This is a genomic window from Nocardia sp. NPDC050630 (assembly GCF_044457245.1).
Classification (GTDB): domain Bacteria; phylum Actinomycetota; class Actinomycetes; order Mycobacteriales; family Mycobacteriaceae; genus Nocardia.
On record NZ_JBITGN010000014.1, the window covers coordinates 55,926 to 112,916 of the forward strand.

A 56,991-nucleotide genomic window follows, 5' to 3' on the forward strand; every position below is an offset into this window, starting at 1 on the left:
TCAGGCTGCCGTCGGCGATCGATAACCGACCGCTCACCTGGGAGGAATTCGCCGAGCGGATCGGACAGGCGGTCTATCTGTCGGCCACCCCGGGTCCGTACGAACTCGGTCAGGCCGGTGGTGAGGTGGTCGAGCAGGTGATCCGGCCGACGGGTCTGGTCGATCCGCAGGTCGTCGTCAAGCCGACCAAGGGGCAGATCGATGACCTGGTGCACGAGATCCGGCTGCGGACCGAGCGTGACGAACGGGTGCTCGTCACCACGCTGACCAAGAAGATGTCCGAAGACCTCACCGACTATCTGCTCGGACTCGGCGTCCGGGTGCGGTATCTGCATTCGGAGATCGACACGTTGCGCCGGGTGGAACTGCTGCGACAGCTGCGCTTGGGCGAGTACGACGTACTGGTCGGCATCAACCTGCTCCGCGAGGGCCTCGACCTGCCCGAGGTGTCGTTGGTGGCGATCCTGGACGCGGATAAGGAGGGCTTCCTGCGCAGCAGCACCAGCCTCATCCAGACCATCGGCCGCGCGGCGCGCAACGTCTCCGGTGAAGTGCACATGTACGCGGACAAGATCACCGACTCCATGCGGCACGCCATCGAGGAGACCGATCGCCGCCGGGCCAAGCAGATCGCTTACAACGAATCGATGGGCATCGACCCGCAGCCGCTGCGCAAGAAGATCGCCGACATCCTGGATCAGGTGTATCAGGAAGCCGACGACAGCGAGGTGGCCGTCGGCGGTTCCGGTCGCAATGCCAGCCGGGGCCGCCGCGCCCAGGGCGAGCCGGGGCGCGCGGTCAGCGCGGGTGTGTACGAGGGCCGCGACGTCAAGTCCATGCCGCGGGCCGAATTGGCCGATCTGGTCAAGGAACTGACCGCGCAGATGATGAACGCGGCCCGCGAGTTGCAATTCGAATTGGCGGGTCGGCTGCGGGACGAAATCGCGGATCTGAAGAAGGAACTGCGCGGGATGGATGCCGCGGGGTTGAGTTGAGCGGCGGCATCTTCGACGCCGCCGGACTCGGCGTGGCTCAGCTCTGGGTGGCCAGCCATTCGTTGACGCGGCGCTCGGCCTCTTCGCGCGAAACGTCCTCGACCTTGGTCAGCACCGCCCAGCGGTGGCCGAAGGGGTCGAGGACAACGCCGAAACGGTCACCGGTGACAAAGGTCTGCGGCTCCTCCGCGCTGCGGGCGCCGTGCTCGATGGCCCGCTTGATGACCGCATCGACATCGGGGCAGTAGTGCACGATCGAGGTGTGCACCCATTCGCCATTGGGAGCCAAGACGTTGTTGTCCGGAATGGGCATGCCCAGTTGCAGGGTCGAGTCGCCGATCTGGAGTTCGGCGTGCGCGGGCTGCCCGTCGGGCAGATCGTTGCGGCTGATCACCTTCGCCTCGAAAACGTTGGTGTAGAACTCGATTGCCTTATTGCCGTCAGGGACAGCAAGGAAGCAGGTGATGGAGTGGTAGCCCTCGGCGATGGGGTTCACGGTGTTCGTTGTTTCGCTCATGCCGATAAGCCTCGTCGAGCGCGTCGAAGTGGTCTTGTAAGAAAGCGACAGCCGTGACCGTCGCATCCGACGGGCCGGTTCCGGTGCCCGCGCCCGACAACATGAAGGGCATTCTGCATCCCGGCGAGCAGGCCAGACATCGCTCGCTGGCGCGGTTGTCGGCCGGACCGGAGGTCGGGCGGTTCGTCGAGTGGTATTGGTCGGTGGCCTGGGACCTGACCGGTCGGCCGCCGTACTGCGCCGAGGTGCTGCCGTTCCCGTGCGTGAACGTCACCTTCGAACGCAGCGAAACCCGCACCGGCGGTTTCGTCAATGGCGTCTGTACGACCAAGTTCGTCCGGGAGCTCAGCGGTGCGGGCGAAACCTTCGGCGCACGCTTTCGTGCCGGCGGATTCGGCGCGTTCACCGGATTGGATGTCGGTGCGTTCCGGGACACCGCCGTGCCGCTGACGGACGTGCTGCCCGAAGCCGCTGGTCTGGCCGAGCGGGTATTGGCCGAATCCTCGGATATCAAGCGCCGCAGCATAATCGAGGATTTCCTGATAGGCCGAAAGGCGGCGGCCGATCCCAACTATCGATTGGTCCTGCGCATCGTTGCCGCCATGGAACACGACTTGGAGCTGACCCGGGTCGATCAGGTCACCGATCGGTTCGATATCCCGATCCGCACATTGCAGCGGATGTTCCGGCGCTATGTCGGTGCCGGACCGAAATGGGTGCTGCGCCGATACCGGCTCCAGGACGGCGCCGATCTACTCGCGCGCGGCCGCATCGAAGATCTGGCCGCTCTGGCCACCGAGTTGGGTTATTTCGATCAAGCGCATTTCTCGCGGGAGTTCACCGCGGAAGTCGGAATGGCTCCACTGGAGTACGCCAAGAATTCGCTACGCTCCCGTAACGAAGTGACTTCGAAGGTCGTTCCGACGCGAATGTAGTTCGCAGGACCGTTCGCGTTCGTCCCATTCGAGCGCGAATCGGAATCGGCCCTTCACATCGGCGAGTGAGGAGTGGCGATGGATGTCTTGGTCTTGATAGGGCGCGTACTTTTCGTGGTGTTGTTCTTGAGTTCCGCATTCGGGCATTTCACGCAGACCGACGCGATGACCGAATATGCGCAGAGTCGCGGCTTGCCGCAGGCCAGGGTCGCGGTGCTGGCCGGTGGTGTCGTACTCGCGGTCGGCGGTCTCAGCGTATTGCTCGGTGTATGGGCCGACCTCGGGGCGCTGTTGCTCGTGATCATGCTGGTGCCGACGGCATTGCTGATGCACCAGTTCTGGCGGGAGACCGATCCACAGGCCAAACAGGGCGAGATGATCCACTTCAACAAGGATCTCGCGCTCGCTGGCGCGTCGCTGATGTTGTTCGCGTTCTTCGCGCATGTCGACGAACTCGGATTGACCATCACCGGACCGCTTTTCGCCGGTCTGTAGAGCGACCGGAATTGTGCCGCACTCGTCGATATTGTGAGCCGTATAGTCACGATCGATGTTTTGGCGTCGACGGAGCTCCGCCACGGTAACTGCGGAGCCGGGTGTATGGCGTCGGCCCGGCTGGGTGCGTTCTTACCGGTCGCGGTCGGGCCGACGTTGCCGTCGTATAGCGGCTGCGGTCGGGTAAATGTGATGAATATCCCAGGGGCACAAGAATGTTCGGGTCGGTTGTGATCGATCACAAGTTAGGGACCTGGAAATTGGATCCGCCCAGGTCGCAAAGGCCCTGTGGCATTCGTCGGATGAACCCGAGTCGGTAAAGCCGGAACTCCCGCAGTGTGATGTGTTGCGATTTCTGCTATTTCCGGCCGATTTGCCGCTATGGTCGACCCCAGTCGCCGCGCGGGTGCCACGACTTCACGTGGTATCGGCGCAGGCACCCGACACCATATAAGTTGGAGGAGAAAGCCGTGAGGGAGCGAAGCGAGCGAACCATGGGCGCAGCGCCACAGGCGGTCATGCCGGAGCCGAGCGCTAGCGAGGTGGAGGCATGACCGCCTACCGGACCATTGTCGTCGGTACCGATGGCTCGGACTCGTCGTACGTCGCCGTCGACAAGGCCGCCTCGCTGGCCGCCGCCGCGGGTGCGACCTTGGTCGTGGCCTGCGCGTACTACCCGACCGACGATCGCGATGTGGCCGCCGCCGCCGACGTGCTCAAGGACGAGGCCTACCAGGTGCGCGGCTCAGCGCCGACCAACGAGATCCTGCGCACCGCCCGCGACCGCGCGACCGCGGAGGGCGCCAAGGACATCGTCGAGCGTGGGATCGTGGGTGAGCCCGTCGAATCGCTGCTCGCGCTCGTCAAGGAGGTCGAGGCCGATCTGCTGGTCGTCGGTAACCGTGGCCTGAACACCCTGGCCGGCCGGTTGCTCGGTTCGGTGCCCTCGGATGTGGCGCGCAAGTCCCGCTCCGATGTGCTGATCGTGCACACGGTCAGGTAAGCGACAAAGCCGAAACGACAGCCGCGCATTCCACCGAATGCGCGGCTGTCGTTCTCGTCAATCCAGTGTGCTGAGCACCGATGGCAGGTCACCGGTGTGCACGACTCCGAGTCGCTGGGTCGCCCGGGTCAGCGCCACGTACAGATCGTTCATTCCACGCGGCGATTCGTCGAGAATGCCCTGCGGTTCCACCAAATAGACCGCATCGAATTCCAGGCCCTTGACCTCGTGCACAGTGAGCACCCGGACCGATTCGCCCGCCAACCCGGCGAAGTCTGCGACCATCTCATGCGGCGTGATGACGGCCGTGGTACCCGGGCCGGTCTCCGTGGCTACCAATTGCGTTACCGCACTGCGTAATTCGCTCGCATCGACGGCGTGGGCACGCGGTCGCACACCCGTCTCCCGCACCGAACGCGGCACCGCCGCATCCGGATCGATCTCGGCGAGCACATCGGCCGCGACCGCCATGATCTCCGCCGGGGTCCGGTAGTTCACGGTCAACTCGGTCAGCTTCCACCGTTGTGCCACATAGGGTTCCAGCATCCGCTGCCAGGAAGAAGCGCCCGCCGGATCGCCGGTCTGCGCGACATCGCCGACCACCGTGACCCACCGGTTCGGTATGCGGCGCATCACCATTCGCCAGGCCATCTCCGAAAGTTCTTGCGCCTCATCGACAATCACATGGCCATAGGCCCAATTGCGGTCGCCCGCCGCGCGTTCCGCGGTGGTTTGCCGGCTGCGCACATCCTGGCGTTCGGCCAGCTGGCTGGCGTCGATCAGGTCATAGGCCATCAGGATCTCCGGATCGAGATCGTCTTCCAGATCCTGTGGCGCCGAACCGGTCAGGATGTCGAGTGCGTCCTGCGCCTCGGCCAACTGCGCCCGCCAGCGGCGGCGGGCGCGTTCGCGTTCCTCGGTGTCGTCGATGCCGAGCAGTTCGGCGAGTTCGTCGAGCAGCGGTGCGTCCGCCGCACTGAATTCGCCGTTGTCCGAGCGCGCCAGCTCGGCCCGGTCGGCCGGATCCAAACTGCTCGCGGCACGGTCGAGTCGCTTCGGATCGGCCAGCAGATCCGCGAGCACCTCCTGCGGCGACAGGATCGGCCAGAGCTTGCCGATGGCCGCCTGGATCTGCGGATCGGCGCGCATTTCGTCGCGGATCTCGGCAAGATCGGTTCGGCTGAGCAGACTCTCCTTACCCGCCCCGTCGGCTGCGCCTCCTGCCATCCCCCGGTGTCCGCCGGACAGATCCGCGCCCATGGTCTGGGCCAGCTGCTCGGTGAGTGCATCGATGACCGAGGACGCGAAGATCGGCCGGGCCAGATTGTGCGGGCGCCGCGAAGAGCGGGCCCGGCCGCGCGCCTTGGTGGCGACCTTGCGATCGAGCGTGACCGGGTAGCCGTCGAAAGCCAGGCGGATCGGCTCGGCGGGTACCTCTTGACGGTCGCGCACCGCCTGCTTGAGCACCTCCAACATGGCCAGCGATCCCTTGACCGCACCGGCGCGCAGCGAATCCTCGCGGGTCGCCTTCACTCCCGGATACAGATCGCCGATGGTGGACAGCAGCACGCCGGTCTCTCCGAGTGATGGCAGCACTTGGCCGATGTAATCGAGGAAGGTGGCGTTCGGGCCGATGATCAGCACGCCGCTCTTGGCCAACTGCTGACGGTAGGTGTAGAGCAGGTAGGCCGCACGGTGCAGTGCGACGGCGGTCTTGCCGGTGCCCGGACCGCCCTGGACCACCAGCACGCTCTTGTGCTCGGAGCGAATGATCGCGTCCTGCTCGCTCTGGATGGTCTCGACGATGTCGTTCATATGGCCGGTGCGCGCGGCATTGAGCGCCGAGAGCAATGCGCTTTCGCTGCCGACTCCGCCCTCGCCATCGGTGACGCCCGCGGTCCGGGCGGCGTCTAGATCGAGGTATTCGTCATTGATGGCCGTGACCCGCCGATTGCGGGACCGGATATGTCGACGCCGGATCACCCCGTCCGGTGCGGCGGTCGTCGCGAGATAGAACGGACGGGCCAGCGGCGCGCGCCAATCCAGCAGCAGCGTCTCGTAGTCGTCCTTCTCGTCGAGGATGCCGAGCCTGCCGATATAGCGGTATTCGCCGTCCTGGCCGCTGGCGACTGCTTGCGGGTCGCTTGAAACTCCACTGCCGTCGAGGTCGATGCGGCCGAAACACAGGCCGTGTTCGGCGGCGTCGTATTTGGCCAGGTCCTCGGAGTAGAGCTGGCTGAAGGATTCGCGCTCGCTGCGGGCCTGCGGGGTGCCGCCGGTTTCCAGCAGGACGGTGCGCAGCCGCTTCTTGGCGTATTCGCGCATATCGTCGAGTCGTTCATAGAGTACGGACAGGTAGGCCTGCTCCTGGTCGATCTCGCGGTTCCGCTCGGGGGCGCCGTCGTGTGCGGCACGATCCTGAGTGAGGCGGTCGGGCAAACTGAACTCCTTGTCACCGCGATGAGCCGGTGCACACGCAGGTCACGGTGCACGCGAACGCCATTGAAAACAGAGTTTTCGAGTCTACTGCTGGTTCGGCGGGCTCGCTGTAACCGCAGGTAGCGGGTCCGTGGTCAGGACCGGCGTGAAGTGTTGGACGAGGGGGAACGGTTCGTAGAAGTGGTGCAGTAGTTGCTTCCAGCGCTGATATTCGGCGGACCCGCGGAAGCCATCAATATGGTCGCTCAACTGTTCCCATCCGACCAGCAGCAAATATGTGCCGGGCGTCTCGACGCATCGGGACAGCGATAGCGACAGCAAGCCCGGCATACTCGCGATAATCGGCCTGGCCTCGGCGAATGCCGCCTCGAATGCCGCCGATTCGGCGGGACGGACGGGCAACAGCGCGTGTTCGATGATCATCGCCGAAATCCTCAGGAAGCGTGGGTGTTAGTCGGTCTGCGACCCAGGCTGGTGCCTTCCCGGCGGCCGGTCGGTTTGGCGCGATACATCGCCAGATCGGCGTCGTGCAGCACGGCCTCGGGCGTGCGGTTATCGCCCGTTTCTAGTTCGGTCACGCCGATCGAGGCGTTCACCTCGATCCGGTGCCCCCGCGCGATGATCGGCTCGGCCATGGTCGAGCGCAATCGCAGTACCAGGGAATCGAGATCCACGCGCGATGTCCGACCGGACAGCAGTACCAGGAATTCGTCGCCGCCGAGCCGACCGACCAGGTCGGTGCCGCGCAGTGCGCGCTGCAAACGCTGGGCCACGATCTGCAGCACGGTATCGCCGATCGCGTGGCCGAGGGTGTCGTTGATCGCCTTGAAGCCGTCCAGGTCGATGAACAGCACTGTGGAGACCGGCAGATCCTCGCTGGCGGCCAGCGCATTGGCGAGCTGGGACAGGATCAGTGAGCGATTGGCCAGCCCGGTCAGTGCGTCGTGCGTGGCCTGAAACTCCAATTGGCTTCGACTGGCCCGGAATTCGGTGATATCGGCGAAGGAGGACACCGCGGGTGAATCCGGATCGCCCGGATTGAGCAACCGCGAACTGCCGGAGAGCCAGCGGCGCTGGCCGTCCTGACGGTCGACGCCGAAGACGTATCCGGTGATCGTCTCGCCGGTCGCCAGGGTCCGCGCGACGGGATGGCGGCTCGCCGGTAGCGGCTGGGCATTGGCGTCGAGCAGGATCAGTGGCAGTTCGTCGATGGTGGCGCCGATGAGTTCGCCGGTGCGTTCATCGGTGCCGAAGATTCGCACGGCCGCGGGATTGGCCGACTCGATGCGGCCGTTTCGATCGATCACCACCACGCCCTCCTCCAACTGCGAGACCACCGTGGTGAAGTGCTGTTCGGCCCGGCGCTGCGCGGCCTCGGCGGCGCGCTGGGCGGTGAGATCGTGGATGACCACCTGATAGGCGAGATGGTCGTGCCATGCGGTGAGCACCGAAACAGTCTCGACCGGCACGATCTCACCGTCCATGCGGATCAGCTCCATTTCGGTCGGCTCGGAGGCCGCGCCCGCGGTGGTCAGCTGGCTGATGCGGTCCACCATGCTCGGCACCGAGTCGGGATGGACGAATCGGGTCAGTGGTTGGCCGATCACCTGATCGGCGCTGTCGGCGGCCAGCATGCGCGCGGTGGCTGGATTGGCGTAGACGACGATGCCGCGCTCGTGCACGACGATCCCGTCCGGGGTGTGCTCGACCAGGGACCGGTAGCGCTGAGCCAGCTGCTCGGTGTCGACCTCGGCGTCGACTGCCTTGTCCTGATCCACTCGAACCCCCGATCGTCGACCCAATCATGGCCATTGGAATATGGGATTATTCTGGTCTCGACGTGTACAAGATCACATCGTCGACGCTATTGCTTCGCTCACAATCCGGGCATTCCAGTGGCCGCTATCTGGTGATCTCTACAGAACCCGGATCTGTGAACATTTCTCGAGCCGAACCTCGCTTCGGCTCCGGGAACCGGTGAAGGAGCGATGTCATGCCGGGTACCAACCCGAACAATGAAGAGCACCATCAAGATCATATGACGATCGCGGGGATCGGTGCGGTCAGCGGGTACGGCTGGGGTCGGGAGACGCTCTGGCAGGGAATGCTCAGTGGGAAATCCGCGGCCTCGCTACAACCAGGCTACGGCGTCGGTCGCGATAAGCATGCCTGGGTTTCGGTGATTCCCGATGGCGGCGATCCCATGGTGAGCACAAGCGGCTACGGACGCGCCATCCATGAGGCGGGTCGCGAGGCGATCGCCGACGCGTCCTCGCGCGGGTGGCGACCGGGCCGCACCGTCGGCCTGCTGCACGCCATCGTGCTCGGCGATGTCGCCAATTGGCGCGACTTCTATCTGGTCGATGACGGTCACCGACGCTCCCGCGACTACCTGCGACTATTGCCCTCCACCCCGATGTCGGTGCTGCAGCAGGAATTCGGCTTTCACGGTCCGTCGATGAATGTCTCAGCGGCGTGCAGTTCGGCCAATGTCGCGCTGATCACCGCCAAACTCTGGTTGGACTGCGGTGTCGCAGACGACGTGATCTGTGTCGCCACCGATATGTCGGCCACCCCTGAGATGCTCGAGCACTTCGTCCGGCTCGGCGCCGCGGTCGGCGATGTCGAACCGCTTGCCGCCTGCCGCCCCTTCCAGGAGGGCAGCCGCGGCTTCAGCATGGGCGAGGCGTCGGTCGCCTTCGTTCTCAGCCGCGAGGTCGAGCGGCCCTATGTCACCGTGCTCGGCGGCGGTATGACCAACGATGCCTATCACGTGGTTTCGGTCGATCCCGGGCACACCCAGATCTTCGACTGTGCGCGTCACGCGCTCGCCGACGCCGCTATCAGCCCCGCGGACGTGCGGTATTTCAACGCGCACGGCACCGGTACCCGGCAATGCGATGTGGCCGAGCGGGACCTGCTCCGACGGATGTTCGACGACCGGCCGCACGTCTATTCGGTCAAGCCGCTGGCCGGGCACTGCCAGGGTGCGGCGGCCGGTATCGAGGTGGCCGCCGCGGCATTGGCCTACGACCGCGGCATCGTGCCCGCCGCACCGATCGTCGCGCCCGCCTACGAGCGACTATTGGACGGCCCGACGCCCTTCGAGGGCGGACTCACGGCCAAGCTGTCGCTCGGCATGGGCGGCAATAATTCGATGGTCGTGCTCGGTCCGGTCGAATAAGCCCAGTTACGGAAGCGGCACCGACCAGGACAACTTCGTGCCCGGCATGCCATCGGTTTCGTGCATACCAGCCACCGCGGGGCCGATGGTGAACTGACCGTCGGACTTCTCCGCCCGCTGCTCCAGATTCCGCAATCCGCTGCGGATCACGTGATTCGGGATGCCCCAGCCGTCATCGGTGACCACGATGGTCAGATCATCGGCCACGCTGATCTCCACCGAGACGATCGCCGCGCCGGAATGCCGCACCGCGTTGCTCACCGCCTCGCGCACCACCGCCTCCGCGTGATCGGCCAATTCGGCCTCCAGCACCGACAACGGACCGGTCACCTGCACAGTGGCCCGCAGCGGCGAATCGGTGGTCTGCTGACGCACCGCATCCTCGATGCGCTGCTGCAATTCGATACCGCCGCCATTGCCGCCGTGCAGATCGAAGATGGAGGTGCGGATCTCCTGGACCACCTCCTGCAGATCATTGATGACCGTCGAAAGGTGTTGGCGCACTTCGGGTACCTCGGCGCGCGGCACCGCGCTCTGCACGGTGAGCCCGATGGCGAACAGCCGCTGGATCACATGGTCGTGCAGGTCGCGGGCGATGCGGTCGCGGTCGGCGAGGATATCGAGTTCGCGCATTCTGCGCTGGGTTTCGGCCAGCTGCATGGCCAGTGCGGCCTGGTCGGTGAAGGCGTTGGTGAGCTCGACTAGTTCGTCGGCATAGGGCGGTGCGCCGATCGGCCGCACGGTGACCAGCGCACCGAGCGTCGCGTCCGGTGTGCACAGCGGCAGGATCAGCGCGGGTCCGACATCCTGCAGTGGTACGCCGAGGTCGATCAGGGCGGCATCGTCGAAGCGCAGTGGGGTGCGGCGGGTGAAGGCCTCGCCGAGTGCGGTGCCGTCGGCGAGTACGGTCAGTCCGTCGAATCCGCCACCCGGACCGGACCATTGGGTAATGACGAGTTCGGAGACCGCGGCGAGTTCGAGTTGCGGTATCGCGGTGCTGGCCAGGAAGGACTGGTGCGAACCGGTCAGCGTGCGCGCATGGTCGACGACATGGGCGAGCACCACATCGGGCTCGGTGCCCGCGAGGAATTCGGTGGCGATATCGCGAGTGGCCTCGATCCAGGCCTGTCTGGTGCGCGCCGATTCGTAGAGCCTGGCGTTGTCGACCGCGATTCCGGCCGCGGCCGCCAGCGCCTGCACGAGCACATCGTCGTCCTCGGTGAACGGCTGACCATTGGCCTTCTCGGTCAGATAGAGACTGCCGAAGACCTCGTCGCGGATGCGCACCGGGACGCCGAGGAAGGTGTGCATCGGCGGGTGGTGTTCCGGAAACCCCACGGATGCAGGGTGTTTCGAGAGTTCGTCGAGGCGTAGCGGTTTGGGTTGGCTGAACACCTCACCGAGGACGCCGTGTCCGGCGGGCAGTCGGCCGATGCGCTCCCGGATGCTGTCGTCCATGCCCTCGTAGAGGAACTGGGTGACCTGCTGTTCGTGCCCGCGCACCGCCAGTGCGCCGTAGCGGGCGTCCACCAGGCTGGTGGCGGTATGCACGATGGCGCGCAACGTTTCATCGAGGTCCAGGCCGGAGGTGACGGTCAGCATCGCCTCGACCAAGCCGTCCATCCGGTCGCGTGAATCGATGATCAGTTCGACGCGTTCCTTGGCCTCCGACAGCAGCTCCCGGAGCCGAAGTTGCGACAGTGTGTCGCGTACCGAATAGAGGCCGTTGCCCAGCTCTTCGGTCATGACGGCATCCTGTTCTGGCAGGCGCGTAACAGCGCCTACGCCAGTCTAGTTGGTCGATCGAGGACTTTCGGCCCTGTTCGCGGTGGCGTCGCGGTGATGGCATGGTCGCACACCGGGAATAGAAAGTAGGGATGTCCTATGAATTCGCCGTTGCGTTCCTCGGAGCTGTGGGCCACTGCCGCCGACCCCGAACTGGCCGTGACCACCCGGGGTGCGGTGCCGCCCGCTGATGTGACCAGGGCGGTGCGGGGGATCGGCCGTGTACTGCGTCGGCACCATCTCGACGCAGCGGCACGGGTGCGGGTGACCGCGCCGGTGGATTCGGACGAACCCACCTTGGTACAGGCCAATATTCGCATACATGACACCCCCACCCGGGTGCAGGTCACCGGTCCGCGCGGCTTCGCGGTGACCTTCGCGGTGGAGCGGCTGGACCGGCAGATCGCCCGGCTGGCGACCAAACAGTCACGCGAGTGGCCCGATCCGGCGCGTCCGCCCCTGGCCAGGGTCACCGAGCCGCGCCCGATCGTGCGGAGGAAGCACTGCGCGTTGCTGACCGGTACGCCCGCCGAAGCGACGGCGGTAATGGATGCGATGGATTACGACTCCTACCTGTTCATCGATGCCGAAACCGGTGAGGATGCGCTGGTGAGCTGGGCGGATCCGCTAGGTGTCCGGCTGGCCAGGCAGCGCACCACACAGCCGCCGCAGGCTCCGGCGCAGCGGCCGCTCACGGTGAATTCCCTACCCCTCATCATGGATTCGGAGTCGGCGCCGACCTTGATCGAGGAGGCGGCGGTGACCCGGTTGTGCCGCAAGGGACTGCCGTTCCTGTTCTTCACCGATGCCGACAGCGGCCGGGGCCGTTTGCTGTACCGCCGCTACGACGGGGATCTCGCCATCGTCGTTCCGGTCGAAATCCGCTAGCTCTCACGCAATTTGGAGGCCAGCACCGCGGCCTGGGTGCGCCGTTCCATTCCGAGTTTGGCCAGCAGTCGGGAGACGTAATTCTTGACGGTCTTCTCGGCCAAAAACATTCGCGCGGCGATTTGTCGATTGGTCAATCCCTCGCCGAGCAGTGCGAGCAGTCGTCGTTCCTGTTCGGTGAGGCCGGCCAGCGGTCCGTCCTTTTCGGTGCTGGAATGTAGCCGGGCCTTGAGTGCGGCCGCCGCGCGGTTATCCAATAGCGAACGTCCGGCGCCGACCTGTTTGATCGCCGCGGCCAATTCCATGCCCTTGATGTTCTTGACGACATAGCCGCTCGCGCCTGCCAGTATCGCGTCCAACATGGCGTGTTCATCGGTGTAGGACGTCAGGATGAGGCAATGCAAATCGTCGATTTCGGCGAGCAGGTCACGGCACAGTTCGATGCCGTTCCCGTCGGGAAGTCGGACGTCCAGTACAGCGACATCGGGCCGTAGCGCGCGAATGCCGGTCATGGCGTCGGCGACGTCGCCGGCCTGGCCGATGACGGTGAGTTCCGGATCGCTTTCCAGCAGGTCGACGAGACCGCGTCGGACGATCTCGTGGTCGTCGACGAGGAACACTGTGATCACGCGACCTCCTTTGCGGTGCAGGGGATCTCGTGCGCCCCGGCGTTGCGTCCTACCCGATAAGGTAGCCCTCGGCGGGCCGTACCGGTATGTCGGAGGGGGCAATTTCGAGTAATGTAGACCCGAAATTTACCGACTAACGCTAGCGAAACGCCGAGAAAAACCGACCGCCGAAGGCATTGTGCGAGTCCGACTTCCGGGTATGCTGGGGCCGAAGTCATTCATAGAGGTCATTCAGCACCGTGGCCTTGGAGGGCCCATGCACAGTTATCTCGGACAATGAGATATTCAGCGACACTCGATTTCGGTAATATTTTCGGTCCGCCGCAGAGTTGTCCCGATTGTGGATCGCATGCTATTGCCACTTTCGTTGATCACCGGGATACTCTGTTCCGCTGCCGCGAATGCGGCATGCAATGGCGGTTCGCACACGGCCGCGCCATTCGAGAGACCCCAGCGATCGAGCCGGAACCGGGACCCGAAGAAGAGTGGATGTGCCCATGAAGATCGGGGTGATCGGGCCGCCGTAGGCCCCGCACCGCGGGGCGCGGCGGGGCCGAGTCGATGCCTGTTGGGTGGCCCGGCTGGCGCACCGAAAACTGGTGATGATCATCAAGGTCCGCAAACCGGAGCAACGGCGCTACTACACTGAGCGGGTGCGTCCACTGATGGGACCTGACGACCCCGAACCGCGCGAGGAGCCATGGGAGCCTCCGGTAGCGCCCGTGCGGCATGCCGATGCGCTGACCGGTGAGCGGACGAGCCGGGCCATGCTGCCCACCCCGGTCGCTTGACGAGCCCATGGGGTGACGGAGATACCGGGGCGCCACGTGCGGTCGCCGGGGTGACCTTGGTCGAGGGCTCGACCTTCTGCATCAGCGAAGACGGCGGTGTCATCAGCCCGAATCGGGCCGAGGGACTATTCGTGCGCGATACCAGGGTGCTCTCGCGGTGGCGGCTGACCGTCGACGGGTTGGCCCCACAACCGCTCACCGTCCAGCACACCGAGCCCTACAGTGCGACGCTGCTGGCCAGGACGCCGCCGCGACCCGGCCGCGCCGACAGCACCGCGCTGGTGACCGTTGCCAGGTATGTCGGCGACGGAATGCGCGAGGACGTGACCGTGCGCAATCTCTCCGGTGCGGCGATCAGCTGTGCGGTCGCGCTGGAGCTCGATGCCGATTTCGCCGACCTGTTCGAGGTGAAAGAGGGGCGCATCGGTGACAGCGTCGTGGTCACCAAGACCAAGTCGACGGCGGGCACGGTCGAGATCAGTCGGACCGATCTGCCGCTGGCGGTCACGGTGACCGCGGTGGGGGCGACCGCGGTCGATCGCGAATTGCGGTGGCAGGTCGATCTGCCCGGCCGCGGCGAATGGTCGGTGTGCATCCAATACCAGCCGACGCTCGGAACGGTGGTGACGCCGCGGCATCCGTGTGGGAATCCGATATCGCAAGGTGCGCCAGCGCTGCGGATGCGCGAGTGGTACGAGAATTCGCCGTCGGTGCAGACCGATGACCAGACCCTCGCCGCGGTGCTGCGGCGCGCCGTCGTCGATCTCGGCGCGCTGCGCATCTTCGATCCCGGCCATCCGGAGCGGGCGGTGGTCGCCGCGGGTGCGCCGTGGTTCATGGCGCTGTTCGGGCGGGACTCGCTGCTCACCTCGTGGATGGTGTTGCCGCTGGACCGGCGGCTGGCCGTCGGCACGCTGCAGAGTCTGGCGGGTCTGCAGGGCACCGAGGTCCGGTCCGTAACCGAGGAGGAACCAGGGAAGATACCGCACGAGGTGCGATTCGGCCGGGCGGCGACGACACTGCTCGGCGGTGACACCGTGTATTACGGAACCGCCGATGCCACACCACTTTTCGTGATGTTGCTCGGTGAGTTGCACCGGTGGGGGCTGGATGCCGAGACCAGGGACGAACTGCTGCCGCATGCGGATCGGGCGCTGGAATGGATCGAGCGGTTCGGCGATGCGGACGGTGACGGATTCGTCGAGTATCAGCGCGCGGCCGATCACGGGCTGGCGAATCAGGGGTGGAAGGACTCCTGGGACGGGGTGAATTTCGCCGACGGCAGACTGCCCGACGCGCCGATCGCGCTGGCCGAAGTGCAGGGCTATGTGTACGCGGCGTATGTGGCGCGGGCCGAACTCGCGGCCGACGTGGGCGACCACCGAACGGCCGACCGGTTCCGCGTCAAGGCGACCGCATTGAAGGACGCGTTCAATAGGACGTTCTGGTTGCCCGAGCACGGTTGGTACGCCATCGGACTGGATGGGGACAAGCGGCCGATCGATGCGCTGACCTCGAATATGGGCCACTGCCTGTGGACCGGGATCATCGATGCGGACAAGGCGCGCTCGGTCGCGGATCACCTGCTGTCGCCGGAGATGTTCAGTGGCTGGGGTATCCGCACCTTGGCCACCAACATGGGCGCATACAACCCGGTCAGCTATCACAACGGATCGGTGTGGCCGCACGACAACGCGATCTGCGCCGCCGGACTGATGCGTTACGGCTTCGTCGAACATGCCAACCGGGTGATCGACGGGGTGCTCGACGCGTCGACTCGCTTCGGCTATCGACTGCCCGAGTTGTTCAGCGGTTTCGACCGCGCGGAATTCGACGCACCGGTGCCGTATCCGACCTCGTGTTCACCGCAGGCGTGGGCCTCGGCGGCGCCGCTGCTCTTCATGCGGAGTATGTTGCGGTTGGAGCCGGGCAGCGGATCCGCGTCGGTCGCGCCGGCGGTGCCGGATCGGTATCTGCCGATGCGGGTGAGCGGAGTGCGGGTGGGGTCGGATGTGCTCACTGTCACCGTGGACAATGGGGGCTGGCAGCTCAGCGGGTTGGCTGGAAAGCTGCGTCGATCCGACTCCTGACCTGGACCGATGACCGGGGAACCCGGCGCGCGACGAAACTTGTCGGTGGGTCGTCCTAGCATGGCGCTGGGGGTATCACGTCTGTTGGATCGACACGATCGAGAAGGGACACCTGGTGGCGGAACGCCTCACTGTGCGCGGAGCTCGCGAGCACAATCTCAAGAGCATCGACCTCGATCTCCCCCGCGACAGTCTCATCGTGTTCACCGGTCTATCCGGTTCGGGCAAATCCAGCCTCGCCTTCGACACGATCTTCGCCGAGGGGCAGCGCCGCTATGTCGAATCGCTGTCGGCCTACGCGCGCCAGTTCCTCGGGCAGATGGACAAGCCGGACGTCGACTTCATCGAGGGACTTTCACCCGCCGTTTCGATCGACCAGAAGTCGACCAACCGCAACCCCCGGTCGACGGTCGGCACCATCACCGAGGTCTACGACTACCTGCGTCTGCTGTATGCGCGCGCGGGCACCCCGCACTGCCCGGTCTGCGGTGAACTGATCGCCAAGCAGACTCCGCAGCAGATCGTGGACCAGGTGCTCGCCATGGAGGAGGGCATCAAATTCCAGGTGCTTGCGCCGGTGGTGCGCACCCGCAAGGGTGAATTCGTCGATCTGTTCGACCAGTTGAACTCCCAGGGCTATTCGCGCGTCCGGGTCGACGGCGTGGTGTATCCGCTCACCGATCCGCCGAAGCTGAAGAAGCAGGAGAAGCACGACGTCGAGGTCGTCGTGGACCGCCTGCAGGTGAAGCCGAGTTCCAAACAGCGCCTTACCGATTCGATCGAGACCGCGCTGCGGTTGGCCGACGGCATCGTGGTGCTGGACTTCGTCGACCGTGACGAGCACGCCCACGATCGGGAGCGCCGCTTCTCCGAACGCCTGGCCTGCCCCAACGGGCACCCCCTCGATATCGAGGATCTCGAACCCCGCTCGTTCTCGTTCAACTCGCCCTACGGTGCGTGCCCGGACTGCACCGGCCTGGGCATCCGCAAGGAGGTCGACCCGGATCTGGTGGTGCCCGATCCCGAATTGAGCCTGGCCGAGGGTGCGATCGCACCGTGGTCGCGCGGGCAGACCGCCGAATACTTCACCCGGCTGCTGTCGGGTCTGGCCGAATCCATCGGCTTCTCCATGGATACGCCATGGCAGGAGCTGCCGCTGAAGGCACGCAAGGCGGTGCTGGAGGGCAGCTCCGACCAGGTACACGTCTCCTACACCAACCGGTACGGCCGCAAGCGTTCGTATTACGCCGATTTCGAGGGCGTGATGCCGTTCCTGCAGCGGCGCATGGAAAGCACCGAATCCGAGCAGATGAAAGAGCATTATGACGGGTACATGCGGGATGTGCCGTGCCCGGTGTGCAACGGTGCTCGGCTGCGTCCGGAAATTCTGGCCGTCACCATCGCCTCGAACGGTGAGAAGAAGTCCATCGCCGATGTGAGCGAATTGTCCATCGGTGATTGCTCGGCATTCCTGAATGCCTTGACGCTGGGGGAGCGGGAGACCGCCATTGCCGGGCAGGTACTCAAAGAAGTACAGGCGCGGCTCGGATTCCTGCTGGATGTCGGACTGGAGTATTTGAGCCTGTCACGGGCCGCGGCGACGCTGTCCGGCGGTGAGGCGCAGCGCATCCGGTTGGCGACCCAGATCGGATCCGGGCTGGTCGGTGTGCTGTATGTGCTCGACGAACCGTCGATCGGTCTGCACCAGCGGGATAACCGGCGGCTCATCGAAACCCTCACGCGGCTGCGGAATCTCGGCAATACGCTGATCGTGGTCGAACACGACGAGGACACCATTCGGGCCTCGGACTGGGTGGTCGATATCGGTCCGCTCGCTGGTGAGCACGGCGGTGAAGTCGTGCACAGCGGTCCATATCAGGAACTGCTCACCGATCCCAAATCGCTGACCGGCGCATATCTTTCCGGCCGTGAGCGCATCGAGGTGCCGATGGTGCGGCGACCGGTCAGCAAGAAGCGCCAGCTCACAGTGGTCGGTGCGAACGAGCACAACCTGCGCAATATCGATGTCAGCTTCCCGCTCGGCGTGCTGACCGCGGTCACCGGTGTCTCAGGATCCGGTAAGTCCACGTTGGTCAACGACATTCTGGCGACCGTGCTCGCGAATAAGCTGAACGGGGCGCGGCAGGTGCCCGGCCGGCACACCCGGATCAACGGTCTCGATCATCTGGACAAGCTCGTGCAGGTGGATCAGTCGCCGATCGGCCGGACGCCACGCTCGAATCCGGCCACCTATACCGGCGTATTCGACAAGATCCGGACGCTGTTCGCGGCCACCACCGAGGCGAAGGTGCGCGGCTACCAGCCCGGCCGGTTCTCGTTCAATGTCAAGGGCGGCCGCTGCGAAGCATGCTCGGGTGACGGCACTTTGAAGATCGAGATGAACTTCCTGCCGGATGTGTATGTGCCATGCGAGGTATGCCACGGTGCCCGGTACAACCGGGAGACACTCGAAGTGCACTACAAGGGCAAGACCATCGCCGAGGTGCTCGATATGTCGATCGAGGAGGCGGCCGGGTTCTTCGAGCCGGTCACCTCGATTCACCGCTACCTCAAGACCCTGGTCGATGTCGGCCTGGGTTATGTGCGACTCGGTCAGAGCGCACCGACACTCTCCGGCGGTGAGGCGCAGCGCGTGAAATTGGCGGCGGAGCTGCAGAAGCGCTCCACCGGACGCACCGTCTACATCCTGGACGAGCCGACAACCGGTCTGCACTTCGAGGACATCCGCAAGCTGCTGCTGGTGATCAATGGCCTGGTGGACAAGGGCAATACGGTCATCGTCATCGAACACAACCTCGATGTCATCAAGACCTCCGACTGGGTCGTCGATATGGGTCCCGAGGGCGGCTCCGGCGGTGGCATGGTGGTCGCCGAGGGCACTCCGGAAGACGTGGCCGAAGTAGCGCCCAGCTACACCGGGCAGTTCTTGAAGGAAGTCCTGGCGCTGCCCGCCGCGACCTCGCCCAAGGCTCCCGCCAAGAAGGCGGCGAAGAAGACACCTGCCAAAAAGGCCACAACCAAAGCCGCGGCCAACAACTCGTCGACGACGACAAAGATTCCGGCACCCAATCCCACCGCCGCGAAGCGCGCCGCACGAAAAGCCGCCGCACTGCGCTGATCTCCGCCGCACACCTGTTGTCTCGCCCGATACCGGCTACTCGCTGTCGGCCGAGGCAACGGGTGCGGCTCCGCTCTTGGGTCGACGGGCTGCGCGCTTGTCTTCCAGCTAAGCGATCAGCCAGAAGAGGGCGAAAGCTGCCGCGGTCGCATGCATGAGGATCGATGGGCCGCGTCCACGAGGTGCATGCGTGCACCGCCGATCTGGTTGCAATCTGCTATCGGTTGACCTACGCTCACATTTAGCGATTGCAAACTGCAATCAGATTGCGGGAGGTTACCGATGGTCGACACCGAGCCCCAGGTCGCGGGTGGGAAGGTGCTGTGGCACTTCACGATGTCGCTGGACGGATTCGTGGCGGGGCCGAACCATGCGATGGATTGGATGACCGGCTTTTCGTTCCGCCCGCAGCTGGCGGCGGAGTATGTCGCGACCACGGGCGCGGTGCTGGGTGGTCGCGACGGTTGGGACACCATCAATGGCAGCCGTCCGTATGGCGGTGCCTGGGAGGGGCCGATTTTCGTCCTCACTCACCACCCTGAGGATGTCACGCCCGCCGACGGCGTTACGTTCCTCAACTGCGACGTCGCCGAGGCGGTGCGGATCGGGCTGGCTGCCGCAGGCGGTAAGAACCTCGAAGTGTTCTCGCCGACCATCGGCCGACAGCTGCTCGAATTGGGACTCATCGACGAGATCGACCTGCACATCGCGCCGATTCTCTTGGGCGCGGGCATCCGGCTGTATGACAACCCGAGCGGTGTGCCGATACGCCTGCACCGTGTCGGCGAAGGTGATCCCACTTCGGTCGTCAACGTCCGGTACCGACCGACCACAACGGCGAGTCCATCAGCGCCCGGCGCTTCTGCGGGGTAGCCGTTGCGGCCGGGCCGCCGCGAGGCGATGGTAGCGCGCCTGGTCGAGTCGAGAAGGACCGTGTCAGTCACTTCCGGCTGTCGTATGCCTCAGCGGTTCGCGATGGTGTGGATGAGTTCGGCGAGTTCCTTGTATCGGGACCACATCGGCCAATGTCCGGTCGGCAGATCGATGTATTCGGCGTCGATTTTCGATAACTCGGCGAACATCGGTTCTCGACCCGCGTCGCGGAGTTGTTTGACCAGGTCCGCGGTGATGCTATTGCAGATCACCGTCGTCGGGATGGCAAGGCGTGCCGGGGAATCGCTCAGTCGCAGGGGAGCGGCGGCGACTCCGGTGGGTTCGGACACGGCACGCTCGCGGAACCGGGTGAGGGAGACCTCATCCAGTCCGGTGAGGCTATTGCCGTCGGCCTCCAACTGGTCCCAATCCGGCAGTGCGAGTTCGCGAACGGTCGCATCCAGTGCGGAATTGAGGATGAAGCCATTCGGCAGCGGGGCGGCGTCGACATAAATACCGCGGCGGAAGCATTCCGGGGCGATATCGGTGGCCAGATAGGCGGCTGCCGCGCCGCCGGAGTGCGCGACGACGACCACCGGTTCGTCCGGGGCGATTTCGTCGAGGATGGCCTGCGCCTGCATTTCCAGGGTCGCATCCAGCCGGTCGTCATCGGCCGGATCGAGTCCGGGCAGGGTAAGCGCCAAAACATCGTCACCCCGGCCACGCAGATCGGTCGCGACGTCGTCCCACGCCCACGCGCCGAGCCAGAATCCGGGAATCAGAAGTATCCGTGCCATTCAGTGAGCATCGCATGCCGAACCCGGCAGAACGCAAATCCGCAGCAATATGTCTGGGTCACCGAATGGCCACGCGCACAAAGCGTTTCATTGTTCACAAGATGAACTACTTGGGGTCGACTTGGATTGCGCCGTGAGATTGGCGGCACGGATTGTCCCGCGTCGTTTGCGGCCCACCCGGGCGGCATCTGTGCGATTCCGGGCGGGCCAGATCGGCGTGCCTACGAGCTTCGAGCTGGACCGAACCACCGAGTCAATGCGTTCCGGAGTCGGTCATCTTCGGTACCGACTTCACCTGCCCAAGCCACATATCCGTCCGGTCGGATGAGTAGCGCGTCAGCGGGCGCGTCCGGACAGGTCGCGATCACGATGTCGACGCGGTCGTTCCAGTCGCCCGCGATATCGGCGAATCCACTGTTCTCGGTCAATTGGACCAGTACAGCTCGTGCCGAGTGCAGCAGATCGGCGATACGCGTTGGGCCATCCGAGGTTTCGAGGGTGAGGTCCGGGACCATGCGTCCGGACAGTGGGTGCGGATCGCCGATGTCGTAGCGGATATCGGATCCTGCGAGCAGATGTGCGATATGTCCAGCGTTTTCAGGTGCTTTGAGTAGTTCGCCCATGAACTCGCGCAGCGCGGTGACCTCCGGACCGGGCGCCATCAATGCGAGCTGGGACAGTGAGTGCATCATCACACGCTCGCCGACCGGGTATCGCTCGGAGTGATAGGTGTCCAGCAGTCCTACAGGTGCCCAACCGTTCACCTGTGCCGCGAGCTTCCAACCGAGATTGGCCGCGTCCTGCAAACCGAGGTTGAGGCCGGGTCCGCCCATCGCCGAGTGCACGTGGGCGGAATCGCCGAGCAGGAACACATTTCCGTCGCGATAGCGTTCGGCCAGTCGAGTGTTCTGGCCCTCGGTCCGGCGCAAGGCGTGCGGGCCGGATCCAGGCGGTGGCGCGATCGGCAGGTCGACACCGAGCACCCGCTGCAGACTTGCGCGTAGTTCGTCGAGCGTCATCGGCGTGTCCTCCGGTACCGGATCGCCGTCGAACTCCATGGTCGCGACCAACGGGCGGCCGCGTTCGAGCTCTGCGAAGATGAACATGCCACGTTCGAGTCGGTTATGTCCGAAGGGAAGTCGCCCCAGACCGGGAATCAGGATGCCGCCGTCTCCGGTTCGCAGTTCCTCCGGCAGGCTCACATGTGCCATCCGGACCAACTTCGATGCGCTTGTGCTGCCGGGGAATTCGATTCCGGTGTGTTTGCGGACGAAGCTCTTGCCGCCGTCAGCCGCGACCAAGTATGTGGTGGTCAGGTCGTACTCGCGGTCGGGACCCGTCACTGTGACGGTCACGCTCCCGTCCTGCTGGACCAGATCGGTCAGCTCATGGCCCCAACGGATTTCGATACCGAGTTCGCGTGCCCTTTTCTCCAACAGGCGAACCAGTTTCGGTTGGGGGACGAGCAGCGCGTACATCGGATTGTCCGCAACTTCGGCGAATGACACCGGCATCCCACTGAACATATAACCGGGCAGGGGCTGCGGAGCGCCCGGCGCGCCGCCGAATTCGTGGTACAGGCCGCGCATATCCAGCAGCCGATTCACCTGGCCGACAAGGCCGTTCGCTTTCGGCTCGGCGCTGGGCTCGCTCAGTTTCTCCAGCACGATGGGGCGCACGCCAACCAGTGCGAGTTCGCAGGCGAGCATGAGCCCGTTCGGCCCGGCACCGGAAATGACTACGTCGAAAGAGTTTTCGGGCATGACAAATACACCTCTTGTTGCCTTTGAAAGTGAGTGTGCAGTGAGTCAGTCGTCGACGGAAGGCGCGGGAAGTCCCGCGGCTACCTCATCGATGGCTTGTCGTAGCAGTGTGGTGAGCAATACCGGCGGATCCGCGTACACATAGGTCGCGGTAGCGGCCTGGTAGATCGCGCCGATCGTGCCGACGACGAGGCGTGGATACAGATCGCGGGCCGCGTCGGTTCCGGTGCGTGCCGCGATCGCCTCGATCCAGTCGTCGGATACCGCCTTGGACACCGCGGCTCGGGTCTCGGGTGACTCGAGCAGTTCGCGAACCACCGCCAGTTGGCGCGCGGTCGGCGGGTGCTCTCCGACGCCGTCGGCCTCGAGTGGTTCGAGGACCGCCGAGGTGATCGCGATCCACAGCGGCTCGTCCGCGGGCCGGTTTCGCAGTGCGATCAGACTGCGCTGGATCCGCTCGGTCTGCCGGTAGGCCAGCGCCTCGTGCTTACCGGTGAAGTAGTTGTTGAAGGTCCGGACCGATACGCCCGCGCGGGCGGCTATGTCCTCTCTGGTGATATTGGCCAGTCCGTGTTCAAGTGCCAGTTCGAGCGTCGCATCGCTGAGTGCCTTGCGGGTGTCGAGCTTCTTGCGCTCGCGAAGGCCGAGGACTTGCTCTTCTGGCATGACACCAGAGTACGACGAAACTTGCCCGGCGGGCAATCTTTCCCGCTGGGCAAAATTTATTACGCGTAGACCGGGCCGGTGTACTTCTCGCCCGGACCCTTGCCCGGCTCATCCGGATGTGCCGAGGACTCGCGGAAGGCGAGTTGCAGCGACTTCAGGCCGTCGCGGTAGGGGCCGGCATGTGGGCCGAAGTACTCGATGGACGAGGTGACCAGCCCGGCGAGCGCGGTGATCAGACGACGAGCTTCGTCCAGATCGCGGCGTGGACTGTTGTCCGGATCCTCGTCGGCGAGCCCGAGCTTCTCTGCCGCCGCGCTCATCAGCATCATCGCGGCGCGGCTGATGATCTCGACCGCAGGGATCTCGGCCAGCTCGCGGACGTCGGTCGGGTCGGGCTCACTCATAGGCACGAGGATTGCATCGTGGTAGCCGGGCGCGCTCGCCGGGGCGGGGCGATTCGGCGATAGCGAGTGGGAATGTTAGACTTTCCGCTGACGACCGCCCCGGGCTTGCTCGGGGCCGATAAGTGGAGCCCGACTCCCACCGTTGCCGACGAGCGATCGTACTGGTTAAACGGTCCGGTCGCCCGTCCTTTCGAGGCGGGTTTCTTGTGCGGGGATCTCTCAGGGGATCATCGGACGAGGTCGACGCGAGCTTGCTCGTGGTCGAAGGCCGGTCGACTCGGGCCCCGTGGCGGAATACCGCACCGGGGTCTTTGTGTTGAAAAGGGGTTGCCGTTATTGCGTGCGGTCGTCTGACGACACCGCTTGACCTAGGAGGCCCCATCAGCACTGAGACCCGCATCAACGATCGCATCCGCGTTCCCGAGGTCCGACTCATCGGACCGGGTGGTGAACAGGTTGGGATCGTGCGTGTTGAAGATGCACTACGCGTCGCCCTCGAGGCGGATCTCGACTTGGTCGAGGTCGCGCCGGATGCCCGTCCGCCGGTCTGCAAGATCATGGACTACGGCAAGTTCAAGTACGAGACGGCGCAGAAGGCGCGCGAGTCTCGTAAGAACCAGGTGCAGACCGTTATCAAGGAGCAGAAGCTCCGTCCCAAGATCGACGACCACGACTACGAGACCAAGAAGCGCAACGTTGTTCGCTTCCTCGAGGCCGGCTCGAAGGTCAAGGTGACGATCATGTTCCGCGGTCGTGAGCAGTCGCGCCCCGAATTGGGCTTCCGGCTGCTGCAGCGTCTGGCATCCGACGTCGCCGAATTGGGTTTCGTCGAGACCTCCGCCAAGCAGGACGGTCGCAATATGACCATGGTCCTCGCGCCGCATAAGGGTGCGAAGACGCGGGTGAAGGCGCAGGAGGATTCGCGGGCACCACGTCCGGCCGCCACCGAAGCGCCTGCCGCTCCCGCACCTGCCGCGGGCGCACCGGCCGCCGAACAGGCCGCGCCGGCCGAACCGCAGTAATACCGATCAGAAACCGGTGGTCCGACGCGGACCACCGGTACGAGACAGATAGAGGAATCCATGCCGAAGATGAAGAGCCACAGCGGCGCCTCGAAGCGATTCAAGGTTTCGGGCCGTGGCAAGCTGCTGCGTCAGCAGGCGAACCGTCGCCACCTGCTCGAGCACAAGTCCACCCGCCGGACTCGTCGTCTGGACGGCACGGAGGCCGTCGCGTCCGTTGACGTCCCTCGCGTCAAGCGCCTCCTGGGTCTCTGAGACTTTCAGGCCAGCCCAGCGCGACCGGGATTCCGGACGCCGACCACCGACAAACATCCGGGCGCCACGCATGCGCCCCCTAGATCGACAAAGGACTGACCCATGGCACGCGTCAAAAGGGCCGTCAACGCGCAGAAGAAGCGCCGTTCCGTTCTCGAGGCCTCCAAGGGATACCGTGGCCAGCGCTCGCGGCTGTACCGCAAGGCCAAGGAACAGCAGCTGCACTCGCTCGCCTACGCCTACCGGGACCGCCGGGCGCGCAAGGGTGACTTCCGCAAGCTCTGGATCGCCCGCATCAACGCCGCGGCGCGCCTGAACGACATCACCTACAACCGCTTCATCCAGGGCCTGAAGGCCGCCGGTGTCGAGGTGGACCGCAAGATCCTCGCCGAGCTCGCCGTCTCCGACGCCGAGGCGTTCGCCGGTCTGGTCGCCGTCGCCAAGGCCGCACTCCCGCAGGACGTCAACGCCCCGGCGGCCTGATCCGCACCTGCGTGACGACAAAGCATTCGGAACGACCCGTGGATGCGCTCTCCGAGCACAATCCGCGGGTCGTTTCCGCTGTCAAGCTCCAGCGCGCCGCACAGCGTCGCAAGACCGGGCAGTTCCTCGCCGAGGGCGCGAATTCCGTTGCCGCAGCGCTGGAAACCGGTCGGGTGCGTGAGCTGTTCTATTCGATGCACGCCGCTACGCGGGAGAATCCGCTGATCGCCGGGGCCGCCGCCGCGGGTGTGCGCACCACGCTGGTGAGCGAGCGCGCCGCCGAACACCTCGGCGAAACCGTCACCGCGCCAGGGCTTGTCGCGGTGTGCGATCAGGTCGACGTGCCACTGGCGGACGTATTGGCTGAGCGGCCGACGCTGCTCGCCGTTCCGGTGGAGATCGCCGAGCCCGGGAATGCCGGGACCCTCATTCGAGTCGCCGATGCGGTGGGCGCGAATGGTGTTGTGCTGGCGGGGGATACGGTTGATCCGCACAATGGCAAATGCGTTCGCGCGAGTGCGGGCAGTCTGTTCCACGTGCCGATCGCGCGGCATCGTGATATCGGCGAGGTGCTCGATGCTGTTGCGGCGGCGGGGATTACGGTGTTGGCGACCGCAGCCAAGGGGGAGGTCGATTTGGACGAGGCTGACGAATTGTTAGCCGGTCCGGTGGCGTGGCTGTTCGGTAATGAGGCGCATGGTCTTGACCCTGCCGTCGCCGCGCGTGCGGATCATCGTGTGCGAATACCGATCCACGGCCGTGCCGAGAGTCTGAATCTCGCCGCCGCGGCAGCTATCTGTCTCTACGCGAGCGCGCGGGTCCAGCACACGAAATAGGCTGGGCGCGAACCCGCAGCGGAACGCTCGGGCCAGGTGAGCCCGTACTTGGTCAGCGGTGGTGATCGTCGGCGGCTTGTCCCGACTGTGAACCTGGCCGTCCCTCGTACGAAAAAACCTGTCGGACAACCGATCAGGGGTTCGGCGTGGCCAATGCCTCGGCGAGCGATATACCTGTGCGTTCGGCTAGCCTCCGCCGCTCACGAACCTCACGGGAGGTACGGGGTCGGTAGCCGGGACCGGTGCCGCAGCAGCCGCCGTAGAAGTTCAGCCCGGAATCGAGGACTGCCGCGAGCACTCGCCAACCCGCATTGTCGACTTTCCTGGGGACCTCGAGATCCGGTCCGGCGTCTATGAATTCGCCATGACATCGCGGACATTGGTCCGGCCCGTGTCTGATCGTGTGCTTGTGAGAAACCCGGCAGCGCAGGCACACCGGATGCGTCCGACTCGGGTAGATCACATGCGGGTAGCGTACGTTCGCGGCTGGTTCGGGCCGAGCCAATTCAGCTCGGGAGCAACCATGACCCTGGTGACAACCAGTGTCAGCGTGGAGGTTCGGCGCAGCGGTGAGTGCGTTTATCCAGAGGTCGGTGACAGTTTGAAGGCACTGGTCGATGGTGCGGCCCGACGGCGGGTCGAGCACGGCGTGGTGGACCGGCGCGGGGTAGTCTCCTCCGGCGCCAAGTCGACGCAGGGGGTATTCGACCTCGGCGGTGAGTAGTTGGGCGAGCGTCCTCAGCTGGTCGGCGATTTCGGGTGTGGGGGGCGACTGGTCGTAGAGCAGCCGGTGCAACTGCGGCTGGTCGGTGTGTAGTTTAGCGACACTGCTCCGTCCAGCTATGCGCCGCCGCAGGTGGGAAGGGCGGGCGGCCTATGCAGCGGACTGACTGCCGGGTTCTATGGGGCCCAATCGAAGTCAGCGACGGTCACCAGATATCGGTCCGGACGGGCCGTTTGGGAATATCGAACAATGCGGACTTCTTGTGGACCACAACGGGAACCGAGGAGCCGACGCTCAGTCGCTCGGCCAGTGCTCGCGCTTGGACCTCGCGGAATTGAGGGTAGAGGTACTGCTTCCGCACGCGGGCATCCGCACCCGAGTCCGGGTGCGGGAACTGAACTTCGACCTGCACCCGCCACAAATCGTAGCTGAGCGTCCCCGAGCGGTGCTTGTATCGCAGATCCGACTCGACCACCACCGCGGACATCGCGATCCCGGCCCGCCGCAGGTAATTCCGGCGCAGCCGCCATGCGGCGGCTAGCACGAGCATCCACGCACCCATGCCCAGCAATATGCTCACCGGAAGATACAGCGCCATGGTGAGTTGCGAACCGGTCCACCGGACTATCGCGGCACCCAGGCTCAGCACGCCGGTCATGAAGGCCACCGCCGCTATCGCGACACCCAGCGTCCACACCAGCGCCATCGGGCCGATCATCTGCTGGGACCGCCCCATACCAACTCCTCGAGCAAACCGGCAGTAAGCCACCGAATCGAAGCTATGGCATGAATCGAAGAAGTACCACACTCCGGCGTAGCCCGCGTTGGCGCGTGTGGCATCCATGCGATTGGCTGAGCGGTCGACGCTGCTCGCCGTAGTGGAGATCGCCGAACCCGGCAATGCGGGGACTCTCATACGAGTCGCGGATGCGCTGGGCGCGAATGGCGTTGTGCTGGCGGGGGATAAGGTCGATCCGCACAATGGCAAATGCGTTCGCGCGAGTGCGGGCAGCCTGTTCCACCCGCCGATCGCGCGGCATCGTGATGTCGGTGCGGTGCTCGACGCCGTTGCGGCCGCGGCTATTACTGTGCTCGCCACTGCCGCCAAGGGGGAGGTCGACCTGGACGACGCCGACGAGTTGTTGGCAGGGCCGGTGGCGTGGCTGTTCGGCAATAAGGCGCACGGTCTCGACCCTGCGGTCGCTGCGCGTGCGAACTATCATGTGCGGATTCCTATCCACGGCCGTATTGAAAGTCTGAATCTGGCTGCGGCGGCGACCTGTCTCTACGCCAGCGCTCGCGTTCAGCACGCGAGATAGTCATACGAGGTGGCGCATATCCAGTGCGCGCCTCGCACAAGTTCTGCCTTCTGTGAGGCGTGCAGGGGGTATGCGACGGCCGTGGACAGTGTGCTGGCGTGTTGTCCTGTCTCATCGGACTTGAGGTAAGTCGTCGAATGTCCTGTGATAGTGAATCGTCCTTGGAGTGGTGCCTTGACCTGTGGTGACGGAATTTTGGATGACCAAACCGGTGGTAGCTGTCCGCGCTGGACGGCTGTGAACCTGGGTGGGTTGTATGCGATCTTGCTCGTTTCGTGAGCGTGAGGATTTCCGGCGCGAGGCCGTCGATCCAGGTGCCGATTGGATCGCTGTTGCGTCGTGGCCAGTGTTCCTGCGCTTGTCGTTCGAGATGGGTAAGCCGTTCGGACAGCTCGGCCGCCGCCTCCGGCCGCGCGGCCTGAGCGGACTGGTAAGCGAATGGATCGCACGTAGGATCCCGGTGTGAAGTTCTCGCTGCGGCGGGATGCGATCGTGGCGGAGAGGCCGATGATGCTGGAGCAGGCGGTCAGCGTGGTGCGGGAGGGCAGTGGGCCCGAGGTGGTGCTGGTGCACGGCGGGGCCGGGCCGACGACCACGTGGGCGGGACTGGAATCGTTGCGGGCGCGGTGGACGCTGACGTCGGTGTATCGGCGGGGATTTCCGCCCAGCCCGCCGCCGGTGGACGGGAGCCAGGATTTCGAGGTCGACGCCGACGATATCGCTGCGGTGATCAGTGACACGTGTCCGCATGTTGTCGCTCATTCGTATGGCACGCTGGGGACGCTCATCGCCGCTGCTCGACGCCCGGACTCGGTGCGGTCGCTGACCATCATCGAACCGCCGCTGTACTTCGTGGCCGGCGACGATCCGCTCGTGGCCAGGTTGCGGCAACTTGGCGACACCGTGCTCAGCGATGGTCTCGATACCGACACCGCGCGGCTGCGCGAATTCCTCACTCTCGTAGGCTCACCAGTGGCCGATGGGCAGCCCCTGCCCGCTGGGGCGGTGGCGGCGGTGCGGCGCGCGCACGGCGGACGGCTGCCCGGTGAGGCGCGACCACGGCTGGAGCCGATTCGCGCGCACGGCGTTCCCGTCCTGGTCGCCTCGGGCGGTCACGCCCCGGCCCTGGAAAGGATCTGTGATGGGCTCGCGGGCGTCGTGGACGCCCAGCGGGTGGTCACACCGGGTGCAGGGCATTTCGTCCCGGCGGCACCGGGTTTCGCCGAGCGCTTGGAGCGGTTCCTCGCTTCGGTGTGAAACGTCTCCGCTTGTTGGCCGTGCAGGATAAGGCCAGGGGTCGGCGGCGTCGGCTAGGAAGGGGACGGGGCGAGCTGGACACGTTGTTGATGATTCCGATTGACCGTGCTGTGCCGCTGTAGGAGCCACCGGTAGAGCCCGTCGTAGGGTTCGGTGGAGTGACGGTATCTGATGCCGAGCATGTCGTTGACGGCGCGTCCGAATGAGCCGAATGCCGGGCGGGTTGCCGGACGGGGGTAGCGCCAGCGGGAATCCGCGAGAACGTGGGCCAGCTCGACAGTTTCGGGGTAGGTGACGACCGCGGTGCGCGGGTCACCGTTGCTCAGTTTGCCGGTGAGCGGGTAGCGCCCCGCGAGGGCACGAATCAGCGGGTCGCGGCGGTCGTGGTGGCGTCCGTGGCGGGCCCAGGTGTCGGTGATGGCCGCGGCCTCGGTGAAAGCGAGAGCAGCGATGGTGCGGCCGGCGCGGCGGGCGAGGAGCTGGTGGCGGCGTTGCGCGTGCAGGATGTCTGCTACGGCACTGACGTCGTATTGCTGGTCGAGGAAGGACCGGCCGCGTGATCCCAGCCAGATGCGATGTTTGCCGCAGAGCACGGTGTCGACCGGTTTCCAGGTGATCGCGAACACGAACGCGTTCCGGCGCGAAGCGCAGCGGAAACAGACCCGGCGACGGACATGCGCAGGTTTCAATACGACATCAGCGCCGGGGTCCAGTTCCGGCAGCGCATAGCGCAGACCCTGCGGTGAGCGCCCGGTCACTGCGGCCAAACCGGCCAGCGTGACCGATCCGGTCTGGTTGCGGGTGCCGGTCAGATGATTGCGCAGATCGTCGGGGTGGATCAGATTGGCGGTGGCCAGGCGGTAGAGGTAGGACCTGGTGGTCTCGCCGCCGAACGGCGCGACGGGAAACGGCAGGCGTGCAGGTGGTCCCGGCCGGAATCCGAACGGCGGCATCAGGCAGCGCCGTGGCGCGCGGCTTCGGCGGCGTGGTCGACCGGGATCGAGTCCATCAGTTTGCGAGTAATGGCTTCCTCACCGTCGAGGATCGCGACCTGCGCCGCCGCGCGTACGAGGTGCGAGAGGCTGCCGATCATCCCGCCGGTGCGGGCGTGCAGGTAGCTGGCGTGCCGTGCCAGCGCTCCCGGCTTGTGACGGTGCAGCCGCAGCGCATCATCAAGTGTCGCGATCAGTCCGCCCCATTCGGCGTTGCGGGAGAACGGGCCGGTGTTGATCAGGACGCAGCGGCCGGCGATCTGCTTGCCCCGCACGCCGGTGAACATCCGCCGCTCGATGTCGATACCCGAGTAAACAAAGGTTGCTGGCAGATGCTCGGTGAAATATTTCAAGTGATCGGACATGTCCTCCCCGGCCGCGGTGGCGAGGTTCAGGTTGTGCAGCTCGTCGACCAAGACCAGATCCACCCGCGCTTGCAGCATGATCTGGCAGACCGCGTCGGCGATATCGGTGGTGTTGTAGCCGCGTTTAACCGGCGGCAGGCCCAGGAACCGCGCGAATTCCATGGCCAGCTTGCGTGGTGATCCCTTGGGCGGAGTCGTCACATAGACCACCGGGATGCGGTCGGCCAGCCGATTCGGATAGCGCTGCCGGACGCCCAGTTCGTGAGTGCGGCCGAGTTGCTTGAGCGCGGTGGTCTTGCCGGTGGTCTGCGGACCGGACACGATCAGGCCGCGTCGCGCGCTGATCTCCCGCCGGTTCAACAGCGTCAGCAGCCGCCCCTGACGAGCGACCTCACGGACCGTGGACGTCGCGACGATGATCATCTCGGAGTGGTAGTCCAGGCGGGCTTCGTTGTAACGGTCGCGTTCGGCGTCGGGCAACGCCAACCACCGCTGGTCCGGCAGCAGCACGAATTCCGGATCCGGGGAATCGACGAACCGGCGCCACCCGGCCAACGTCATCGTCGGCTCCCGCACATCGGCTTCCAGCGGCGCGGGAAACCCGTCGCCCAACTCCTGGCCGGCGCCGTCTACCCCCACTTCTTGGCCTCCTCGCGGGCGTTGTAGACCCCCAGCGGAATCACCTTCGCCAGCTCTGCGTCATCCTCGGCGTCTTGCCCGTCATCTCGGACCGGTGGCGCGGACGGTGGCGGTAGAGTCGGCCGCAGCGCTGCCGACACTGCCCGGGTTCGTCCGGCGATTCGCTTGTCCTTCTTCGTCGGCTTCTCCCGGCGCGGTCCTTGCCCGGCAGTATCGAGTAAAGCGGCTGCCGCAACGGCGATCTCGGATTCGGTGGCCGGGTCTTCGCCGCGGCGAGCCAGAGTTTTGCGGGCGTGGTCCCAGGCTTGCTCGCCGAAGGGTGCCGGGGTGGTCCGCAGATGTGTCCATGGGGCCTGGATCCAGCCGCCGTCGTGGTGGTTGCGGACCCAGACACGGGTGACGTCGTGCGGGTCGTAATGTATCTCCCACAACCCTTTTCGTTCGTTCACCGTCGAATGCTGACGCCGGTAGGGGGTCAGCTCGGCGCAGTCGTAGGTGCGGTGGGCGATCTTGACGCCGTAGGAGTTGATCGCACGCCACCGCATCGGCAGTAGCTCGATGTAGTCGTCGCTGCCGAGGGGAACCGGCACGTAGCCCGCAGTTTCCACCAGTGCGGCATACATTTCGTTCGGTGTCAGCGCCTTGCCCGGGAACAACGGGTGGCGTAACCCGTCATGGGGCCGGTTGGCCCAGGTCGTGACGAGCCACTCATCCAGCAGTTCCTGTAATTCGATCATCGACCAGACCGCTGTGCGGTCCGCATCGCGCCCGCGACGCTCGACGCTGGAGCCGACGGCAGCACCGCGATCCGATCCCCGACCGCCTCGGCTCCCGCGAGCAGCGGTGTCGGCCGGGAGAACCTCTCCACCAACCGATCTCGCAGCGGCTCGAACATGCACCGACGATGCCGATACCCAGACAGCCACTTCACATTCGCCAACATCACCGGATCCACGACGCCCACCCGCCGGTAATCCCACCCCACCGACTCGCATGCACGCGCCGTCGCAGCGAACGCGGCAGCGTCCTCAGGCGCGATCCGGTCGTCGGCACGCACATCGATCACCAGGCCGCGACCGTCGGTCATCCGCACGAAGATATCCGGCGCGTGACGGACAACCTTGCTACCCGACGGCCATGACAGCCAGAACGGCTGCACAGCAAACGATCTCACCTTCGATGAGTAGTCGAGCATCATCAGGTGATCACGCTCGAGCCATGACTCGAACCCGATATGACATCCCATCCCCGAAGCAAAATACAAGCCGGGGAAGTTCTTCTGCCCCTTGAAACTCGGGAACCGACGCACCGGTGGCACTTCCTCGAACGGGATGCTCCAGCAGGCCGCCAACTCACCCCGCCGCTCGACCGCACCACCGACGCCGATTTCCAGGAACCTCAGCGCGAACCCATCCATGGCAGCAGCTGTGACCGCCACGCCACCCCGCACCATCGACACCCCGGAACCCTCGTCACAACAGAAACCTGGGCCACTCTAGCCACAATGCCTCAACTACTGAGACAAACCCGAGAATGCCTCAAATCAACGAGACTGCCTCAACTTCAACGAGATCGGACACGTGTATCTAGTGGCGGTCGCGTACAGGTTTCTCTCTTGTGAGGTGTGGACTGGATATTCGACAGCCTCCGCGCACGCTTCGCCCACTGGCTCCGTACAGCGGGTAAAACGGTCGTTCGGTTCAGGAAGTTGAATGCCAGCGCGTCGGCTCGGACAAAGCGGCTCGCGCAGCCGAGAGGTCTGCCAACCGAGCCGCGACTGTGGCTGCCGCGAGATGTTCCGGCAGCAACGCCGAGAACTTGAGCCCGGTGACGGCGCGGAGGTCCACGCCGGGCAGTGTGAGTCTGTCACCGTCGACGGATCGCGTTGCCGCATGCCACATTTGAGGCGTCAGATCACCGCGTAGCCGGATGGCGAAGTCGGTCGGCCGTTGATCCGGATCGGCGATTGCCTCGAGTGTCGCAGTCAGCGTGGCATTGGCGCGGTAGCCCGCCCAGGTCCACCATCGAACGGCGTCGTGATTGCGGATGACCAAGGTAGCGCCGGCCGTGACAGACTCTGCCCGTTCCTGTCGCTGTTCGGCGAGGGCGGTGTGCGCGCGCCGGGTCAGCAGAACTTTCGGGTCGGTGCCGAGTAGCACCGCTCGCACAGCACGAGTGAGTTGGTAGGACAGTCCCCGTACGCCGATGCTCGACCATTTCGCGACGCCGCCGCCCTCGGCCGGTTCGACGAAGACCCGTCGTCGCTTCCAGTCGACGTAGGTGACCCGCCAGCTGCGTCCCGCCAGCAGTAGCAGGCGTGGGCCGGGGCGGTCGTCGGTCAATACCGATGTGTCGGTCTGGCCGATCTCCTGGCGTCCGGCGAGTACTGTGAATTGCGGTGGAGCAGTGAACGATGCGGTGAGTTCGAGGAAATTTCTTCGCCCGAACCGCTTTTCGGCCTCGGGGCCGATGAACAGCAGCCCCTGGTCCTGGTCCAGGAATCCGGATCCGACCAGGCGCCGTAGAATTGGCTCGGCCGAACGGTCGAAAGGATGAAGACCGTTCCATTCCTGCGGCCAGATCCGGTCGCCCAGCGTCGAATGCTGCAGGGTAACTGCCAGCAGTTGCTGGGCGACGAGGTGGCGGGGCTCGGGCGGTGCGGTGACGGGTTCGACCCAGCCGCGGCTCCACAGCAGCAATAACCCCGCGGCCTGAATCAGCGCATCGGCGGTGGTAGTCAGGAACAGGCAATTCCGGGTGCTGCCCGGACGTCGGCCGGTACGGCCGATGCGCTGCAGAAACGACGCCACGGTAGCGGGACAGTCGATCTGGATCACCCGGTCCAGATCGCCGACGTCGATACCGAGCTCGAGGGTCGACGTGGAGACGATGACACAGTCGCGGGCCTCCGCGAATGCTTGTTCGGCGCGGGCACGTTCGTCGGCCGACAGCGACGCGTGCGACAGGAATACCGTGACCTCGCGCTCCCGCAACGTCGCGCCCAGCTGCTCCACCTGGCGCCGGGAATCGCAGAACACGAGCCGCTTCTCGCCGCGGTGGAGTGCGGCGATCACCTTCGCCGCGTTGTCGAGTGAACCCACATAGTCGAGCTCGACGTCACCGGGCGGCAGCGCGATCTCGGCACCATCGGTGGGAAAGAGATGCGGCGCAGCCGGTACGGAGTTGCTGTCGGTCATCGGGCTATCCGGAGCGACCACTGCGCCCGGCCGAATCCCCGCGCCGGATCCTTGCAGCCATGTCAGCAGATCACGCGGATTGCCGACAGTGGCCGACAGCCCCACCCGCTGGATCCGATGACCGGTTACCCGCTGGAGTCGTTCGAGAACCGCGAGCATATGCCAACCGCGGTCGTCCCCGGCGAAAGCGTGGACTTCGTCGACGATAACCGCCTGGATATTGCTCAGCAGCTCAGCATGATCGGTTTTCGTTCCGATCAGCATGGCCTCCAGCGATTCCGGTGTGGTGAGCAGAATGTCGGGTGGTTCGCGGCGGATGCGGTTTCGGTGGGAATCGGTGGTATCGCCGTGCCATAGCGCGGCACGACGCCCCAACCACTGGGCATAGCTGTCGACGCGAGTGACGAGGTTGTTCAGGAGGGCTTTGAGCGGGCACAGGTACAGCACCGAAACCCCTTGCCACCCACTGCGCGTCATCGCTGTCAGTAGCGGAAAGCTGGCCGCTTCGGTCTTCCCGCCGGCGGTTGGAGCAAGCAGAATCGCGTCGTCGCCGCGCAGCAGCGGCTCGATCGCCTCCTGCTGCAGTGGACGCAGGTCGGGCCAGCCCAGGGTGTTGACGATGTGGTGCACGATGACCGGATCGAGTCGATCGATCGCGCTGGGCGACGGTCGAGACTGCTCGCTCACGACTGCGTCTCGCTGGCGCTCGGCTCCATCGTGCGCGATGGCGCACTGTGCTGATGGTTCACTCGCTGACGCTCGCTCACAGCTCGAGATCGATGTCGTCCGCGCCGACCAGATTACGCTCGATATCGGTCAATTCCGTCGAGCCCACCATGAGTCGGTAGTGCTGGCGCGGATCGAAATCCGGGAACTGGTCGATTCGGTCGAGGACGTCGCCGACAAGCTTCTTCAGAAACAACCGTGGGGCGACACCGACCTTCCCGCCGAGGGATCCAGTGACGGCCCTCGCGAGATCGGCGATGTAAGCGTCGTCGGCGAGTGTGATGATCCGGTCAGGGTTGTCCGCACCGGAGGCATACAGATCCCGGATGGTGATGCCCAGGGCGGTCAGCGAATCCAGGGTGAACCCCGGGAGCCGCAGCTGTACCGCGCGGGGGTTGTCGAATCGCGGATCGGTGGTGAAGTCGGTCGCCAGACGCTGAGCCAGCGGTGCGAGCCGCTGCACGCCCTGCTGGCCGTCGAAAAAGGCCGGGGTACCAGTGATAAGCAGGTACAGCCCTGGAAAGCGGCCCGAATACACCTCGTCGATGAGCTGGCGCAATGCGTTGAGGGCTTTGTCCCTGGCGTCGGAGCGAACTCGCTGCAGTGTCTCCACTTCGTCGAGGACGATGAGCAATCCGCGATGACCACTGTCCCGCAACACGGTCAGCAGGCCCTGCAGGAATCCGAACGCGCCGAAATGGTCCAGGTCGCCGCGCACGCCGGCGGCCCGACGCGCCGCTGCCGCGACATTCGGCTGCCCGCCCAGCCAAGCCAGCACCGCCGCCGCGGTGGCTTCGTCGCCTTGCAGCATCGCAGCGCGATAGCCACGCAGGGCAGTCGCGAAAGACGGTGCATGCCTGGATACTTCGGTCAATCGAGCGGACATGAGTTCGTCGACTGCGGCGGGCAGCTCGTCCTCTGAAGCACCGTTCGCGAGTGCGTCCTCCTCCAATGCATAGAACCAGGCGTCCACTACCGGCCGCACCGCGCTGGGCGGGAAGCTGAATGTGGTCAGCCGCTCGGTGAGCCGCCGATACACGGTCTCCAGCTTGTGCAGCGGCGTCTCCGTCTCGGAGATCTGTACCTCGGCTACGGCGAAGTTGCGGCGCTTGGCCCGTTCGCCGAGCCATCGGGAGAAGAACGTCTTACCAGACCCGTACTCGCCGCGGACCGCCTTGAAGACCGCACCACCGGAAGCGACCGTGCCGAGTTCGACATCCAAAGCGGCCTCGAACCGATCGAGCCCGGTGGCGAGCAGATCGAGACCGCTGTCGGGGACCGCTCCGCGGCGCAGCGCATCGATCACGGTGCGGCGACGAACCGCGCTCACGGACACAGGCTGCACGTTACTCACGCGGTTCAGTCTCGCATGACGATGGCAAGGGTTCCTGGCGTCACTGCGACTGGGGTCAGCGAATATCGAACTGGGCTCGCAGCAGACCGGTGTTCAACCGGAGCGTGCGGCCGTCAGGGAGGGTCTCCAGTACCTGAGCACCATCGACGTTGAGCAGCTGCCCGAGGATCGCGGCGAAGCCGCTGGCACGGGAGGGCGGGTCACCGGCCCGCTGGGTGATCGCCGTGATCGACTGCGGTCCGTCGAGCAGTGCGCGGATGGCCTTCTCCAGCTTGGCAGGGGCCGGTTTGCGTGCCAATTGTTCGAGCTGCAGTTCGAACACGGGGGAGGCCAACACGCGGCTGACCAGACTGTCCGCGGTGCTGGTTGTGTTCAGCACAGGTTCGAAGCTGGGTTCGACAGGCGCTGAAATATCCAGCGACATCTGGTTGGTGAGTTCCTCGGCGACCTTTTCTTTGACCTTCTTGACTCGCTTTGCCACAGCCATGGCTTGGGCAATGACGGGGAGGGCATCGGAATCGTCTTTCCACCAATGCGGTCGCTGGTCGCCCAGCTCGCGCCAGCCCTTGGGCGGGACGGCGCCGAACGGCAGGAAGGCCAGCACCGGGATGGTGATCTCGGCCAGTGCGGCACCCCCGTGATATCCGGCCTTCTGCGCGGTGTAGCGGGAGTCGTTGTCCCACAGGGCAACGATCGACGAGTCCGGTTCGGGCCACACCACTCGTGGGCCGTGCAGTGCTATCTCGGTGTCGGCGAGGCGGTCGTATTCTGGCGCCGGGAGTCGATGCCGAGCCGATTCGATGCCGGTGGCAGGGACCGGCACACCGTGCCGATCGATGACATGTCCGTGATCACTGGTGATCAGCACGACCATGCCCTGCCCGGCAGCGGCTGTGACGAGGGCCCGCAGGTCTCCGATTTCCCTTGCCTCCCAGCCTGAGTCGTCGAGCTTGTGTTCCTTGGCGAGTCGGTCGTCGACAGTGTTGAGCACCACGGCGATATGGCATTCCGGATCGGCGAGCGCGGCCTGTAAATCTTTGCCGAATCGGTCACCGGGCTCGCTGCGCAGGTCGTTCTTGAAGAAGACCATCGCCTTCTTCGGGGCCCAGAACCTGTGCTGGGGGAAGAACTTTCGCTCGGTCTTCTGATCGCCCTTCATCAGGGTGCCCGCGAACAACGAGGTGCGCGATACCGCGGTGACGCTCGGGAGGGCAGCAGCCATGGTGCGGCGGTACGGGCCGCCTGCCCCGGGCAGTGGGTCGTATTCGCCGAAGTTGCTGCGCAATTCGCCCGCCAACTCGGTGGCGATGGCAGCGCTCATACCGTCGATGACGAGCAGCAACACTCGATGGTCGGCGGCGAGCGGACGCACGACACGATGAAGGAAGGTTTCGACGGTGAGCATCGCGCCCGGATTGGTGCCCGACTCCGTCCACACGGCAAGGTTTTTCGCGAATTCGCGATCGAATTCGCGGCGCAGGTCGCGGACTCGGGTGATGAGGGCCTGGTAGGCGATCCGCAGCGTGGGCTCGTCGTCTCCGCCCGCAGCGAGGTAGTCGAGGGCGCGGTCGGCCCACGCGATGTCGCGCATCTGGCGGTCCAGTGCGGCGGCAACGGTGTCGACGGTGGGATCCGGATCGGTGGCCAACCAGCGGGTCAGGCGCTGCGCCATCCGCACACGTCGGATTCGGACAGGGTTGTCCTCGGCGAGTTCGTGGGCGCGCAGCGCCTGTACGGCCGTGTCGATTTCGGCGACCTGTCCACGGCCCAGCGCGCGCCCGGCGGCGGTGAAACGGGCGGCGAGGCCGGTGGTCAGGATCGGGCTGGCGGACGCGGCATTGCCAGCGCCGAATTGGCGGACCAAGAGATCGGCTTGTGAGAGAACCGTGTCGGCCGCCTTGCGGGCCGAGCGCGTCGGCTCATCGGCTTCTTCCAATGGTTCATCACTGGAGCGTGCTTTGACCAGCAGCTCTTTCACGTACTCTTCGCAGGTGCGGCCGAAGGCAGCCAACAGCTGGTCGAGGGCTTGGCCTTGCGCCGGGGGCTGGTCGCCGAGCCAGCGTTCCACCCGTCCGCGCGCCTGATACACCTCGTTGCCAGGTGCCGAGTGCTCCCACAGCGCGGCGCACAGCAACCCGTAGGCGACGGCTTCGATGCCGTGACCGGTCTGCACCAGCGTTGTCACCAGGCGGCCGGTCGGCCCGGATTGCTCGGGTTCGCTGAGGAATTCGCAGAGGCCGTCGCGTTCGGCGGCGCGTAGGTCGAGCAGCAACTGCGGTCCGCCCGGGCGCTGCGACCAGGCCAGCAGCGTATGCGGATCGACTCGGTCGCCGACGTTGCCGAGTTGCAGCCGGCGTGCTGCGAGCGCCGCCAGCGCGGAGGTACGCGGCAGCACACCGCCGGCCAATGTGGATGGCCAGCGCTGCGCCCCAGCGGCATCGAGCAGTGCTTCACATGCCCAGTCCTCGCGCCGCAACCAACTGTCGATCGTGTTGGCGCCGAACGTTTCCCGCACGACGTCCCACCGGTCGACGGCGTGCACGCGGCCCCGGTGGGTACGAGAGACGATCGCCGGATCGAGGTCGTGCTCCTCGGTGTCGGTGAGCACGACCAGTAGCCTCGGATCAGGGTCGATCTCGCGGGCGTGCGCCAGCACCGTTTCATGGACCGACAGCGGTGAGGGTGCCGCCACCACGCGAGCGCGGCGGCCGTCGGGCAAAGTCAGGACTGAATCGCCGTCCCACGTCGGTTCGCCGCGCAAGAGCAGTGTTTGGGGCGTACCGGAGCCCGCCAGCACGTCCGCGAACCGCTTGTGCGACAAAAGATATTGGGCGACAGTATTTTTCGACAAGCGTAGGGCGTTCGCAACGGCTGTTCGGGTCATTCCACCACCCGCCAGGTTATTTCGACGGTGACTCCCGGTTCCAAGGACGCCAACTCCGCCAGTTCGGCCGTGAAGTCCTTTGCCGCGGCGCGAGCGGTGGTCCTGCGCTTGCCGGAGCGCCGAGTGGTGCGCATGTTTTTGGAGCCCGTAGGAGCATCATCATCCACGCGCGGATCGCTGGTCGGCGTGGCGAGATCGACATCGTCGGGCCCAGTGGTGCCGTAATCCGGCAGTGCGGATTCATCGGATGGCAGCGGCGTGATCGGGACGGCGGATTCGCTCTCCAGTCTTTCGCGCTCGGCCTTTTCGCGCAGCTTTCGTGTCGACAACGCGGTGACCTTGGCATCGGTGCTGCGCAGCGCTTCGACGAGATCGGCGGAGCGCTGATCCGTGCGGGCAACCGTGCGCAGTGAATCCAGCAGCGCGGCACCTTCGGGACCGAGATACCGGGCCTGCGCCAGATTGCCCCAAGCGGTATGGGTGAGCGCCGAAATCACCTTGTCGGCCGACTTGATCGAGGTGGCGTAGCGGTCCGGGCTGACCCCGGCCAGGTCGAAGTTCGCGAACGTCTCGACGGTCTTCTTCGCGCCCGCCGCTCCAGCGCCGCTGCCGATCATGGCCGTCAGCAGATCAATCGCGCGACGGGCGATCGCCAAGCGGCCCGTCGGGTCGGTGTCGTCCAGACCGAGGAAGTCAGCGTGCTTCTCGAGCTGCTCCACTAGGCGAGCGGCAGGATCCTGGTACTTGCTTGCGGCAGTGGTGATCTGGCGGGAGAACTGCTGAACGAGCCGGCCGCGGCGCAGGGTTGGCACCGTCTCGCCGAAGATCGTCTGGAAGCGGGTGCAGGCGGTGTCCCAGTCCGATTCGCTAGGCAGCGGCTGACTGCGCAGTGCGTCGCCCGGCTGGATCTTGTTCAGCTCGGGTGTGTCCATGGGTACGCCGCCGCGCACCCACACCCGGTCGTCCATCTCCGCGACGGCGGCGATCACCAAGTTCGCGATATGTGGTTCCAGGCCACGCTTGTGGGGCAGGTCGGTCCAGTCGTTGAGCGAGATCACCGACAGGTCGCCGGTGATGCCTTCGGTCTGCGCCGTCTTGCGGAAGTGGTCGGCCCAGCGGCGCGACAATTCGAAATAGGCTTCCTTCTGTTGGCCCAGTCCAAGTGGTTCGGCAACCTGGCGCATGAGGTCGCGGTCCTTCGACGGCACCTCGACGCGGCCGTCGCGGGCTTCGGCAGCCGAACGCACATGCGTGAATACGGTTTTCGCGTCAGCCAGCTTCACCGCGCGGCCGGTCTCTTTCGGATCCAGGTTCGGGTGGTCCGGGAACTGGTGCGCCAGCAGCTTGCCTGCGATATTGCGGACGGCGTCGTGCATGGATTGGCCGATCGGCAGCGTCAGTCCGTCGATATCGGGCAGCGGATGGAAGTGCTGATCGAGGTCGGCGGTGACATCGTTCGGCTTCTTCTCCGCCAGCCCGTAGGCCTGCTTGAACGAGGTGAGCACCTGCTTGCGGAGGGTCTCGCGCTGCGATTCGAGCAGTTGCTTGGCGCTGGCCCGGTTATCGGGGTTGAGATGCTGGGCGTACTGGGTGTCGAAACGGTACGGGTCGGCCAGGGTCTTGGTGATGACGAGCAGCCGACGGAAGTCCTCCCACCTGGGCTTCGTCAGGTGTGTTGGCAGCCAGGCGACGGTTTGAGGATGGTTGCCGCCCTGCTGTTCTCGCAACCGCCGGATACGGTCGGCGTCTTCGACGGGTGTGTGAATGCCTTCGTCGTAGGGCAGGTCCACGACAATGCGCCAGCGGTCCGGGAAAGTGGGTTGCAGGTCGTGGTTGGGTAGATTGTCCTCGTCGGAGACGTTGCCGAAAATCACTTCCACGACGCGGTTCGAACCCCGCCATACGAAACGTAGTTCATCGGCGTCGAATCGGCCATTGGCGCGCTCCAGACCGAGCTCGTCGGCGAGCAGGTCGCGCGCCAACGCCGCCCGGTTCGACGGGTTGTCATTGGCGCTGGCGTTGGCGAGGACCCCTTCGACGTCGATACCGGAAAGCTCCAGGCGCACACCGGGATTGACGTCGGTTCCCGTGGGCTTGATCTCGGGGAACCGCGAAGCCCACTCGTCGACCTTGGCTTTGATCACGCCTTCTTCGCGGCCCGGGATCATGGTGGTGATCGAACCGTGGTTGAGCGCGCCGAGGCGGCGAATGGTCAAGTCCCGCAAGACCGGAACGCTCGGCGCGAGGGCGGCCAGCAGCAGTGTGGACACCAGGCGGTTCTCGCCGACGAACTGTTTGCACCGGCCGGCGAGCTGGGCGTCGGTCATCTTGTCGCGACGGTGCACGTACTCGTCGACGTCGTCCTCGCTGACCTCGTTCGAGCTCAACAAGTAGGGGCGCAGCCGTGTCTTGTACAGCTTGTCGGCGGCCTCGAACAGCACCTTCTTGTCGGAAACGAACGGCCGGTCGCCGCCCTTGGTGAGTTGCTCGTACAGGTCGCCCAGCGGCACCAGGTCACCGAGTCGAAGTTCGTCGCGATGGTCGGCGAGCAACTGGCCCATCAGTTTCAGGCCGGTGCGGGAGCGCTGCAACGCCGCCGAGATATGGACGAGGGTGTCGAGAAAAGCGGGGGAGAAGGGGTAGCTCAGCCGGAACGATACCTCGTCGGCACCGGTGGTGCTCTGGTCGGAACCCAGCAGGGTGTCCCACACCTTCGGCCCGAGCTTCTTGGTCCTGTCGAACGCATCGTCGATCTGGGCTTTTTCGGCAGTACCCTTCGGCTTCAGCAGGCGCGCGTGCGCGATCTGCGGCAGGTTGCGGTCCTCCAGGGTGATCAGATCGAACCGGCCGGAGGCGTGGTTGAGGGCGTCCTGGATCGCGGATTCCGCTGCGCCGGCGAGCTCTTCGCCGACGAGCTCGCGCAGATCGCGCTGCCGGGCGATGAACGAGATGATGGGAATCGCGCGCCGGGCGTCGCCGCCTTCCCGGAAGTTAGTGATCTTGCTGGCTTCTCGCGCCACCCGCTTCTCGTCGTGGATGAGGCTGGCCAGCCACAGGATCAGCTCGTCGAGGAACAGGACGATCCCGTCGTAACCGAGCGACTTCGCATGCGCGGCAATGACACTCAGGCCGGCATCGAGGGAGATGAAGCCGCTTTCGTCTTCGGCGGCGCGCTGGGTGAAGCCGGGCAGCAAGGTGGTTCCGGCATCGTGCACCAGCTTGGCGCGCAGTTCCCGCGGCGTGGCCGGGTTCACCAGGTTGAGGCCGCTGGCGTCCTCGGCCTCCTCAGCGGAGAGCGCGGTGTCGATCTTCTGGGTGGTCCAGAACACCGCCGACTCGCCCCACTCGTCATCCTCATCGGCGGCGTACTCACGATTGAGGGCCGCGAGGAACTGTTCCTCGCCCATGGTGATGCGCAGCTGCCGCAGGTCGGTGAACAACGCGTCGGTGCGGTACACCGGCGGAATCGAGGCTTCCGGATGCTTCTTGCGGACGAAGTCGACATAGCCACCCAGCACCCGCTGCTCCATGGCCTTGGCATCGATCATGTGATACGGCACCATGAGAAACTTCTTGCCGTCCTCGGTCAGCCACTCGTGCTTGGTGAGTAGCGGATCGAACTCGGCGCGGGAGCGGGCCACCGTGTTGCCCGACAGCAACGCGTACAGCACCGCCATAAAGTGCGACTTACCGGCACCGAACGAGCCGTGCAGGAACGCGGGTTTCGACGTGTTCCCGTCCAGCGCCGATTTGATCAGCGACAGGGCCTCGTCGAAATTCCCGAGCAGCCGCTCGGTGGGCACATAGTCCTGAACCGCCTTGGTCGACCCCTCCTCGGTCACCGCATCGGCGAGGGTGAGCACATAATCCGAGCCGGCGACGTGCTCCCTGATGTCGATGAGATCCCGCAGCAGCGGACGCTGATCCATCCCTCATCCCCTCCCGCGGTGCGGTGATGCTGTGTGCTTCGTGATACAACGGTCGCCATCGTCGTGGCGGCGTGTGCAGTAATCGCAATACACTATCGCGTCGCGCAGACAGGCAGGACGACTGTCGATCGGATTCGCTCGTCGGCTCTGACGGCGGCCGAATCCCGGCGAGCGGACCGCAGAACCTTCCAGGGGAACCTGATGGTCGGGACGGGGAAGGAGTGATCCGACCGGATGAAACACCGACCTCCCGCAATCGCGCAGGTGAACACACCCTCCACCTTGATCGGCCTCGTAGCCGCGACTGAAGGGATGACTGGACTGTGCTCTACGCGACGGCGGCGCCGCGACTTGCATGCCACCGCAACGCAAACCAGGGTGTGGTGATCGCCGACTGGACTTACTCGGTGGCATCGAATCGAACTCTACTGCGACGCAAGCGAATCCGCACAGGTGTCCCTGAATGGTCCGATCAGGTCGCCAATCGTGATCGTAAGGGTTGTCACGGCGGCCGGGCACGGCTGGCGGGCGGCCACCGCTACGACAAGGTCGTGGCGCACTTGAAAATCAAGCTGAGGCATTGTCTGGAATCACGATTCCGCCGAGTTTCGTTGTGTCTTTGGTGATGTCGGCAGAATTCGCCGACTGTGGCGACCCTGGTCGATGTTCGCCGTCATGACTTCTGTCGCTGCACCGACAGCAGCGGCAAATCGCCTGCCTGCCCGGGCGTGAGCAGCACGCCCGGACCGCAGCGTCAGTCTCTGGTCGCTGTACTCTCGGGGCCGAGTAGCTCCTGAACGAATTTCATCGCGGTAGCAGACTCTGGGTTGTCGGTGTAGGTCCGTGCGATAGATTCTGTCTGCTGGTGCGCATCCGATTGAGCTCGCTGAATTGTTTCGAGGAGCAGGCGGGCGAGCTGTGCGTCGCCGAGCCGCAACGCCTGCGGCGTGAGTCGCAAGTCGGTGATGGTACCTCGCGAGTCTGCGGTCACGCCCAACTCGCCACCACGGGAACTGGCACGAACGGCGATCTGGCTCAAACGTTGCTGTAAAGCCTGGTGCTTGCGCCTCCACTCCGCGACGAGTCGACGTTGGTCCTCGTTCCATTGGTCTAAGTAGTCCATGACAGCACCCCATGCTTTCATCAGAAATAGTCACCGCACGCGCGGCCAACCGTGATCACTCTCGGTAGTAGCCCACCTGGTAGTCGCATGATTCATCGGCAACGAAGTCGGGAGACAGGTATTTGGCGAGTTCTGGCAGCTTTGAGTGCGGCACGTCGTACCCGCCAGCCTCCGGAGGATAATTGATGCCGTCGATCTCGCAGCTATCGTCGAAGTGAAGGATTTCTTGCAAAGTCGCTGTGTCGAGGCCCTGTAAAGGATGATCTCGGACCAAAAATTCGGTCTTCTTATCGAACGCCTCTAAATACCACATATCAGTTACTTTCCCTCCGGCTTGCGCTGGGAGTCGCCTGCCATCCGGATGCGCAAATTCGCCGTCGCGTGCTGTGCGCAGGACCGGCTGCAGCAATGGCGGAAAACGTTCACGACTTCAGTCCCCGCTGAACCAAAGATACCCATTCCTACGGATAGCGGTTTCGGCGGCATCGCGCAATACGACGAGCATCTCTGCTTCTTTGTCGTTGTTCGGTGAAAGATTTGCTAGTTCGTCCAAGAGTATGGTCAGCTGGGTTGTGTTGAACATTGTGTCCGCGTGCGCGTGAAGACCCCGAAGTATTGAGCTGGCCGGAGCATTCCCCCGATACTTGACAAGCGTATCTTCCGCGTCCCCATATACCAGGTCGATCGGCTCGTGGACTTGATTTTGAATAATTATATCGATTCCCAATTCAAATCCTAGCATCTACGGGATCGGATACATGATAATAATGCCGCCAAATCGGTCGGTAATGATCTTGTATCGAGCCGTTCTGCGGCGTCGCTTGCCGCTGTGGCGATTGGCAAGCCCGGTGGTGAGATGCAGGCCGTCAGGCGGCTCGCGAACCTCGATGGCGCGAACTCGTCGATTCAGTTACCGGAATATCGATCCAACACTGCGATGATCCTCTCGAAATCACGTACCGAACGCTGACAGAACTCTCGATCCGTCCTCACTAAGAGGTCCACAGCTTGCGCTTCGGTTGCCAGTCCGTGAAGTTCTTTCTCGGCCATTACTCGCGAAGGTACGAGCACCCAGTTTCGTCGGGTGGTGTCGAACAACCAGTCGATCTCTCGATTGTCGGCAAAAGCGGCCTCGTGCACTATTTCAGCAACACGAGCCGGCCGGGGTTCGGGGAAACTCCAGACAACAAGCGGCGGAGCGGGAGTGCCGTCATCACCGATACCGCCCGCATGGCGATACCACTCCAGGTCTCCGTACCGCTTCAGTCGAGTAATAAAATCACCAGAATTCATTACTGGTGCCGGGGAACTATCGGTCGGTGACTTAGCCCCAAGGTCAATCGTTGATATCATCTGAGTTGTAGTTTATTTCGAGGTCGGCTGGCCGAGATGGCCACGGGGGTGCCTGAATTCTGGCTCCTGACCATTTGTCTACGGTCACAACCGGATAATCTGACTGATTTGCGATACCCGATCGGTTCCAAATGAGAATATCGCCCCAGAGAACCTCAGCTGGTATCTCGGGGTGCCGATCGGACACAAACATGTTCCATCCATTTCGGAAGCCGATCCGAAAGCTGCCGGACTTGAAGAATACTGGCGATACGATTGGCTCTGTAAGCGTCTTTTCGATTTTGGATTTCGGCCAGTGCGTGATCGCATGACGGTTGGGATCGTCTTCGGCAAGTGATCGCGGCGAGAGTTCGGTTCCGTATCCGGCAGCTATCCTGAATCCGGAATCGAGGTGGAATTCGAATCCATCGGCCCGCCATTCTATATTGGCAATACGGCTTCCACGTAAAGGTTGTATTATCCACCTGTCGTCGTACTCTTTAATCTCCGAGTTCACATCTACCCTTCGTCATCTGTCCAGCTCGTCGCGGATATTTCCAATACTATCGTCTGACGCGGTGCCGTCCGGCTTCTTCACGTATACCTCACCGGATTCCAGATCGACCACAACATCTGGATTCTTATTCGCACCGTCCCCGCGCCACGCCCCGTAAGCCTTGATTCTGTGGATGGCTTCTCTGACATCTTTTGCTGGCACACCGTAGTAACTGGCAATCTTGTTGATCTTCGTTGTCTGTGAGGCGGTGGTAAACGCGCCGCTAGGGCTGTTTGGATTGATGTCATCCGAATCGGCATCATCGATGAGTACCTTCATGGCGATGATGGCACCGAGTTTGAGCGCGATATCGGTGAGGCTGGGGACTTTGTCGAACGCGGTGATCGTGAAGGCTGTGGTTCCCGCGACTGCTGCCGCGGTGCCGATTATTTTGATGAGTTTGCTGGTGTCGTAGGTGCTTTTGAGCACTCTGGCGGTGTTGCCCGCGATCGCTACGACGCCGACGCCGGCGGCGACGTCGCTGAGGGCGGCGGTGATCCAGGAGGCGGCGACACCGATGACGACAGTCGTTCCGGCTGCTATCAACGCGTTTGTGACCGCGTCCCGGAATTTGTCGCGGGTTTCGCAGGTGGCGGTGCTGTATTCGGCAACAGGGGTGGCGAGGTTCAGGGATGCGGAGGCGAGTTGGGTGGCACCGCCGTTGAGGGTGGTGAGGTGGCCGAGGAGGGGGTCGAGGCCTTTCTTGTCCTGGATGTCGCTGAATAGGTTGGTGATCTCGGTGATCCGGGATGCGGCGTCGGTGATGGTTTTGTGTTCGGCGAACGTTTTCCAGGTTGATGCGGCCTTGGCGAGTTTGTCTTTGTTGCCGTTGGGCAGTTTGCTGCCGAACTCGTCCTGGATCTTGTCGACCAGGGCGTCGTAGAAGCCGGGGATGCTGCCTTTTCCCTCGGTGACACCGTCGCCGTTGTTGCCGACCGAAGTCGGGATGGTCACCTTGTACTCCGACATCGCGGTCACGGTGGGACGGTCGGGCATCGGGTTGGAGTTATTGCCCAGTGCCCAGTTGTATCCAGCGGCGTAGAGCATGTTGCCGAAGTTGGTGAGGGCATCGGCCAGGTTCGTACAGGTCTGCATCGTTTCCTGGGCAACGCGGTCGTAGGTCTTGCCCCATGCTTCGCAGCCCACGGTGTCACCGGCCATACCCGCGCATTCACCTTTGACCGCGTCGTGGACCGGTTTGTCGGCGGCACGCAGGTCGGTGGCCAGGGCGTGGCATTTCTTGCCGGCGTCGTAGTAGGTCTGCCAGTCGATAACCAGTACACCCATGTGTCTTATCCCTGGGAGAACATCTTGTAATTCGTGTCGTGGGCGGTGGTATAACGCACGTGCGCCGCCCTCGCGGCGTCGCTCACATCCTTCACACCTTCGACGAATTCCCTTGCCCCAATGACCCATTGAGCATGAGCATCGGCATACGCCCGGGCCGCAACACCTTCCCACCCACTACCGACCAGGGAGGCGACCCGGTCATCGATCTCATCGAGATGCTCACCGATGAACCCGGCCAGACCCGACAGACGGACCACGACCTCATCGAGATGGTCCAGATCGACCGAAAACCGAGAGCTCATGGCAAATCCAAACTCGAAGTGTTCAATGGGGCGGCGTTGCTCCCATCACTCGCCTGGTAGGTGTCGGCGGTGACACCCAGCTTCTCCGCCATCCCGGTCAGCGCGGTCATGATCTGGACACCGCCGTCACGCACGTCAGTCCAACCCTCAGAGAACTCATTGGCCGCGTCCCCGGTCCAGCTACCATCGGTCAGCGAAGCCACGTCCTTAGCCGCGGAATCCAACGCCGATCGCAGTGCCTCGGCCAACTCGTAGACGTATTTGCCGACCTCGCGCACCTTCTGTGGCACCACCGAGAGGTTCTGGCCAGAGCCTGGCGTCCCCCCATCACTCATGACGCGAATCCTAACCGATGCCCGTTGGGGTAGCGATAGAGCGACGTGGCAGAGCTTGGGGTCCCGGGTGTGTAGGTCAGCGTGTCGCTCTCGACAGCTGCCCTGTTAGGGGCGTCCGCTTCGAGTTCCACCGTGTTGCTGTGGATCTCGACCTTCAGTGGGCCGAAGGCTGTCATGTGCAGATCTGTCTCCCGTGTGGGCTGCGAACTCCTGTGCCGCTCGTACATGGTTGGCCGCAGCGGGATAGTTCAGCGTCCGGGCGTCATTGATCGCGCTGGCCGGCGCGCCCCTGGATACTCGAATCACTCATTTCGAGGCACCGACGGCTGGGGGCGAAATCACGCCCAGTTGGTTCGGGGTACCGATCTGGCTGGCTTCTACATTCGCCTTCAACTCGTTGTAGCGAGCGGCGAATTCTTGGTCCTGCTCGACGTATTTCTGGGCGATTGTGCGGTGGAGGGTTTGGATGTCGTCGACAATCTGGTAGTGCTGCTGGAGGATGTCGTAGACGTTGTTGTCCGAGTCGGTGGCCGGATTGACAATCTTTGCCTTGCCGCGGAAGCGAGCCACCAGCGTCGCGGCCGAGATCATGCCCTCCGTCGTCTCACCGAGCCCCCAGTGCTCACGGCGCGAGATGGCTTGCGCGACCCGTTGAAGGTTTTTTTATCTCTTCCTTGAAGGCTTCACAGTCGCGTTCGATGTAGACGAACTCGTCGGCGTTGACCCGCACTTCGTCGCTGAAACTGACGGTCAGCTTGCCGTCCTGAGCGTCCTTAATCGCGCTGGCCAGCGGCCCCGCAGACTGCGGCGTCGTATCGCTACTCATCGTTGATCTTCCTCCCCGGTGGTCTTCGGTTTTGAACCCACCGAAGGCTGGTACAAGTCTAGAGGGTGGCAGGTATCGCTGGAACGATCTGCTCCGCCAGACGCTTAGCGATGTCACAAGAGTGCTGGGCGGCAGTCGGTTTGCCCGTAGGCGGGTTGTCGATACTGACCTCGAGACTGCCGCCTTTCATCTCGACATTGATTACGCAGTCCGCGTGCGGATCCTGGCCGCTGACGTGGGAAGTGAGTGCAGGCCGCCCGGCGACCGTAAGCTCCTCGTCGACCGTAAAGTCCTTGTTGGCTCGCACCATCGCCAAGGTGATGTTGGTGGTGTCGATCGAGCCTGCGTATCCATCGCCGCCAGCCTGAACCCAGCCGCAGCCGCGCCATTTGATGCCACCGGGCCTATCTACAACGTCAGCCCCCTTGTTCTTCAGCTTCTCCGACTGAATGAGAGCCTGCGGGAGGTCTTTACACGCATCGAACCCCGCTGGTACATCCGCCGCGATAGTCGGCGTCACCGCCGCACTGTTCGTAGTGCCCTTCGACTCCCCACCGGAATTGCACGCCGACATCAGCATGATCAGCCCCGCACCGAGAACCACACCCCGGACCACACCACTCCAGCTGGCCATCTCGTCCTCTCACACCGGTGCCATCCCAGACTGGGGCCGGACCGGCTTCCCCGCCCCCCGACAACCTTGTCTAGACCGTACTGGCCGGGTCGCCAGCACGCAAAGCCGTTGGTGATCCTGCAGACTGGGGGTCTATAGGGCCGCGCACGCAACGCACGATGACGCGGAATGCGACGCCGAGATTGCGTCGGATGTCGCCAGCGGCAGCCGAAGCGATGCACGTCCACCTACCGTCGTCGACGCGCGGGGCATGGAACTCTGGGAACGGGAGAACTCCAGCACACCTGGGATTCCTATAATCTCACGTGCACACGTCACTCAGGAGAGCTCAAGCCCCTGCTCTGCAAACCCGCCGTGAACGCATCCCACTCGGCGGGACTGAACACAAGAGCCGGTCCCATGGGGTCCTTCGAGTCCCGCACCCCGACCATGCCGCCTTCGAGGTGCGCGATTTCCACGCATGTGTCACGGCTGGCTGACCTGCTGCTCTTGAACCATGCTGCGCTGGACAGGTCGATGCTCACGCTTGGTACTCCCTTGCAACTTTCAGTAGCAGTTCCCTGCTCTGCTCTTCGTCCAACGCTACCTGTTGGATCTGCGCGATTGCAGTACGGTACTGCGTGATTTCGGCTTCTTGGTCCAAGTAGAGAGCCCCTGTATAGCCCTCCACATATACGACTGGAGGCTCGGTCAGCCGAGACGTCGGGTGTACGGGAAATTCCATCAACACAAACGATCCCGTAATCAAGCCCCGATGGCTTCCGATCTGCTGAGGGATCACCCGAATCGACACGTTCGACGAAAGGCCGACGTCCGCAAGATGCCGAAGTTGCTCCGCCATTACAGCAGAACCGCCCACCTGATGGTGCAGCACCGACTCACCGAGGAGCACCCGGAACTCGAAGTCGCTTGCACTGTCCCGCAACCTCGACTGCCGCCGACTGTGGACCTCGATCAGCGTTTCCAGGGCAGCGGTGGCGTGGCCGGGGAACTCGATCCATGCGAGCGCCCGCCGGTAATCCGGTGTCTGCAGCAGGCCGGGGACAAGGGTCAGCTGGAAGGTTGTCATCCGCTTCGCGGCCTCCTCCAACCCGATGAACAGGTTGAAGTCAGCTGGAACGGCATCGCCGTACCTGTGCCACCAGCCCGGCTTCTTCGTCTCCGCGACGAGGCCGGTCAGCGCCGCAATCTCTTCTGCAGTCGCTCCGTACATCTCGCATAAGACGCCGATGTAGAGCTCCTTCAGCTTCGGCCCGCGTTGGCCCGACTCCATCCGCCACAGCGTCTGAGGTGACACCTCGATCGCCCTGGCCGCTGCGGTTGGCGATACACCAGACTCCTCTCGGAGCCTCTTCAACTGACGGCCCAACATCCGACGCGGTACAGCCGAACCGGTCATTACGTAGCCTCACTAGTCGTTGGCGTGCATTTTGGAATGATCGTGAGTGGCAATCTGGAAGTGCGGGAATTAGTTCCGCAAATCGCAGGTAGAAATCTTCCAAAGTGCCCCACTGGAGCGTACTACTGAAATCACCCCGGTAGCCGGGATGTACCCGCTGCTTCAGTGAATAACTTTGTCGCGCAGGCAGTTTCGGCCTCGGCTATCGGGCATTCCAGACACCCACACCCACGTTCGGAGTTTCCGTATGCACGGCCTGCCTGTAACGAACCACAGCGAATTGACTGTTATGACAATCGAATACGCCCACGCGACGATGCAGGCCCATCTGGACTGCGCCGCGTCGATGTGCCCGGTCAAGGCGCAGGCGAAGAAGCGGCTGATCGAGGCCGGGCGGTTGGTCCCGGCTGATGTTCCGCACCAGGGGTTCTGATATGGCCGCCGATCCCATCGAGCACCGGTATCCGCGCCAAGCGATGGCACCGGCGCGGATGCATCAGGAGATCTCCCGCGATCTACACGCTGACTGCAGGGTAGGGACGTGTGAGATGTTGCGCGGCTGTTGGACACGCCTGATCGAGGCGGGACATCCGCACCCCACCGATTCGCCCGCCGACTGCCCGGCCTGCACCAGACCCTCTGCCTGACAACAGATCTCCGATACTGGACAACCAAGGTGTGCCGCCCAATGCCCGCTCTGATCGTCGTCCCCACCACCTTCCTTTACAGAGTGTGGCCGGTCTACGCCGTGGGAAACTCCACGCCGGTCCGGGCGCGGAGAACGCCGGTCAGGAAGGCCGGTGACCACCCGAAACCGAACTGCCGCCGTCGGGCAGCGGTGGGCCGATTCGGAACTGCCGCAACATGCTCCGTTCATCGGACCACCGGCCGTCTGCAGCGGCGCACCAAGCCGATGTGGTCGAACGGTTCGCGGACGCGGTCCGCGAATTGGCAGATCAGCCCGTGCCCACACGATCGTCGCGGTGCCGGGGTGTCGCGTCCCCGGTACCGGGCGTGCCAACCGTTCGTCGCAGCGCCGGGTCGATGCCGTGCTCCCCATCGGCAAGGACCGCCCAGCCAAACCACCCTGTCGATGGCGACTGCTCCTCGGCGACAGGTGCTTGCCAATACGCGATCAGGAGGACGGCAAGGAATGAGCCTGGACATGGATATCTGCCAGCAGTACACGCCGTGGCGATCCACATCCGCCGATGCTGACGAGAGAAGATCGAAAGCCGTCCGCTTCGAACGGACTAATGGGCCGGAGCGCGTGAGCGAGACTCGTTGTCACGCCGAGCGGCTGGACTGTCGCTATTTCGTTGATCCCAAGCCATCGGCGGCGCCCGGCCCCGACATGCAGACCTTGCTCGATGTCCTCGATGGGCTGACCGATCCTGGCGCGGATGCCGCGGCACTCGCCGCACCGCTCACACCGACAGCCGCACTCCCCGATGCAAGGCAGCGATGAGGCCGCGTCCGACCGCGCTGGGTTGGATAGACCCGGTGGTCACCGAAATGCCGGAATGGGATGCCGCGCAGGTGCGGCGGCTGGCGCGGCGGCTCGGCTACGCGCTGGTATGGCCGCCGGACATCACGCTGGTGCCGCTGGTCGACCAGGTTCGGGGTGCGGATGTGGATGCGGTGATCATGCCGTCCCCATTACATATGGATGCGCTCACGCTCCATGCGGTGATGTGTGTCGCGGATGTCGAAACGATCGCTCCGCGAATGTCTTTCGCTCGTTGGACGGCGTTCTCGTCGGGGAGGCAGGGATGATGAGTTGGAGCACTGCTGGGCTGGTGCTGGCGGCTGGTGTGCCGTTGGCGGTGTTGGTGTGGGCGCTGTGCTGGCCTGTGCGGGTGTCGCCGCGTAAGCCCAGGAGCAAGCGGCGTGGAAGTGAATTGAGAAGAACCATGGGGAGTTCGGATGCTGCGCAAAGCGGTGGTTTGGGCGCAGGGCGGCACGGATCGTCAGGTGTGCCGACTCTACTTTCGTGGATTTCTGTCCGCAGGACTCGATGAAGGCGTATTCAGGATGCGGCCGTATGTGAATCGTCGTAGCAGCACCAAGCCCGGGTCGCTCGGCGGAAGATGCTCGGGCACTGGTCGTTTCGTGAAATCCCTCGATATGATCGGGTAGCGCCGACACAGCGGTGACGGGCGCTACCCGCCATCACTATTCGTCCAGCGTCGGCGCGGTGGCGGCTTTCTTCTTCGTGGTTCGGCGGCCGCCACGGGCAGCGGGTTGCGGTCGCCAGTTCCGCAGATCGTCGTCGGTCAAACCGTGCTCGCCCTGCATAGTGCGGCGATCACCCGACAAGAACGCCGCCGGAGAGATACCGAAATTCGGGTCGACTTCGTTGTGCCACTGATCCAGCCACGGCTGCAGTTCGAGCAGGCCGGCGAGGAAGGGGGTGACCTCCTCGGTGGACAGGCTGTTGTTCGCAAGATAGATGGCGATCGCCATCGCCTGCTCACGGTGATCCCAGCCCGCCCAGCCATACAGCTCCGGAGTGGCGACATTCGCCGAACCGTAGGAGATGAAACGCTCCTTCGGCACATCCAACTTGCCGCGTGCCTGCCAGAACGAGGTGCGCAGGAAGTCCGCGGACGTGTACTTCGGCGGTACCGGGATGGAGTCCCGAATCTTGCGCTTCGTCAACTCATCTGGCGCGACATCCTCCTGCCGCTGCAACTCCCACACGTGTTCCCAATCCTTCCGCTTCTTCAAGCCTGAAGGTTTGTACCGGAGAGTCGCCAGGGCCGGGACATGCTCCTCTGTAATCAGATCCGCCACCACCGTGGCCAACTCGGTGCGAGTCGCGTACAGGGTAGCGACCGAAACGAAATCCGCGTCATTGGCCAGACGGTCGGTAAGACGCGACAGGGTGAGGACCTCCGGCTGATCGTTGTCATCGAACCACAGGTTGCGGGACTCCATGCGGTCAAGAAGCCAGGATCGAAGAGCCTTCTCCTGCAAAGAATCCCAGCCCTCGGATTTCCAGCGGCGTTTGTACTCGGGTCGCTCAATCATGCCGATCGCGCGATTCGAACGCATGATCTCAATCCGATGCTGGACCACCTGTTTATAAGAATTAGACCAGTGACTTGGGATGTCCCTGATCCGCGTCGAACCGTGCCGTGTGAACCACTCTTCGGACGCCTCGCCGTTCTCGAACCGCTGTGCCAAAACGATCTCGAATGCGCGCTCCCCTAGCGCGAGTTCGGGGACATCGTTTGCGGAGGCACACATGTCCTCGTCTAGGAAGCCGTAGATCGAATAGACCTGCCAGTCAAGCTCCTCTTGGAGAGCTATCATTCGGCGACGGGTCGATTCGTATCGAGCCCGGGCTTCACGCAGGATCGCCGCCGTTGGTATGCCAACATTGGTCACTGTGCTCGGCATCGTATCCGCGAGTTGTCGAGCGAGTGAGTCGAGTTCAGTGCCAAGTTCGGTAGGGAAGTGATCTGGCAGAGGGAAATTCTCAAGCTTCGTTCCGGTGAATTCGAATGAGTTCTTCCATGCCTCACTGCCCATCGCAGCGTACCCAGCGTCGACGCGAGCGCCACCGCCTTCGCCCCTGTTATAACTCACCATCTGGAGCCAGCAGCAGGCGATGGAGCTGTTGAGCAGCCCGAGCAGCCGCAGATGCTCCTCCTCGCTCGCCCTCTCCGGCAACTTGATCACCGGCGCGGTCCTATTGAACACCTTCCCGCCCCGGTCCAGCACGAAATGGTTGTGCGTCGCCACGAACGCGAACGTTATCGACAGCGGTGTGCGATACGCGGATGGGGTGTACTGCATATACTCCCACCACTTGAGCCCTGCGGCGGCCATGTCTCCTTGAAATGTCCGCCTCACTTCCAGTAACCGCCGCAGAGGCCACAGCTCCTGATCGATACCGATCGATTCATCTCCGTACGGAAAGATTATCCGTTCGGCTGTCGGAGCCGACCAGTCGCGAACAACGTCGCCGGTCACCAATGGGCGTAGTGCGGCATTGTCCACGATCGTTCGGAAAGTTGTTCGCTCAGGCCGGACGTATGCTTCGTCTGCCCCAGCACGGATTGCGCGCCCGATAGGGGGCTCGATGGACTGCCGCATCCTCATGACGCTGTTATGCTCAAGTTGTTCGATGAGTTCAAGTCCACCGTCGACAAGTACCCACGGCTGCTTGCCGAAGTAGCGGCTTCGATCAAGATCGCCGACCGACACCCATTGGCTTACTGTCCCTGGATTTTCGATCTGATCTACAATCGCCCGCCAAACGTACCCGTCCTCCGGGTTCTCTGGTGCTTTCGGCTCGCCTTGCACACTTCGTACGGTGCGAATGGTCGTGCCCCGGTTCTTCCCGGAGCGCCGTGTGCCGACCAGGATGACAGTGGGAGTGCCGTGGCCAGGGATATATGCTCCAGAGGTATCGATAACCTCGGTTAGCTCCACTGTATGAGCAAAGAATTCCTCGATGAGCTTGGTGCCGAATTCGCGCTTCATAAAGGAGTTAGCGGTGATTTGCCCTACGCGGCCAAAACCGTGCCCATCCGGCCCACCTAATTTGGCGAGCTCAAAGAATCGTTGTGCGAAGGGCACCGAGAGGGCGTATGTACCCGCGCACGCCGTGTATAGCCCTCGGTATACCTCGTTGAGGTTCTTGTCCTTAACCGTGATATAAGGCGGATTACCCACCACCACGTGGTAAAGTCCCGTCTCCAGAATGCCCGGGTACTCGTGCACATCCTCAGTGGCATAGGAGAATTCGGCCAGAGGGTCTCCGGCCTGCCCGTCAAAGGGAAGTTCCAGCTGACGCGCCTTGATCAACGAGTCGCCGATGGCGAGCTTGATGGGCCATTCATAGCGGGCCGCTTCGGCAAGCGTGCGGACATTGGCCGCCGCCATGGCGGCGACCAAGAGGCGGAAGCGGGCGATGGCGATAGCAAATGGGTTGAGGTCCACGCCGTGCACCGAGTCCAATGCCGCGCGCACGAGTTCGTGACGGTTCTTGCTCGGCTGTTCGTCGGCCCACCGGTTGACCAGCCGCTTGAACGCGCCGAGGACGAAGTGTCCCGAGCCACAGGTGGGGTCGATGAGCTTTATGTCCGCGTAGCCGAATTCTCGAATGGCGGGTTCGAGGGTGCGGTCGAGGATGAACTCCTCGACGAACTCGGGGGTTTGCAGCAGGGCGTAGTTCTTGCGGATGTCCTCGGACAGGTCCTGGTATAGGTCGCCCAGGAAGCGGGTGCTCCAACCGTTTACGCCGTCCTCGTCGAGAGGGTCGGTGAAGTCGTGGACCAGCACGCCGTATTCATCACGCCCACGCCAGAACTCGATGAGTTCACGGGCCCCGTCGTGGGACAGCGGAATCTGGTAAAGCGCGTTGTGTGCGGGATCGAACAGCAGCTTCCCCGCTTGTCCCGCACCGAGTTCGGCGAAAGCTCGTTCCAGCCAACCACGGTATGTGGGATCCGGGTCGGATTCCACGTAGGCGTCGTAGCGGGCGTGGGCGAGTTCGCGGCGGTCGTCGGTGGGGCCGGTGAGGTAGGGCTCGGGAATCAACCGGTTGTCTTCGCAGAAGCGGACGAAAACGGTGCCGAGCACCCAGGCCACCGCGACCTGGGTGATTCGTTCGTCGAGCCAGGAGGTTTCGGTGGCGGCGGTGCGGTTGAGTTTGCGGGCCTGAGCCCATTCGTCGTGCAGGCGCGCCTTTACTTTCGGGAGGACGCGCAGCTGCTGGTTCAGGTCGGCCTCGACCGCACCGACCTGCTTTTTGAGGTCGGAAAGCAATGCTGCGCGGGCGATCATGCGGTGGCTCCCGTATCTGT

53 protein-coding genes and 1 pseudogene (2 of these 54 running past the window's edge) are annotated in these 56,991 nt (G+C 64.1%); 21 read left to right on the top strand and 33 right to left on the bottom strand.

Annotation, left to right across the window (positions count from 1 at the left end; all coding sequences use genetic code 11):
- Nucleotides 1-995, top strand: partial view of an excinuclease ABC subunit UvrB gene (gene uvrB, locus ACIBG0_RS29380; protein WP_397036730.1) — the 3' portion only. It extends 1,189 nt beyond the left edge of the window; only the last 995 of its 2,184 coding nucleotides appear in the window; its start codon lies beyond the left edge, outside the window; it ends in the stop codon at nt 993-995.
- A gap of 37 nt (nt 996-1,032) precedes the next feature.
- On the opposite strand, the gene ACIBG0_RS29385 is transcribed toward uvrB, so the two are convergent.
- A complete protein-coding gene (locus ACIBG0_RS29385; RefSeq protein WP_397036731.1) occupies nt 1,033-1,512 on the bottom strand; it encodes a VOC family protein in 480 nt (159 codons plus the stop codon).
- A gap of 53 nt (nt 1,513-1,565) precedes the next feature.
- On the opposite strand from ACIBG0_RS29385, the gene ACIBG0_RS29390 reads away from it, so the two are divergent.
- The 3 genes from ACIBG0_RS29390 to ACIBG0_RS29400 all read left to right on the top strand — a co-directional run bounded on the left by ACIBG0_RS29390 (nt 1,566) and on the right by ACIBG0_RS29400 (nt 3,945).
- Nucleotides 1,566-2,447 (top strand): DUF6597 domain-containing transcriptional factor, encoded by an 882-nt coding sequence (locus tag ACIBG0_RS29390; protein WP_397036733.1) that lies wholly within the window; start codon nt 1,566-1,568, stop codon nt 2,445-2,447.
- A 78-nt stretch (nt 2,448-2,525) separates the two neighbouring features.
- Nucleotides 2,526-2,942: a DoxX family protein gene (locus ACIBG0_RS29395; RefSeq protein ID WP_397036735.1), complete on the top strand. Its 417-nt coding sequence runs from the start codon at nt 2,526-2,528 to the stop codon at nt 2,940-2,942.
- Between the two features lie 550 nt (nt 2,943-3,492).
- Complete coding sequence (locus tag ACIBG0_RS29400; protein WP_397036737.1) at nt 3,493-3,945, top strand: universal stress protein; 453 nt, start codon at nt 3,493-3,495, stop codon at nt 3,943-3,945.
- Between the two features lie 57 nt (nt 3,946-4,002).
- On the opposite strand, the gene ACIBG0_RS29405 is transcribed toward ACIBG0_RS29400, so the two are convergent.
- The 3 genes from ACIBG0_RS29405 to ACIBG0_RS29415 all read right to left on the bottom strand — a co-directional run bounded on the left by ACIBG0_RS29405 (nt 4,003) and on the right by ACIBG0_RS29415 (nt 8,162).
- Nucleotides 4,003-6,384, bottom strand: a complete 2,382-nt coding sequence (locus tag ACIBG0_RS29405; protein WP_397036738.1) for a HelD family protein — start codon at nt 6,382-6,384, stop codon at nt 4,003-4,005.
- A gap of 84 nt (nt 6,385-6,468) precedes the next feature.
- Entirely contained in the window at nt 6,469-6,807 is a 339-nt protein-coding gene (locus ACIBG0_RS29410; RefSeq protein WP_397036740.1) for an antibiotic biosynthesis monooxygenase family protein, read from the bottom strand.
- A gap of 11 nt (nt 6,808-6,818) precedes the next feature.
- The gene (locus tag ACIBG0_RS29415) at nt 6,819-8,162 is read right to left on the bottom strand and encodes a diguanylate cyclase domain-containing protein (protein WP_397036743.1); all 1,344 of its coding nucleotides are present in this window, start codon (nt 8,160-8,162) and stop codon (nt 6,819-6,821) included.
- Nucleotides 8,163-8,377: 215 nt separating this feature from the next.
- Here ACIBG0_RS29415 and ACIBG0_RS29420 point away from each other — a divergent pair, with 215 nt between their 5' ends.
- Complete coding sequence (locus ACIBG0_RS29420) at nt 8,378-9,568, top strand: beta-ketoacyl synthase N-terminal-like domain-containing protein (RefSeq protein ID WP_397036745.1); 1,191 nt, start codon at nt 8,378-8,380, stop codon at nt 9,566-9,568.
- Nucleotides 9,569-9,574: 6 nt separating this feature from the next.
- On the opposite strand, the gene ACIBG0_RS29425 is transcribed toward ACIBG0_RS29420, so the two are convergent.
- Nucleotides 9,575-11,314, bottom strand: coding sequence for a GAF domain-containing protein (locus ACIBG0_RS29425; RefSeq protein ID WP_397036747.1), 1,740 nt, complete (start codon nt 11,312-11,314; stop codon nt 9,575-9,577).
- 138 nt (nt 11,315-11,452) lie between these two features.
- On the opposite strand from ACIBG0_RS29425, the gene ACIBG0_RS29430 reads away from it, so the two are divergent.
- Complete coding sequence (locus ACIBG0_RS29430; RefSeq protein WP_397036749.1) at nt 11,453-12,241, top strand: sigma 54 modulation/S30EA ribosomal C-terminal domain-containing protein; 789 nt, start codon at nt 11,453-11,455, stop codon at nt 12,239-12,241.
- Here ACIBG0_RS29430 and ACIBG0_RS29435 read toward each other — a convergent pair.
- Nucleotides 12,238-12,870 (bottom strand): response regulator, encoded by a 633-nt coding sequence (locus ACIBG0_RS29435; RefSeq protein WP_397036751.1) that lies wholly within the window; start codon nt 12,868-12,870, stop codon nt 12,238-12,240. The two genes, ACIBG0_RS29430 and ACIBG0_RS29435, sit on opposite strands and share 4 nt — an antisense overlap.
- A 599-nt stretch (nt 12,871-13,469) precedes the next feature.
- Here ACIBG0_RS29435 and ACIBG0_RS29440 point away from each other — a divergent pair.
- The 4 genes from ACIBG0_RS29440 to ACIBG0_RS29455 all read left to right on the top strand — a co-directional run bounded on the left by ACIBG0_RS29440 (nt 13,470) and on the right by ACIBG0_RS29455 (nt 19,763).
- Nucleotides 13,470-13,661 (top strand): hypothetical protein, encoded by a 192-nt coding sequence (locus ACIBG0_RS29440; RefSeq protein ID WP_397036753.1) that lies wholly within the window; start codon nt 13,470-13,472, stop codon nt 13,659-13,661.
- Complete coding sequence (locus ACIBG0_RS29445) at nt 13,658-15,751, top strand: glycogen debranching N-terminal domain-containing protein (protein ID WP_397036755.1); 2,094 nt, start codon at nt 13,658-13,660, stop codon at nt 15,749-15,751. Before ACIBG0_RS29440 ends, ACIBG0_RS29445 begins: the two co-directional genes overlap by 4 nt.
- A 115-nt stretch (nt 15,752-15,866) precedes the next feature.
- Entirely contained in the window at nt 15,867-18,890 is a 3,024-nt protein-coding gene (gene uvrA, locus ACIBG0_RS29450) for an excinuclease ABC subunit UvrA (RefSeq protein WP_397036757.1), read from the top strand.
- A 282-nt stretch (nt 18,891-19,172) separates the two neighbouring features.
- The gene (locus ACIBG0_RS29455; RefSeq protein ID WP_397036759.1) at nt 19,173-19,763 is read left to right on the top strand and encodes a dihydrofolate reductase family protein; all 591 of its coding nucleotides are present in this window, start codon (nt 19,173-19,175) and stop codon (nt 19,761-19,763) included.
- Between the two features lie 89 nt (nt 19,764-19,852).
- Here the strand turns inward: ACIBG0_RS29455 and ACIBG0_RS29460 are convergent, their stop codons facing one another.
- The 4 genes from ACIBG0_RS29460 to ACIBG0_RS29475 form a co-directional block, all read right to left on the bottom strand.
- A complete protein-coding gene (locus tag ACIBG0_RS29460) occupies nt 19,853-20,560 on the bottom strand; it encodes an alpha/beta fold hydrolase (RefSeq protein ID WP_397036761.1) in 708 nt (235 codons plus the stop codon).
- A gap of 221 nt (nt 20,561-20,781) precedes the next feature.
- Nucleotides 20,782-22,323, bottom strand: a complete 1,542-nt coding sequence (locus ACIBG0_RS29465; protein ID WP_397036763.1) for an FAD-dependent monooxygenase — start codon at nt 22,321-22,323, stop codon at nt 20,782-20,784.
- 45 nt (nt 22,324-22,368) lie between these two features.
- On the bottom strand, nt 22,369-22,989 hold the full coding sequence (locus ACIBG0_RS29470; protein WP_397036765.1) for a TetR/AcrR family transcriptional regulator: 621 nt from the start codon (nt 22,987-22,989) through the stop codon (nt 22,369-22,371).
- A 59-nt stretch (nt 22,990-23,048) separates the two neighbouring features.
- A complete protein-coding gene (locus tag ACIBG0_RS29475; RefSeq protein ID WP_397036767.1) occupies nt 23,049-23,393 on the bottom strand; it encodes a DUF1844 domain-containing protein in 345 nt (114 codons plus the stop codon).
- A gap of 335 nt (nt 23,394-23,728) precedes the next feature.
- Between ACIBG0_RS29475 and infC the strand changes: the two genes are divergently transcribed.
- The 5 genes from infC (at nt 23,729) to ACIBG0_RS29500 (ending at nt 26,713) form a co-directional block, all read left to right on the top strand.
- Nucleotides 23,729-24,415 carry a translation initiation factor IF-3 gene (infC, locus tag ACIBG0_RS29480; RefSeq protein ID WP_084484190.1) on the top strand — a complete coding sequence of 229 codons (687 nt, stop codon included), beginning with the start codon at nt 23,729-23,731 and terminating at the stop codon, nt 24,413-24,415.
- 60 nt (nt 24,416-24,475) lie between these two features.
- Nucleotides 24,476-24,670, top strand: a complete 195-nt coding sequence (gene rpmI, locus ACIBG0_RS29485; protein WP_040689021.1) for a 50S ribosomal protein L35 — start codon at nt 24,476-24,478, stop codon at nt 24,668-24,670.
- Between the two features lie 102 nt (nt 24,671-24,772).
- Nucleotides 24,773-25,153, top strand: a complete 381-nt coding sequence (rplT, locus tag ACIBG0_RS29490; RefSeq protein ID WP_364504236.1) for a 50S ribosomal protein L20 — start codon at nt 24,773-24,775, stop codon at nt 25,151-25,153.
- Between the two features lie 38 nt (nt 25,154-25,191).
- The gene (locus ACIBG0_RS29495; RefSeq protein ID WP_397036769.1) at nt 25,192-25,989 is read left to right on the top strand and encodes a TrmH family RNA methyltransferase; all 798 of its coding nucleotides are present in this window, start codon (nt 25,192-25,194) and stop codon (nt 25,987-25,989) included.
- A gap of 523 nt (nt 25,990-26,512) precedes the next feature.
- On the top strand, nt 26,513-26,713 hold the full coding sequence (locus ACIBG0_RS29500) for a hypothetical protein (RefSeq protein WP_397036770.1): 201 nt from the start codon (nt 26,513-26,515) through the stop codon (nt 26,711-26,713).
- 205 nt (nt 26,714-26,918) lie between these two features.
- Here ACIBG0_RS29500 and ACIBG0_RS29505 read toward each other — a convergent pair whose 3' ends face one another.
- Nucleotides 26,919-27,449, bottom strand: coding sequence for a hypothetical protein (locus ACIBG0_RS29505; protein WP_397036772.1), 531 nt, complete (start codon nt 27,447-27,449; stop codon nt 26,919-26,921).
- 130 nt (nt 27,450-27,579) lie between these two features.
- Between ACIBG0_RS29505 and ACIBG0_RS29510 the strand changes: the two are divergent.
- Both ACIBG0_RS29510 and ACIBG0_RS29515 read left to right on the top strand, forming a co-directional pair.
- Nucleotides 27,580-28,032, top strand: a pseudogene (locus ACIBG0_RS29510) (TrmH family RNA methyltransferase); the annotation flags it as partial.
- Between the two features lie 462 nt (nt 28,033-28,494).
- On the top strand, nt 28,495-29,289 hold the full coding sequence (locus tag ACIBG0_RS29515; RefSeq protein ID WP_397036774.1) for an alpha/beta fold hydrolase: 795 nt from the start codon (nt 28,495-28,497) through the stop codon (nt 29,287-29,289).
- A gap of 53 nt (nt 29,290-29,342) precedes the next feature.
- On the opposite strand, the gene ACIBG0_RS29520 is transcribed toward ACIBG0_RS29515, so the two are convergent.
- The 8 genes from ACIBG0_RS29520 to ACIBG0_RS29555 all read right to left on the bottom strand — a co-directional run bounded on the left by ACIBG0_RS29520 (nt 29,343) and on the right by ACIBG0_RS29555 (nt 43,375).
- A complete protein-coding gene (locus tag ACIBG0_RS29520; RefSeq protein ID WP_397036775.1) occupies nt 29,343-30,242 on the bottom strand; it encodes a TniQ family protein in 900 nt (299 codons plus the stop codon).
- Entirely contained in the window at nt 30,242-31,207 is a 966-nt protein-coding gene (locus ACIBG0_RS29525) for a TniB family NTP-binding protein (protein WP_397036943.1), read from the bottom strand. The genes ACIBG0_RS29520 and ACIBG0_RS29525 overlap by 1 nt, the downstream gene beginning before the upstream one ends.
- A gap of 68 nt (nt 31,208-31,275) precedes the next feature.
- Nucleotides 31,276-32,022: a Mu transposase C-terminal domain-containing protein gene (locus tag ACIBG0_RS29530; RefSeq protein ID WP_397036777.1), complete on the bottom strand. Its 747-nt coding sequence runs from the start codon at nt 32,020-32,022 to the stop codon at nt 31,276-31,278.
- On the bottom strand, nt 32,019-32,723 hold the full coding sequence (locus ACIBG0_RS29535; protein WP_397036779.1) for a TnsA-like heteromeric transposase endonuclease subunit: 705 nt from the start codon (nt 32,721-32,723) through the stop codon (nt 32,019-32,021). The genes ACIBG0_RS29530 and ACIBG0_RS29535 overlap by 4 nt, the downstream gene beginning before the upstream one ends.
- A gap of 262 nt (nt 32,724-32,985) precedes the next feature.
- Complete coding sequence (locus ACIBG0_RS29540) at nt 32,986-35,169, bottom strand: DEAD/DEAH box helicase (protein WP_397036780.1); 2,184 nt, start codon at nt 35,167-35,169, stop codon at nt 32,986-32,988.
- Between the two features lie 76 nt (nt 35,170-35,245).
- Entirely contained in the window at nt 35,246-36,544 is a 1,299-nt protein-coding gene (gene brxD / locus ACIBG0_RS29545; protein WP_397036944.1) for a BREX system ATP-binding protein BrxD, read from the bottom strand.
- Nucleotides 36,545-36,617: 73 nt separating this feature from the next.
- Nucleotides 36,618-39,413, bottom strand: a complete 2,796-nt coding sequence (gene pglZ / locus ACIBG0_RS29550; protein WP_397036781.1) for a BREX-2 system phosphatase PglZ — start codon at nt 39,411-39,413, stop codon at nt 36,618-36,620.
- A 29-nt stretch (nt 39,414-39,442) separates the two neighbouring features.
- Entirely contained in the window at nt 39,443-43,375 is a 3,933-nt protein-coding gene (locus ACIBG0_RS29555) for a phage resistance protein (RefSeq protein ID WP_397036783.1), read from the bottom strand.
- Between the two features lie 234 nt (nt 43,376-43,609).
- On the opposite strand from ACIBG0_RS29555, the gene ACIBG0_RS29560 reads away from it, so the two are divergent.
- Nucleotides 43,610-43,762, top strand: a complete 153-nt coding sequence (locus ACIBG0_RS29560; RefSeq protein ID WP_397036785.1) for a PEP-CTERM sorting domain-containing protein — start codon at nt 43,610-43,612, stop codon at nt 43,760-43,762.
- Between the two features lie 367 nt (nt 43,763-44,129).
- Here ACIBG0_RS29560 and ACIBG0_RS29565 read toward each other — a convergent pair whose 3' ends face one another.
- The 12 genes from ACIBG0_RS29565 to ACIBG0_RS29620 form a co-directional block, all read right to left on the bottom strand.
- Nucleotides 44,130-44,519: a YbaB/EbfC family nucleoid-associated protein gene (locus ACIBG0_RS29565; protein WP_397036786.1), complete on the bottom strand. Its 390-nt coding sequence runs from the start codon at nt 44,517-44,519 to the stop codon at nt 44,130-44,132.
- Between the two features lie 34 nt (nt 44,520-44,553).
- The gene (locus ACIBG0_RS29570) at nt 44,554-44,907 is read right to left on the bottom strand and encodes a hypothetical protein (protein WP_397036788.1); all 354 of its coding nucleotides are present in this window, start codon (nt 44,905-44,907) and stop codon (nt 44,554-44,556) included.
- A 497-nt stretch (nt 44,908-45,404) separates the two neighbouring features.
- Nucleotides 45,405-45,791 carry a hypothetical protein gene (locus tag ACIBG0_RS29575; protein WP_397036790.1) on the bottom strand — a complete coding sequence of 129 codons (387 nt, stop codon included), beginning with the start codon at nt 45,789-45,791 and terminating at the stop codon, nt 45,405-45,407.
- A 43-nt stretch (nt 45,792-45,834) separates the two neighbouring features.
- Complete coding sequence (locus ACIBG0_RS29580) at nt 45,835-46,347, bottom strand: hypothetical protein (RefSeq protein WP_397036792.1); 513 nt, start codon at nt 46,345-46,347, stop codon at nt 45,835-45,837.
- A 12-nt stretch (nt 46,348-46,359) separates the two neighbouring features.
- Nucleotides 46,360-47,673 carry a hypothetical protein gene (locus tag ACIBG0_RS29585; RefSeq protein ID WP_397036794.1) on the bottom strand — a complete coding sequence of 438 codons (1,314 nt, stop codon included), beginning with the start codon at nt 47,671-47,673 and terminating at the stop codon, nt 46,360-46,362.
- Between the two features lie 5 nt (nt 47,674-47,678).
- The gene (locus ACIBG0_RS29590) at nt 47,679-47,978 is read right to left on the bottom strand and encodes a WXG100 family type VII secretion target (protein WP_397036796.1); all 300 of its coding nucleotides are present in this window, start codon (nt 47,976-47,978) and stop codon (nt 47,679-47,681) included.
- Nucleotides 47,975-48,313, bottom strand: coding sequence for an ESX-1 secretion-associated protein (locus ACIBG0_RS29595; RefSeq protein WP_397036798.1), 339 nt, complete (start codon nt 48,311-48,313; stop codon nt 47,975-47,977). The genes ACIBG0_RS29590 and ACIBG0_RS29595 overlap by 4 nt, the downstream gene beginning before the upstream one ends.
- A gap of 306 nt (nt 48,314-48,619) precedes the next feature.
- On the bottom strand, nt 48,620-48,904 hold the full coding sequence (locus ACIBG0_RS29600; RefSeq protein ID WP_397036800.1) for a hypothetical protein: 285 nt from the start codon (nt 48,902-48,904) through the stop codon (nt 48,620-48,622).
- 31 nt (nt 48,905-48,935) lie between these two features.
- Complete coding sequence (locus ACIBG0_RS29605) at nt 48,936-49,139, bottom strand: hypothetical protein (RefSeq protein WP_397036802.1); 204 nt, start codon at nt 49,137-49,139, stop codon at nt 48,936-48,938.
- A gap of 58 nt (nt 49,140-49,197) precedes the next feature.
- Entirely contained in the window at nt 49,198-49,743 is a 546-nt protein-coding gene (locus ACIBG0_RS29610) for a DUF3558 domain-containing protein (protein ID WP_397036804.1), read from the bottom strand.
- Nucleotides 49,744-50,087: 344 nt separating this feature from the next.
- A complete protein-coding gene (locus ACIBG0_RS29615; protein WP_397036805.1) occupies nt 50,088-50,297 on the bottom strand; it encodes a DUF397 domain-containing protein in 210 nt (69 codons plus the stop codon).
- Nucleotides 50,294-51,172 carry a helix-turn-helix domain-containing protein gene (locus tag ACIBG0_RS29620; protein WP_397036807.1) on the bottom strand — a complete coding sequence of 293 codons (879 nt, stop codon included), beginning with the start codon at nt 51,170-51,172 and terminating at the stop codon, nt 50,294-50,296. The genes ACIBG0_RS29615 and ACIBG0_RS29620 overlap by 4 nt, the downstream gene beginning before the upstream one ends.
- A 289-nt stretch (nt 51,173-51,461) precedes the next feature.
- On the opposite strand from ACIBG0_RS29620, the gene ACIBG0_RS29625 reads away from it, so the two are divergent.
- From ACIBG0_RS29625 to ACIBG0_RS29635, 3 genes are all read left to right on the top strand, one after another.
- Nucleotides 51,462-51,605, top strand: coding sequence for a hypothetical protein (locus tag ACIBG0_RS29625; protein WP_364352378.1), 144 nt, complete (start codon nt 51,462-51,464; stop codon nt 51,603-51,605).
- A gap of 837 nt (nt 51,606-52,442) precedes the next feature.
- Nucleotides 52,443-52,640 (top strand): hypothetical protein, encoded by a 198-nt coding sequence (locus tag ACIBG0_RS29630; protein WP_397036809.1) that lies wholly within the window; start codon nt 52,443-52,445, stop codon nt 52,638-52,640.
- Complete coding sequence (locus ACIBG0_RS29635) at nt 52,637-52,948, top strand: hypothetical protein (protein ID WP_397036811.1); 312 nt, start codon at nt 52,637-52,639, stop codon at nt 52,946-52,948. Before ACIBG0_RS29630 ends, ACIBG0_RS29635 begins: the two co-directional genes overlap by 4 nt.
- Before the next feature lie 399 nt (nt 52,949-53,347).
- Here ACIBG0_RS29635 and pglX read toward each other — a convergent pair whose 3' ends face one another.
- Together pglX and pglW are read right to left on the bottom strand one after the other, a co-directional pair.
- A complete protein-coding gene (pglX, locus tag ACIBG0_RS29640) occupies nt 53,348-56,971 on the bottom strand; it encodes a BREX-2 system adenine-specific DNA-methyltransferase PglX (protein WP_397036812.1) in 3,624 nt (1,207 codons plus the stop codon).
- Nucleotides 56,968-56,991, bottom strand: partial view of a BREX system serine/threonine kinase PglW gene (gene pglW, locus ACIBG0_RS29645; RefSeq protein ID WP_397036813.1) — the 3' end only. 4,452 nt of this gene lie beyond the right edge of the window; 24 of the gene's 4,476 nt are visible here — the last part of the coding sequence; its start codon lies beyond the right edge, outside the window; its stop codon occupies nt 56,968-56,970. Before pglW ends, pglX begins: the two co-directional genes overlap by 4 nt.

What these genes read in the sequence shown, in the direction of transcription:
- ACIBG0_RS29385 (WP_397036731.1), bottom strand. Translation starts at nt 1,512, where the DNA reads ATGAGCGAAACAACGAACACCGTGAACCCCATCGCCGAGGGCTACCAC.
- ACIBG0_RS29395 (WP_397036735.1), top strand. Translation starts at nt 2,526, where the DNA reads ATGGATGTCTTGGTCTTGATAGGGCGCGTACTTTTCGTGGTGTTGTTC.
- ACIBG0_RS29465 (WP_397036763.1), bottom strand. Translation starts at nt 22,323, where the DNA reads ATGCCCGAAAACTCTTTCGACGTAGTCATTTCCGGTGCCGGGCCGAAC.
- ACIBG0_RS29400 (WP_397036737.1), top strand. Translation starts at nt 3,493, where the DNA reads ATGACCGCCTACCGGACCATTGTCGTCGGTACCGATGGCTCGGACTCG.
- ACIBG0_RS29470 (WP_397036765.1), bottom strand. Translation starts at nt 22,989, where the DNA reads ATGCCAGAAGAGCAAGTCCTCGGCCTTCGCGAGCGCAAGAAGCTCGAC.
- ACIBG0_RS29625 (WP_364352378.1), top strand. Translation starts at nt 51,462, where the DNA reads ATGACAATCGAATACGCCCACGCGACGATGCAGGCCCATCTGGACTGC.
- ACIBG0_RS29455 (WP_397036759.1), top strand. Translation starts at nt 19,173, where the DNA reads ATGGTCGACACCGAGCCCCAGGTCGCGGGTGGGAAGGTGCTGTGGCAC.
- ACIBG0_RS29590 (WP_397036796.1), bottom strand. Translation starts at nt 47,978, where the DNA reads ATGAGCTCTCGGTTTTCGGTCGATCTGGACCATCTCGATGAGGTCGTG.
- ACIBG0_RS29530 (WP_397036777.1), bottom strand. Translation starts at nt 32,022, where the DNA reads ATGATCGAATTACAGGAACTGCTGGATGAGTGGCTCGTCACGACCTGG.
- ACIBG0_RS29505 (WP_397036772.1), bottom strand. Translation starts at nt 27,449, where the DNA reads ATGGGGCGGTCCCAGCAGATGATCGGCCCGATGGCGCTGGTGTGGACG.
- ACIBG0_RS29575 (WP_397036790.1), bottom strand. Translation starts at nt 45,791, where the DNA reads ATGAATTCTGGTGATTTTATTACTCGACTGAAGCGGTACGGAGACCTG.
- ACIBG0_RS29475 (WP_397036767.1), bottom strand. Translation starts at nt 23,393, where the DNA reads ATGAGTGAGCCCGACCCGACCGACGTCCGCGAGCTGGCCGAGATCCCT.
- rplT (WP_364504236.1), top strand. Translation starts at nt 24,773, where the DNA reads ATGGCACGCGTCAAAAGGGCCGTCAACGCGCAGAAGAAGCGCCGTTCC.
- ACIBG0_RS29595 (WP_397036798.1), bottom strand. Translation starts at nt 48,313, where the DNA reads ATGAGTGATGGGGGGACGCCAGGCTCTGGCCAGAACCTCTCGGTGGTG.
- ACIBG0_RS29520 (WP_397036775.1), bottom strand. Translation starts at nt 30,242, where the DNA reads ATGCCGCCGTTCGGATTCCGGCCGGGACCACCTGCACGCCTGCCGTTT.
- ACIBG0_RS29560 (WP_397036785.1), top strand. Translation starts at nt 43,610, where the DNA reads ATGAAACACCGACCTCCCGCAATCGCGCAGGTGAACACACCCTCCACC.
- ACIBG0_RS29565 (WP_397036786.1), bottom strand. Translation starts at nt 44,519, where the DNA reads ATGAAAGCATGGGGTGCTGTCATGGACTACTTAGACCAATGGAACGAG.
- ACIBG0_RS29600 (WP_397036800.1), bottom strand. Translation starts at nt 48,904, where the DNA reads ATGATCTCGGCCGCGACGCTGGTGGCTCGCTTCCGCGGCAAGGCAAAG.
- ACIBG0_RS29605 (WP_397036802.1), bottom strand. Translation starts at nt 49,139, where the DNA reads ATGAGTAGCGATACGACGCCGCAGTCTGCGGGGCCGCTGGCCAGCGCG.
- ACIBG0_RS29635 (WP_397036811.1), top strand. Translation starts at nt 52,637, where the DNA reads ATGAGGCCGCGTCCGACCGCGCTGGGTTGGATAGACCCGGTGGTCACC.
- ACIBG0_RS29410 (WP_397036740.1), bottom strand. Translation starts at nt 6,807, where the DNA reads ATGATCATCGAACACGCGCTGTTGCCCGTCCGTCCCGCCGAATCGGCG.
- ACIBG0_RS29460 (WP_397036761.1), bottom strand. Translation starts at nt 20,560, where the DNA reads ATGGCACGGATACTTCTGATTCCCGGATTCTGGCTCGGCGCGTGGGCG.
- ACIBG0_RS29425 (WP_397036747.1), bottom strand. Translation starts at nt 11,314, where the DNA reads ATGACCGAAGAGCTGGGCAACGGCCTCTATTCGGTACGCGACACACTG.
- ACIBG0_RS29555 (WP_397036783.1), bottom strand. Translation starts at nt 43,375, where the DNA reads ATGGATCAGCGTCCGCTGCTGCGGGATCTCATCGACATCAGGGAGCAC.
- pglX (WP_397036812.1), bottom strand. Translation starts at nt 56,971, where the DNA reads ATGATCGCCCGCGCAGCATTGCTTTCCGACCTCAAAAAGCAGGTCGGT.
- ACIBG0_RS29585 (WP_397036794.1), bottom strand. Translation starts at nt 47,673, where the DNA reads ATGGGTGTACTGGTTATCGACTGGCAGACCTACTACGACGCCGGCAAG.
- ACIBG0_RS29525 (WP_397036943.1), bottom strand. Translation starts at nt 31,207, where the DNA reads ATGACGTTGGCCGGGTGGCGCCGGTTCGTCGATTCCCCGGATCCGGAA.
- ACIBG0_RS29420 (WP_397036745.1), top strand. Translation starts at nt 8,378, where the DNA reads ATGCCGGGTACCAACCCGAACAATGAAGAGCACCATCAAGATCATATG.
- ACIBG0_RS29620 (WP_397036807.1), bottom strand. Translation starts at nt 51,172, where the DNA reads ATGACCGGTTCGGCTGTACCGCGTCGGATGTTGGGCCGTCAGTTGAAG.
- ACIBG0_RS29500 (WP_397036770.1), top strand. Translation starts at nt 26,513, where the DNA reads ATGACCCTGGTGACAACCAGTGTCAGCGTGGAGGTTCGGCGCAGCGGT.
- rpmI (WP_040689021.1), top strand. Translation starts at nt 24,476, where the DNA reads ATGCCGAAGATGAAGAGCCACAGCGGCGCCTCGAAGCGATTCAAGGTT.
- ACIBG0_RS29430 (WP_397036749.1), top strand. Translation starts at nt 11,453, where the DNA reads ATGAATTCGCCGTTGCGTTCCTCGGAGCTGTGGGCCACTGCCGCCGAC.